The 57,671-nt window shown below is 47.6% G+C and carries 45 protein-coding genes, 1 tRNA gene and 1 pseudogene (2 of these 47 only partly in view); 32 read left to right on the top strand and 15 right to left on the bottom strand.

The annotated features are described in order from the left end of the window. A protein-coding gene (locus FIU82_RS07935; protein ID WP_052698113.1) for an endonuclease/exonuclease/phosphatase family protein crosses the window boundary here: on the top strand, positions 1–897 show its 3' portion. Its footprint begins 297 nt before the window's first position; only the last 897 of its 1,194 coding nucleotides appear in the window; its start codon lies beyond the left edge, outside the window; its stop codon occupies positions 895–897. Positions 898–1,096: 199 nt separating this feature from the next. After that, positions 1,097–3,583: a prolyl oligopeptidase family serine peptidase gene (locus FIU82_RS07930; RefSeq protein ID WP_152440786.1), complete on the top strand. Its 2,487-nt coding sequence runs from the start codon at positions 1,097–1,099 to the stop codon at positions 3,581–3,583. Between the two features lie 20 nt (positions 3,584–3,603). Here FIU82_RS07930 and rrtA read toward each other — a convergent pair whose 3' ends face one another. Beyond that, positions 3,604–4,194 carry a rhombosortase gene (rrtA, locus tag FIU82_RS07925; RefSeq protein ID WP_253946305.1) on the bottom strand — a complete coding sequence of 197 codons (591 nt, stop codon included), beginning with the start codon at positions 4,192–4,194 and terminating at the stop codon, positions 3,604–3,606. Positions 4,195–4,283: 89 nt separating this feature from the next. Between rrtA and ggt the strand changes: the two genes are divergently transcribed. From ggt to FIU82_RS07905, 4 genes are all read left to right on the top strand, one after another. Next, a complete protein-coding gene (ggt, locus tag FIU82_RS07920) occupies positions 4,284–6,041 on the top strand; it encodes a gamma-glutamyltransferase (RefSeq protein WP_152440785.1) in 1,758 nt (585 codons plus the stop codon). A 184-nt stretch (positions 6,042–6,225) separates the two neighbouring features. Next, a complete protein-coding gene (locus tag FIU82_RS07915; protein ID WP_022946595.1) occupies positions 6,226–7,944 on the top strand; it encodes an NAD-dependent malic enzyme in 1,719 nt (572 codons plus the stop codon). Positions 7,945–8,113: 169 nt separating this feature from the next. Further along, a complete protein-coding gene (locus tag FIU82_RS07910) occupies positions 8,114–9,187 on the top strand; it encodes a sensor histidine kinase (protein ID WP_045978310.1) in 1,074 nt (357 codons plus the stop codon). After that, complete coding sequence (locus FIU82_RS07905) at positions 9,184–10,011, top strand: LytTR family DNA-binding domain-containing protein (protein ID WP_022946597.1); 828 nt, start codon at positions 9,184–9,186, stop codon at positions 10,009–10,011. The genes FIU82_RS07910 and FIU82_RS07905 overlap by 4 nt, the downstream gene beginning before the upstream one ends. On the opposite strand, the gene FIU82_RS07900 is transcribed toward FIU82_RS07905, so the two are convergent. Together FIU82_RS07900 and pyk are read right to left on the bottom strand one after the other, a co-directional pair. Next, a complete protein-coding gene (locus FIU82_RS07900) occupies positions 10,008–10,997 on the bottom strand; it encodes an ATP-dependent 6-phosphofructokinase (protein ID WP_152440784.1) in 990 nt (329 codons plus the stop codon). The genes FIU82_RS07905 and FIU82_RS07900 overlap by 4 nt on opposite strands. A gap of 37 nt (positions 10,998–11,034) precedes the next feature. Continuing rightward, on the bottom strand, positions 11,035–12,471 hold the full coding sequence (gene pyk, locus FIU82_RS07895) for a pyruvate kinase (RefSeq protein ID WP_152440783.1): 1,437 nt from the start codon (positions 12,469–12,471) through the stop codon (positions 11,035–11,037). Between the two features lie 276 nt (positions 12,472–12,747). On the opposite strand from pyk, the gene gndA reads away from it, so the two are divergent. Together gndA and FIU82_RS07885 are read left to right on the top strand one after the other, a co-directional pair. Then, positions 12,748–14,121: an NADP-dependent phosphogluconate dehydrogenase gene (gene gndA / locus FIU82_RS07890; RefSeq protein ID WP_138547543.1), complete on the top strand. Its 1,374-nt coding sequence runs from the start codon at positions 12,748–12,750 to the stop codon at positions 14,119–14,121. A gap of 99 nt (positions 14,122–14,220) precedes the next feature. Next, a complete protein-coding gene (locus FIU82_RS07885) occupies positions 14,221–15,954 on the top strand; it encodes an amidohydrolase (protein ID WP_152440782.1) in 1,734 nt (577 codons plus the stop codon). Between the two features lie 122 nt (positions 15,955–16,076). On the opposite strand, the gene ansA is transcribed toward FIU82_RS07885, so the two are convergent. Together ansA and sppA are read right to left on the bottom strand one after the other, a co-directional pair. After that, positions 16,077–17,087 carry an asparaginase gene (ansA, locus tag FIU82_RS07880; protein WP_022946602.1) on the bottom strand — a complete coding sequence of 337 codons (1,011 nt, stop codon included), beginning with the start codon at positions 17,085–17,087 and terminating at the stop codon, positions 16,077–16,079. A 54-nt stretch (positions 17,088–17,141) separates the two neighbouring features. Further along, the gene (sppA, locus tag FIU82_RS07875; RefSeq protein WP_022946603.1) at positions 17,142–19,007 is read right to left on the bottom strand and encodes a signal peptide peptidase SppA; all 1,866 of its coding nucleotides are present in this window, start codon (positions 19,005–19,007) and stop codon (positions 17,142–17,144) included. Positions 19,008–19,205: 198 nt separating this feature from the next. On the opposite strand from sppA, the gene FIU82_RS07870 reads away from it, so the two are divergent. The 7 genes from FIU82_RS07870 (at position 19,206) to FIU82_RS07840 (ending at position 24,556) form a co-directional block, all read left to right on the top strand. Continuing rightward, a complete protein-coding gene (locus FIU82_RS07870) occupies positions 19,206–21,173 on the top strand; it encodes an FAD-dependent oxidoreductase (RefSeq protein WP_152440781.1) in 1,968 nt (655 codons plus the stop codon). Between the two features lie 111 nt (positions 21,174–21,284). Beyond that, positions 21,285–21,968 carry a DoxX family protein gene (locus FIU82_RS07865; protein WP_152440780.1) on the top strand — a complete coding sequence of 228 codons (684 nt, stop codon included), beginning with the start codon at positions 21,285–21,287 and terminating at the stop codon, positions 21,966–21,968. Positions 21,969–22,086: 118 nt separating this feature from the next. Continuing rightward, positions 22,087–22,638: an NAD(P)H nitroreductase gene (locus FIU82_RS07860; protein WP_022946606.1), complete on the top strand. Its 552-nt coding sequence runs from the start codon at positions 22,087–22,089 to the stop codon at positions 22,636–22,638. 229 nt (positions 22,639–22,867) lie between these two features. After that, on the top strand, positions 22,868–23,245 hold the full coding sequence (locus tag FIU82_RS07855) for a hypothetical protein (RefSeq protein ID WP_022946607.1): 378 nt from the start codon (positions 22,868–22,870) through the stop codon (positions 23,243–23,245). Positions 23,246–23,301: 56 nt separating this feature from the next. Next, positions 23,302–23,392 (top strand) — tRNA-Ser (locus FIU82_RS07850). Positions 23,393–23,482: 90 nt separating this feature from the next. Beyond that, the gene (locus FIU82_RS07845) at positions 23,483–23,857 is read left to right on the top strand and encodes a hypothetical protein (RefSeq protein ID WP_022946608.1); all 375 of its coding nucleotides are present in this window, start codon (positions 23,483–23,485) and stop codon (positions 23,855–23,857) included. A gap of 81 nt (positions 23,858–23,938) precedes the next feature. After that, a complete protein-coding gene (locus FIU82_RS07840; protein WP_026111357.1) occupies positions 23,939–24,556 on the top strand; it encodes an FKBP-type peptidyl-prolyl cis-trans isomerase in 618 nt (205 codons plus the stop codon). Between the two features lie 52 nt (positions 24,557–24,608). Here FIU82_RS07840 and FIU82_RS07835 read toward each other — a convergent pair whose 3' ends face one another. Further along, the gene (locus tag FIU82_RS07835) at positions 24,609–25,127 is read right to left on the bottom strand and encodes a DUF2062 domain-containing protein (protein ID WP_152440779.1); all 519 of its coding nucleotides are present in this window, start codon (positions 25,125–25,127) and stop codon (positions 24,609–24,611) included. 108 nt (positions 25,128–25,235) lie between these two features. Here FIU82_RS07835 and FIU82_RS07830 point away from each other — a divergent pair, with 108 nt between their 5' ends. The 7 genes from FIU82_RS07830 to tcdA are packed head-to-tail and all read left to right on the top strand — an operon-like array spanning position 25,236 to position 32,577. Then, positions 25,236–27,365, top strand: coding sequence for a DNA internalization-related competence protein ComEC/Rec2 (locus tag FIU82_RS07830; RefSeq protein WP_152440778.1), 2,130 nt, complete (start codon positions 25,236–25,238; stop codon positions 27,363–27,365). Positions 27,366–27,424: 59 nt separating this feature from the next. Next, positions 27,425–29,170 carry a lipid A export permease/ATP-binding protein MsbA gene (msbA, locus tag FIU82_RS07825; RefSeq protein ID WP_152440777.1) on the top strand — a complete coding sequence of 582 codons (1,746 nt, stop codon included), beginning with the start codon at positions 27,425–27,427 and terminating at the stop codon, positions 29,168–29,170. After that, entirely contained in the window at positions 29,167–30,165 is a 999-nt protein-coding gene (gene lpxK, locus FIU82_RS07820) for a tetraacyldisaccharide 4'-kinase (protein ID WP_172972720.1), read from the top strand. The genes msbA and lpxK overlap by 4 nt, the downstream gene beginning before the upstream one ends. After that, positions 30,166–30,363 carry a Trm112 family protein gene (locus FIU82_RS07815; RefSeq protein ID WP_045978843.1) on the top strand — a complete coding sequence of 66 codons (198 nt, stop codon included), beginning with the start codon at positions 30,166–30,168 and terminating at the stop codon, positions 30,361–30,363. After that, positions 30,351–31,100, top strand: a complete 750-nt coding sequence (gene kdsB, locus FIU82_RS07810; RefSeq protein ID WP_022944512.1) for a 3-deoxy-manno-octulosonate cytidylyltransferase — start codon at positions 30,351–30,353, stop codon at positions 31,098–31,100. The genes FIU82_RS07815 and kdsB overlap by 13 nt, the downstream gene beginning before the upstream one ends. Further along, the gene (locus FIU82_RS07805) at positions 31,097–31,762 is read left to right on the top strand and encodes a TIGR01621 family pseudouridine synthase (protein ID WP_152440776.1); all 666 of its coding nucleotides are present in this window, start codon (positions 31,097–31,099) and stop codon (positions 31,760–31,762) included. Before kdsB ends, FIU82_RS07805 begins: the two co-directional genes overlap by 4 nt. 5 nt (positions 31,763–31,767) lie before the next feature. Then, complete coding sequence (gene tcdA, locus FIU82_RS07800) at positions 31,768–32,577, top strand: tRNA cyclic N6-threonylcarbamoyladenosine(37) synthase TcdA (protein ID WP_152440775.1); 810 nt, start codon at positions 31,768–31,770, stop codon at positions 32,575–32,577. Here tcdA and FIU82_RS07795 read toward each other — a convergent pair. The 3 genes from FIU82_RS07795 to FIU82_RS07785 form a co-directional block, all read right to left on the bottom strand. Beyond that, positions 32,574–32,990, bottom strand: a complete 417-nt coding sequence (locus FIU82_RS07795) for a SufE family protein (RefSeq protein WP_138588116.1) — start codon at positions 32,988–32,990, stop codon at positions 32,574–32,576. The two genes, tcdA and FIU82_RS07795, sit on opposite strands and share 4 nt — an antisense overlap. Next, entirely contained in the window at positions 32,987–34,234 is a 1,248-nt protein-coding gene (locus tag FIU82_RS07790; RefSeq protein ID WP_253946304.1) for an aminotransferase class V-fold PLP-dependent enzyme, read from the bottom strand. Before FIU82_RS07790 ends, FIU82_RS07795 begins: the two co-directional genes overlap by 4 nt. A 74-nt stretch (positions 34,235–34,308) precedes the next feature. Further along, positions 34,309–35,595, bottom strand: coding sequence for a citrate synthase (locus FIU82_RS07785; protein WP_045978838.1), 1,287 nt, complete (start codon positions 35,593–35,595; stop codon positions 34,309–34,311). A gap of 428 nt (positions 35,596–36,023) precedes the next feature. Between FIU82_RS07785 and sdhC the strand changes: the two genes are divergently transcribed. The 9 genes from sdhC to FIU82_RS07740 all read left to right on the top strand — a co-directional run bounded on the left by sdhC (position 36,024) and on the right by FIU82_RS07740 (position 47,710). Then, complete coding sequence (gene sdhC, locus FIU82_RS07780) at positions 36,024–36,401, top strand: succinate dehydrogenase, cytochrome b556 subunit (RefSeq protein ID WP_051034453.1); 378 nt, start codon at positions 36,024–36,026, stop codon at positions 36,399–36,401. Next, a complete protein-coding gene (gene sdhD / locus FIU82_RS07775; protein ID WP_022944506.1) occupies positions 36,392–36,739 on the top strand; it encodes a succinate dehydrogenase, hydrophobic membrane anchor protein in 348 nt (115 codons plus the stop codon). The genes sdhC and sdhD overlap by 10 nt, the downstream gene beginning before the upstream one ends. After that, positions 36,740–38,512, top strand: coding sequence for a succinate dehydrogenase flavoprotein subunit (gene sdhA, locus FIU82_RS07770; RefSeq protein WP_152440774.1), 1,773 nt, complete (start codon positions 36,740–36,742; stop codon positions 38,510–38,512). An 11-nt stretch (positions 38,513–38,523) separates the two neighbouring features. After that, on the top strand, positions 38,524–39,240 hold the full coding sequence (locus FIU82_RS07765) for a succinate dehydrogenase iron-sulfur subunit (protein ID WP_022946093.1): 717 nt from the start codon (positions 38,524–38,526) through the stop codon (positions 39,238–39,240). Positions 39,241–39,355: 115 nt separating this feature from the next. After that, on the top strand, positions 39,356–42,169 hold the full coding sequence (locus FIU82_RS07760) for a 2-oxoglutarate dehydrogenase E1 component (protein ID WP_053910500.1): 2,814 nt from the start codon (positions 39,356–39,358) through the stop codon (positions 42,167–42,169). A 10-nt stretch (positions 42,170–42,179) separates the two neighbouring features. Then, positions 42,180–43,706, top strand: a complete 1,527-nt coding sequence (gene odhB, locus FIU82_RS07755) for a 2-oxoglutarate dehydrogenase complex dihydrolipoyllysine-residue succinyltransferase (RefSeq protein ID WP_045978834.1) — start codon at positions 42,180–42,182, stop codon at positions 43,704–43,706. A 180-nt stretch (positions 43,707–43,886) separates the two neighbouring features. Further along, positions 43,887–45,053, top strand: coding sequence for an ADP-forming succinate--CoA ligase subunit beta (gene sucC / locus FIU82_RS07750; RefSeq protein ID WP_022946096.1), 1,167 nt, complete (start codon positions 43,887–43,889; stop codon positions 45,051–45,053). Further along, positions 45,053–45,925, top strand: coding sequence for a succinate--CoA ligase subunit alpha (gene sucD / locus FIU82_RS07745; RefSeq protein WP_045978833.1), 873 nt, complete (start codon positions 45,053–45,055; stop codon positions 45,923–45,925). The genes sucC and sucD overlap by 1 nt, the downstream gene beginning before the upstream one ends. A gap of 360 nt (positions 45,926–46,285) precedes the next feature. Further along, complete coding sequence (locus FIU82_RS07740; RefSeq protein WP_152441477.1) at positions 46,286–47,710, top strand: DEAD/DEAH box helicase; 1,425 nt, start codon at positions 46,286–46,288, stop codon at positions 47,708–47,710. A gap of 153 nt (positions 47,711–47,863) precedes the next feature. On the opposite strand, the gene FIU82_RS07735 is transcribed toward FIU82_RS07740, so the two are convergent. From FIU82_RS07735 to FIU82_RS07715, 5 genes are all read right to left on the bottom strand, one after another. Continuing rightward, positions 47,864–49,618, bottom strand: a complete 1,755-nt coding sequence (locus FIU82_RS07735; RefSeq protein WP_152440773.1) for a DUF4209 domain-containing protein — start codon at positions 49,616–49,618, stop codon at positions 47,864–47,866. Positions 49,619–49,739: 121 nt separating this feature from the next. Continuing rightward, entirely contained in the window at positions 49,740–50,150 is a 411-nt protein-coding gene (locus FIU82_RS07730; RefSeq protein WP_152440772.1) for a hypothetical protein, read from the bottom strand. Positions 50,151–50,473: 323 nt separating this feature from the next. After that, the gene (locus FIU82_RS07725; RefSeq protein ID WP_152440771.1) at positions 50,474–52,042 is read right to left on the bottom strand and encodes an ATP-binding cassette domain-containing protein; all 1,569 of its coding nucleotides are present in this window, start codon (positions 52,040–52,042) and stop codon (positions 50,474–50,476) included. A 622-nt stretch (positions 52,043–52,664) separates the two neighbouring features. Then, complete coding sequence (locus FIU82_RS07720) at positions 52,665–54,236, bottom strand: PepSY domain-containing protein (RefSeq protein WP_152440770.1); 1,572 nt, start codon at positions 54,234–54,236, stop codon at positions 52,665–52,667. After that, positions 54,233–54,523, bottom strand: coding sequence for a hypothetical protein (locus FIU82_RS07715; protein WP_152440769.1), 291 nt, complete (start codon positions 54,521–54,523; stop codon positions 54,233–54,235). The genes FIU82_RS07720 and FIU82_RS07715 overlap by 4 nt, the downstream gene beginning before the upstream one ends. A 403-nt stretch (positions 54,524–54,926) precedes the next feature. Between FIU82_RS07715 and FIU82_RS07710 the strand changes: the two genes are divergently transcribed. Further along, positions 54,927–56,981, top strand: a complete 2,055-nt coding sequence (locus tag FIU82_RS07710; RefSeq protein ID WP_152440768.1) for a TonB-dependent receptor — start codon at positions 54,927–54,929, stop codon at positions 56,979–56,981. Positions 56,982–57,341: 360 nt separating this feature from the next. On the opposite strand, the pseudogene FIU82_RS07705 reads toward FIU82_RS07710, so the two are convergent. Further along, a pseudogene (locus tag FIU82_RS07705) lies at positions 57,342–57,671 on the bottom strand (IS110 family transposase) (it continues 622 nt past the right edge of the window).

The raw sequence follows: 57,671 nt of genomic DNA, 5'->3' as shown, positions 1-57,671 counted from the left end.
GATGCTTTTCAACGCCACTATTTAGGCAAGGATCATGGCAGTGTAAAAGCCATTCACTACCCCTACAGCTATAGTGCGCCCGTTAATACCGGTGTTGCCAGCGACTACGACTTTGACGGCAATGGTGAGCTCTCTGGCAATGGCGGGGATGCTTATGGCTTTGGTTTCTACCCTGGCCAATACGGGATGGTGATCTTAAGCCGCTATCCCATTGACCATGAGCGCGTGCGCACGTTTGCACAATTGAAATGGGCGCAACAACCGCAGGCGCAGATGCCCATGCTTGATGGCAATGCTTTTTATGATAACCGTACATGGCAAGCTGCGCGCTTAAGCTCTAAGTCATTCTGGGATGTGCCTATCAGCGTTGATGGTAAACGTGTGCATCTGTTGGCATCTCATCCTACACCACCGGTGTTCGATGGTCCGGAAGATAGAAACGGTCTGCGTAATAAAGCTGAGATTAAATTAATCGCCGATTATTTAGATAATCAAAGCGATTATTTGGTGGATGACCAAGGCCGCCAAGGAGGCCTCGATGACAACAGCCGATTTGTTATCTTGGGAGATTTGAACGCTGCACCGCAAGGCGATAAAGCGCGTCCTGAGGCCATTAATCAAGTGTTAGCTCATGATAAAGTGGATGCCAGTATGGTGCCCGAGAGCACCGGAGGAGCAGGGGTGGAAGAGCAAGCTTATGCGCGTTATTACACCGCAAGCTGGCGTGCTAGAGCTGATTATGTGTTGCCATCAAAGTTCGGTTTTGAGCCTATCTCGGCAGGTGTATATTGGCCGACGGAGCAAAACCCGGCACAATATAAATTAATTAGTGATAGAAAAGCCTCGTCAGATCATCGTCTTGTGTGGATGGACCTAAAATTAATAAAAAAACAGTGAACCATTTAGCCGCTTAGTACTCTATATATATGTGAAGCAGGTCCCGTACTTGTTTCGTTATTGCTAGCGCAGAGTTTTGGTCAGCATCCCTTGCTGACCTTTTTTTTGTCTAAGTAAACTGCCGTTGGTCTTAAAACACTGTCTTTGCTTGTAAGTTTTTGCTTAAATCAGGGCACCGTGTATTTAGTTGAAGACAATCATGTTCCATAAATCAGTACTGGCGGCGACCATTGCTTCCAGTTTTATCCTCAGCGGCTGTCAAAGCACCGCACAACAAAGCAACACGCAAGTAGAAACGAATCAAACTTCCGCCCCAAGTCAAGTGGAGACACCGGCAAAACCAGGTTCAGTGGCTATTACCTTAGAACAAGCCATGGCTGATCCGGACTGGATAGGTAACCAGCCAGAAGGCGCGTTTTGGCACAGCGATTCAAATACCGTTGTTTATCAGCAAAAACAACAAGGTAATCAACTACGCGACACCTACACACAGGCCGTTGGCGCAGACAGTGCAACCAAAGTAACGCTGGCGCAGCTACACACTTTGGGCGATGACAAGGCCGTATACAGTCAAGATAACCGCTTACAAGCCTATGTATTTAAAGGGGATGTATTTGTTCGTGATACTGCTGCTAACACCTTAGTGCAAATCACCAAAACGTCGGCATTTGAATCTGCGCCGCAGTTTTTAAATGATAACAGCCTAGTATATCGCCGTGGCAACGTGTTTATGCATGTAGACTTAGGCTCCGGGCTGCACAGTGAGTTAGCCAACCTTAAGCTTGAAGATAAGCCAATCAAGGTTAATGAGCCGAAAAGCTACATTGCTAAGGAACAACATAAGCTTATTGACTATGTTGCACTGCAGCTAAAAAACCAAAAAGATGCTCTCGAGCGCGACCAGCAGTTAGCGAATGAAAATAGCGCGGTAGTCGATGCCACCATTTACCTAGGCGATAAAAAGCGTTTAGTGGATGCCCAGCTCTCTCCCGATGGCAGTAAGCTTATCGTTGCGCTAACCGATGACAGAAGCTGGCGCGCAGACACCGACATCATGCCTAATTACATTACCCAAGATGCAGGGGTAGAATCGGTACCAGCCCGTCGCCGGGTTGCGGATGCCAAGCCACAGGGCACAGAATTGGTGTATATCGACTTGCCAAGCAAAGCAAAAACGACGCTGACCTATAATACCTTGCCCGGTTGGAATGAAGATGTGCTTGCCGAGGTGAAGCGTGAAAACTATGCCCGCCAAGGCAAAGAGTATGAAAGCGAAACTAAGCGCCGTGAAATCAATTTAATGATGGATTGGGGCTGGGGTCAAAGTGCCATTCAATGGAACCGCAGTGGCTCACAAGTTGCTGTTATGCTTGAGGCTTGGGATAATAAAGACCGCTGGATAGCGACCGTTGACTTTAAAGGTAAAAAGTTAGTGAACCAACACCGTTTACATGACGATGCTTGGATTAACTACACCTTTAATGATTTCGGTTGGTTAAACACCAGCGACACTTTGTATTTCTTGTCAGAGCAATCCGGTTATAGCCACATCTACACAAAGCCGTTAACAGGTAAAGCAACCCAGCGTACCAAGGGTCAATTTGAGGTTTCCGATCTGACCTTGAGCGAAAATGACCAATATCTGTACTACAAAGCGAATAAAAAGCACCCAGGTATTTACGAGGTGTATCGCTTAAACCTGGATAGCGGCAACAGCGAGGCGCTAACCAGCCTTGATGGCATGACTGACTATAGTTTGAGTCCTGATGAGCAAAAACTGCTGTTACAGCACTCAAAAATCATGCACCCGCCGGAGCTTTATGTCATGGATGCGGCACCGGGGGCTAAGGTTACGCAGCTAACTCACACCGTATCAGAGCAATTCAAAGCGACTAAGCTGGTGGCTCCGAAAGTGGTTGCCGTACCGTCGAGCCATGGTGAGCAACCGGTGTATGCGAAAGTGTATTATCCCAGCGATTACCAAAGCGATGAAAGCGGTAATACCCGCAAGGCGGTTATTTTCAACCACGGCGCCGGTTATTTGCAAAACTCACACTTTGGCTGGTCCGGTTACTTCCGCGAGTTTATGTTCCACTCGTTGCTTGCCAGCGAAGGCTATGTGGTTATGGATATGGACTACCGCGCCTCGAAAGGGTATGGCCGCGATTGGCGTACTGCCATTTATCGACAAATGGGAACGCCAGAGACGCAAGACTTGGTTGATGGGGTAAAATGGATGCAGGCTAACGCCAATGTTGATGTTGAGCGGGTCGGTACTTACGGCGGCTCATACGGTGGCTTTATGACCTTTATGGCGCTGTTCACCGAGCCTGAACTATTCCAAGCCGGAGCGGCACTGCGCCCTGTGAGCGATTGGGCACATTATAACGCCCCGTATACCTCTAATATTCTCAATCACCCAGATGTTGACCCTATTGCCTACGAGCGTAGCTCGCCTATCTACTTCGCTGAAGGGTTAGAGAAGCCGCTATTGATCAATGCGCCGATGGTTGATGACAATGTGTTCTTCCAAGATGTTGTGCGCTTAGTGCAGCGCTTGATTGAACTGGAGAAAGAGGACTTTGAAACGGCTATCTTCCCAGTTGAACCGCACGGATTTGTGCAGCCTTCAAGTTGGCTAGATGAATACCGCCGCATTTATAAGCTGTTTGAAGAGAACCTTTAATCGCTAACGAAAAACCCGAGCTAAGCCTCGGGTTTTTTTATGCCTCGCCACTCTAGTAGCGCTAAGCCCAAGCCACACAACAGCCCGAATAGATGAGCCTCAATAGCCACGCGGGAGTCAATTAATGCCTCAACGTCACTACTGGCGCCAACAATTTGCTCGTAAGCCACCTTGGCTATTACGCCTACGATAATTAAATACCCGGTTTTTTCACCGCTGCGAATATCTTTCACCGCACCATAGGCAATCAAGCCGTGCAATGAACCACTTAAGCCGACATATAAAGAGATGTTCGGGCTAAAGCCGTATAAACAGAGGCCAACCCCAAAAGACAAGAGCAGCAAATAAAGCCAATACTTACGCACACTAAAAAAATGGCCATGGAGCGACCATAGCACTAGAGCACCTGCCATGTTCATGCCTAAATGCGGCCAATTGCTGTGTAAAAAGTGCCCTGTTAGCAAGCGATACCACTGGCCCTCAGCGATGGCGGGGCGCTGAAAAGACAATGGCCCAGCGGCATCAATTACCATAAGCAGTGTACACAGTGCGATCAGTGGCCAGACAGACAGCATTGCGCGGTGCGAAAAGAGGGTTTTAAACACAGTCATAACTTAACAGTGGTCGTTATTTTTTGCCTATTGTGCCCCTTTGCCTTTAAGATGCCAATTAATTAACCACGACAATAACACTCAGCGCTATGTTACGAACTTATACCCAGATAGCAGCGGCTCTCTCGTTGCTTATTAGCTCTGGCTGCACAGCCACCACGACCACCAATAAACAGGTGCTCGCCGATAGAGAGCCTGAGGCCACCACGGCGGTGGTGACAAAACAACAAGTGAGCGGTGAGCATTACATGGTTGCCGCTGCCAATCCCTATGCGGTGCGCGCCGGTGAAGCGATTTTAGCTGAAGGGGGCAGTGCCATAGACGCAGCCATTGCCGTGCAATTGGTACTGACGTTGGTCGAGCCGCAATCGTCCGGTATTGGCGGTGGGGCCTTTATTTTGCACTATGATGCAAAGCAGCGCCGACTCACCACCTATGATGGCCGCGAGCAAGCTCCTAGCAAAGCGACACCGGAGTTATTTGTGGATGGCAATGGCAAGGCTGTTCGCTGGATTGATGCAGTGGTTGGCGGGCGCTCAGTGGGGGCTCCTGGGGTCTTGAAGGCGCTGGCCAAAGCCCATGAACGTGATGGCAAATTACCTTGGTCCCGTTTATTTGAGGAGGCCATTACTTTAGCCGAGCAAGGGTTTAAGGTTTCACCGCGATTACATAAGCTTTTAGCGCGGCGCATTAACCCCGGAGTGGAGAAAATGCCTGCGGCGCGGGCGTATTTCTTTCCCGGTGGTGCGCCTTTGGCCATTGGCACCGTTAAGCAAAACCCCGCCTTGGCATCGCTTTATAAACGCTTGGCCAGCGAGGGAGTGGATGCCTTTTATCATGGTGACAATGCCAAAGCCATTGCTAAAGCAGTACAAACAAGTCCCATCGCCCCAGGTTTACTCACTGAGCAAGACATTAATAACTATGTCGCCAAAGAGCGTGCCCCGGTGTGTGTGGGCTATCATCAATACCGAGTGTGCTCGATGGCACCGCCCAGCAGCGGTGGCATGGCAGTTTTGCAAATCTTGAAACTGCTGGAGGATAAAAACCTCAGCCAATATGCGGTTAATAGCCCCAAAGCGCTGCATTACTTCACCCAAGCGTCGCGCTTAGCCTTCGCTGATCGCGAGGTCTATATGGCCGACCCCGACTACCAACCCGTGCCGACGCAAGCGCTACTCGATAATAGCTACCTTGATAAACGTGCCTTATTGATGCTTGAGCATGATGCTAAAAAGCAAGCTGGACACCCGGGTGTGGGTATTGCCTATGGTAAGGACGATGCCTTTGAGTTGCCCAATACCAGCCACATTTCCATTGTTGATAATCAAGGCAACGCAGTGTCGATGACCACCTCCATTGAAATGGCATTTGGCTCTACCGTAATGGTCAATGGCTATCTGCTCAATAACCAGCTCACCGATTTTGCGCTATCGCCAAAGCGTGATGGCAAATATGTATTAAATCGCGTTGAAGGCGGTAAGCGCCCGCGCAGCTCTATGGCCCCCGTGATGGTATTTAATGAAGATGGTTCTTTGCGTTTAGTGATTGGCTCGCCCGGCGGCAGCCGTATCATTAATTATGTGGCCCATGCATTGGTCGGGGTGTTGGATTGGCAGCTGAGCGCCCAGCAAGCGATCAATCTGCCCCGTATTACTAATCGTAACCATATCACCACCTTAGAGCAGGGCACTGAGCTGGTGGAGCTACGAACGCAGCTCGAGCAATGGGGCCACAAAGTGCGTATTGGTGACCTGAACTCTGGCATTCATGCAGTCGAGGTGAAAGGCGGTAAGCTCTATGGCAGTGCCGATCCACGCCGAGAGGGAATCGCTCTCGGAAAATAAAGGTAAACAAACAGCAGGTATTTGAATGCCTGCTGTTTGTTAACAAAGATTCATTGGTGTGTATCAAAAATGATAATGCGCCAATCAGCGATAAATCAATGGTCTGATAAGCCCAAATGGGTTTGCAATTTGCGCGCTAAGGGCAATAATATCAGGCAATCTCCTTCTGTGCTAAGTAGGCAATATGACAGACAAATCCAACGATAAAACCAATACACACACCGATCCCAATTACTTGTACATTCCTTACGCTGGTCCGACCTTGTTAGAAACGCCACTACTAAATAAAGGCAGTGCTTTTTCTCAGCGTGAGCGTGAAAGCTTCAACTTGGCAGGCTTACTGCCGCCACGTTTTGAGACCATTGAAGAGCAAGTAGAACGCTGTTACCAACAGTACTCTAGCTTCCAAGATAACCTTAATAAGCATATCTACTTGCGCGCCATCCAAGACAATAACGAAACGCTTTACTATCGTTTGGTGCGAGACCACATTGAAGAGATGATGCCGATTATTTACACGCCAACAGTGGGTGATGCGTGTGAGCAGTTCTCAGATATTTATCGTAGCTCGCGCGGTTTGTTTATCTCCTATGAAGACCGCCACAATATTGATGATATTTTACGTAATGCTACCAAAGGCAAGGTGAAGGTTATCGTTGTTACCGATGGTGAACGTATCCTTGGCCTAGGCGATCAGGGCATTGGTGGCATGGGTATCCCCATTGGTAAGTTATCGCTATACACCGCGTGCGGTGGTATCAGCCCGGCCTACACGCTGCCGGTGATGCTGGATGTTGGCACTAATAACGAGAAACTACTGAACGACCCAATGTACATGGGCGCACGTCACCCACGTATTGGCCAGCAAGAGTATGACGAGTTTTTAGAGTTGTTCATCAAAGCGGTGAAGCGCCGTTGGCCCAATGTTATGCTGCAATTTGAAGACTTTGCTCAGCCTAACGCGATGCCTCTGCTGAAGCGCTACCGCGACGAAATTTGTAGCTTTAATGATGATATTCAAGGCACTGCCGCTGTCACTGTGGGCACCTTGCTGGCCGCGTGTCGAGTGAAGGGCACCCGTTTGAGTGACCAAAAGGTAGTGTTTGTTGGGGCTGGCTCCGCAGGATGTGGCATCGCCGAGCAGGTGATCAGCCAAATGGTCTCTGAAGGGATCAGTGAAGAGCAGGCGCGCAGTCAAATCTTTATGGTTGATCGTTTTGGCCTATTGAGCGAGGGCATGCAAGGCCTGCGTGATTTCCAACAGGCGTTGGTACAATCCAATGAAGCGCTCTCGCAGTGGCAGTACAGCGGTGATTATGCCTCTTTGCTTGATGTTATGCATTGTGCTGAGCCAGGCATTATTATCGGCGTATCTGGGCAGCCAGGGCTATTCACCGAGCAGGTGATCCGCGCAATGGCATCAAGCCACGAAAACCCGATTATCTTCCCGCTTTCAAACCCGTCCAAACAGGTTGAAGCGCATCCGAGTGATGTGTTGGCGTGGACACAAGGGCGTGCCATCATCGCCACAGGTAGTCCATTTGGCAGCGTGGAATATGATGGCCAGCAGTATGTTATTCCGCAGTGTAATAACAGTTATATCTTCCCGGGCATTGGCCTTGGTGCAATTGCCATTAAGGCTAAGCGCATTACCGATGAAATGTTGATGGCGGCCAGTGAAACCTTAGCGTCGAGCTCACCCCTTGCCAATGATGGCAAAGGGAGCCTACTGCCGCCACTGACTGAGATTGAATCGCTATCTAAACGTATCGCCTTTGCTGTGGCTAAAGTCGCCATCGCCCAAGGTGAAGCGTTGGAATTTAGCGATGAGGATATTATCAAGGCCATCGATAATAATTATTGGCACCCTGAGTATCGAAACTACAAGCGAGTCAGCATCTAGCCTTCGCGAATATGAGCAAACGCCGTGCAACTGCACGGCGTTTTGCGTTGAAGGAAAGGTTAAGTAAGACCAATCACAGTGCCTTTTTAGTTGTCTTTATTAATAATGGCGTTAGATAAGTATGCAACCGCTGTGGATAAGGCTGCGTTGCAAAGGAGTAAAACGAATTTTGAATTGGCAGCAGCTAGTTGATAATCGCCAACGATTCTTTTGGGTGTTACAGATAGCCGGTTGGATAGGTTATGCCCTGGTGAATTACATTGGTTCCAAAGTATTTGAGATGCGCGACATCTATGTCTTTGTGATCTTGCTTAATGCCTATGCGGGCTGCTTAATGACGGTTCCGCTGCGTTACCTGTATCGCCGGGTGTGGAATGCCAAGCCGTGGCTGCTCGTGTTGGTGGTGTTCACCGCTTCCTACGCCACAGGGACCTTGTGGTCGGTGGTACAAAAATTTAATTTGTGGGAAATTTATCGCCATGGTTACCGCCCTGATGAGTGGTTTTATTACTTTCAACAGGGCCTTGATGCGGTCTATATCATCCTTTGTTGGAGTGGTTTGTACTTTGGCATTAAATATTACCAATTGCTCCAAGGGGAGCGACAAAAAGCGCTGAAAGCCAATACCATGGCTCATGAGGCGCAATTAAAAATGTTGCGCTATCAGCTTAATCCGCATTTTTTGTTTAATACCCTTAATGCGATATCGACGCTGATTTTAGTGGAAGAGAATAAAGACGCCAACAAGATGGTGTCACGGTTAAGCGATTTTTTACGCTATACGCTCAATACCGATCCGATAAAGAAAGTGCCACTCGAGCAAGAGATCCATGCGTTGAGTCTGTATTTGGAAATCGAGCGAGTACGTTTTGATGACCGCCTAGCGGTGGACATGCAAGTCAGTGATGAAGCAAGCCATGCCTTGGTCCCGAGCTTGATTTTGCAACCGTTAATTGAAAACTCATTGAAGTATGCCATTGCGCAGATGACACAAGGCGGGGTGATCAGTATTAAAGCCCAAGTGTTTGCCAACGAGCTGTTACTGGAAGTGAGCGATAATGGCCCTGGCGCTGAGCTTAAAGATGGCCAATTGGTCAATGCCACCGGTGTCGGTGTGGCCAATACTAAAGATCGACTAAAGACACTTTACGAGAACAATTATTCATTTGTATTATCAGGGAATACGCCCACCGGTCTGACGGTAAACATACGTATCCCCTATGAAAAGGCTGTAGCAGAATGAATACCATAAAAACCCTCATCGTGGATGATGAATCGCTGGCCCGTAAAGGGTTGGCTATACGATTAGCTGATATTGAATGCATTGAGCTGGTACAGCAATGCGCTCAAGGGCAAGAGGCCGTCGACATTTGTCGCAGCGAGCCTATCGACTTGGTTTTTTTGGATATTCAGATGCCAGGTATGAATGGCTTTGAGGTCGCGGATGCGTTAGCGCAACTGCCAGACTCACAACAACCTTTGGTGGTGTTTGTCACTGCCTTCGACCGTTACGCCGTTCAAGCTTTTGAAGTCCATGCTTTGGACTATGTACTCAAACCCGTAGATGACAACAGACTAAAACAGGCGGTGGAGAAAGTGCAATCACATCTAAAAACACAACAAGACAACACCCATAAGAAAAAGCTAGCGAGTTTTGTGGCCGGGATCACAGGCAATAATTGCGAGGAAATTCTCAAGAAACTAGCCTCGGGTGACTCATTAGAAACTAAGCGCTACCCAGAGTCGCTGGCGGTGAAAGAGCAGGGCGAGATCATCCGTGTGCCTACCAATACCATCCAATGGGTTGATGCGGCAGGAGACTACATGTGCCTGCACTGTGGTGATGGGCAAACCCATATTCTACGTAAAACCATGAAAGAGCTTGAGCAAGAACTCGACCCTGGGTTGTTTGTTCGTGTACACCGCAGCGCCATTGTTAATTCAAAGCAAATCAACAAGCTGGTGACGCAAGTCAGTGGTGAATACCTGCTGGTGCTCACCAACGGACAGGAGCTTAAAGTCAGTCGCAGCTATCGAGATAAAGTCAAAGCGGCGCTGGCCAATTAACGGCGAAAGCGTTTTAAGCGGGCGACAAAATCACGATTACGCTGTTGTGTGTCGCTGGTGTGCTCAAAAGCCAAAGTTTTCAGCTGATTATTAACGACACCGACCATGACACCATCAGCGCCAGCATTAAGGTGATCGATGGCGCTGCAGCCTAACTGCGTTGCTAATATGCGATCGCCTGCCACAGGGGCGCCGCCACGCTGTACATAGCCCAGAATGGCACTGCGGCTTTCAACGCCGCTGTGCTCGGTCAGCTGGGCCGCTAATTGTTCGGCGCTAATAGATAGCGAGTGCTCCGCCATGACCAGCACGTAGCTATGACCGGCATCATTATTAATATTCGCTTTCACTTGCTCATACAGTTTTTGTAAAAACTGTGGCTCGTCATCAATCAGTTCCTTACAAATTATTTGCTCCGCGCCACTGGCAAGGCCTGCTTCCATGGCAATGATACCGCAATCTCGACCCATTACCTCGACAACAAAAGTACGTTCAAACGCTTGCGCGGTATCGCGAATTTTATCGATACACCCCAATGCGGTATCTATTGCGGTGTGAAAGCCGATGGTTTCATCACTGCCATTAATATCGTTATCAATGGTACCGGGGATCCCAATAATTTGCCCTGACCAGTGCTCTGCAAGTGCCTGAGCACCTTTAAAGCTGCCATCTCCGCCAATGACGACTAAGGCATCGATGTGGCACTTACGCAGGCTATTGGCAGCTTGTAACAAACCATCTGGGTGGTGCATTTGCGGGCAGCGGGCCGATTTTAAAATAGTGCCACCTCGGTGGATGATATCGGTCACGCTGGCTGCGTTGAGTTCAGTGAAGTGTTCATTGATAAGGCCGTTGTAGCCACTAAAAAAGCCGAAGACCTGATGTTGATGAGATAGTGCGCTGAGCGTAACAGCGCGAATTGCAGCATTCATACCGGGGGCATCACCGCCGGAAGTGAGTACTGCAATTCGTTTTGAATGAGACATAAGTTGCTGCTTCAGATAGAAAACTTATGTCTACTATTTACCCTACAGTGACAATTTTCAAGGTATTTGTGGCACCGATGGTTTCCATTAAGTCACCGTGGGTGAGGATCACGGTATCGCCTTTTTGCAATTCGCCAAGCTCTACTAAGGTATTCATTGCTTCACTAACAATACATTCTTTGGTGAAGTTAGTAGAGTCAAAACGCACTGGATATACGCCGCGATACAGCGCGGTCTGACCCAGTGTTTTGCCATGGCGTGAAAGTGAATAAATAGGCAGACCCGAAGAGATGCGTGACATCAGCTTAGAGGTGTTGCCTGATTCAGTGAGCGCGACAATGGCCTTCACTGTACCCAGGTGGTTAGCCGCATACATAGCAGATAGTGCGATGGTTTCTGCATTATCGGCAAACATGCTATCAAGGCGGTGCTTAGAAATGTGCGTTTCTTTTTGTGACTCAGCACCTAGGCAAACACGGGCCATGGTGGCAACTGTTTGCTCAGGGTAATCCCCTGCGGCTGTTTCAGCAGAGAGCATGACCGCATCGGTGCCATCAAGCACGGCGTTAGCAACGTCCATGACTTCAGCGCGCGTGGGCATGGGGTTATCAATCATTGATTCCATCATCTGTGTTGCGGTGACCACCACACGGTTCAATGAACGAGCTCGGCTGATAATGGTTTTTTGTTTACCCACTAACTCCGCATCACCGATTTCAACGCCTAAATCTCCGCGCGCAACCATCACTGCGTCGGATGCGAGGATAATGTCGTCTATGGCTTCAACCGTCTCTACCGCTTCTGCACGTTCGATTTTCGCTAGCAATTGAGCATCTGAACCGGCCTTTTCTGCCAATGAACGCACATAGCGCATATCATCGCCAGAGCGGGGGAAAGACACGGCGATATAATCGACGCCAATTTTAGTCGCGGTGATAAGATCTTCTTTATCTTTATCAGTAAATGCAGGGGCAGTCAGGCCACCACCGAGGCGATTAATGCCTTTGTTGTTAGACAATACGCCGCCGACTTTTACGCTGCAGTGTACTTTTTGTCCTTCAACACGCTCTACGGTCAGCTGGATTAAACCGTCGTTAAGTAACAATAGGTCGCCAGCTTTAACGTCTTGAGGTAATTCTTTATAGTCGATCCCCACGCCATTAACATCACCCTCACCTGGGGCAAGGGCTGCATCAAGGATAAAGGGGGCGCCAGGGGCGAGGTTCACTTTCCCTTCTTTAAAGGTGCTTACGCGGATTTTCGGGCCTTGTAAGTCAGCGAGGATGGCAACATGAGTGCCTAGGCGCTGAGCGATCTCACGCACGGCTTCAGCGCGCGCTTGGTGGTCACTGGCCACCCCATGAGAGAAGTTTAAGCGCACGACATTGGCGCCAGCGCGGATGATTTTTTCTAAGTTATTATCTCTGTCCGTGGCAGGGCCAAGGGTGGCCACAATTTTCGTACGTCTTGGCATGCATTTCTCCTGTAGGCATTATTGCTTATAGCATGTTAGAGCAGGGAAGGACGCTCCGCCAGCTCTAATTCCTATTATTCGTTAACAAGATTTCAGCATTATGACACCGGTGTCAGATTCAGTCAATTAAGCTTACCCGCAAACTTTATCCATGTACCTTGCGTTAATTTGATATAATTCAACGCCGGGGATTGAATGGGGCATCGTATGCCCTATAATGCCCGCCGTATTTACGTTGAATTACCCAGTCGTACGTTTTACCGAGGAGGAAACTGGATGCAAGTTGCATTAGTAGGTCTTGGGGTGATGGGCAAAAATCTCGCCCTGAACTTAATCGAAAAAGGGCTCACCCTAGTAGCCTATGATACCAACCCCGATGCCGGGGAAGAATTGTTAAGCTGCGCCAAATCACAAGGAATGGCCGAGCGCTTGCACATTGTTTCAGACCTTCACGACATGGTGCGTCGTTTAGAAACGCCGCGCTCTATCCTTTTGTTGGTACCGGCAGGCGAGTTGGTTGACAAAGTCTGCCACGACCTGGTCGATGCCGGTGTCAGTAAAGACGATATCATCATCGATTGCGGTAACAGTAATTATAAAGACGGCATTGCCCGCAAATTGAAATTCCAAAACAAATTTGAGTTTGCCACGATGGGGATTTCCGGTGGTGCAGAAGGCGCACGCCATGGTCCGGCCATGATGGCGAGCGGCTCCGAAGGGGGCTGGGAGCGCATTGAACCTTGGTTTGAGAAAGTAGCTGCCAGTTACAACGGCGACTCGTGTTTTGCCCGCGTTGGCCAATCCGCCAGTGGCCATTTTGTGAAAATGGTGCACAATGGCATCGAGTATGCCCTTATGCAGCTTATTGCCGAGACTTACCAGCTATTACGCTTGGGCGCTGGCAAAACACCACAGCAAATTGCCGAGATTTTTGATACCTGGGCCGAGGGCGAGCTTAATAGCTATTTACTCTCTATCTCTAGCCATATCCTCAAGTTAGCAACCAAGGACGATACACCGCTGGTCGATTTAATCGATAACAAGGTGGGCGCCAAGGGCACCGGCTTATGGACGGCACAAAATGCCTTGGAGCTTGGTATTGCCGTGCCATCACTTGTTGCTGCGGTGCAGGCACGTCACTTAACTAATACCGGTGATACCCACGCGGCTAAAGAAATGACCTATGCAGCAAAGCAAACGGACAGTATCGATATTGATATTGACCAGTTGCAGCAAGCGTTTCATTTAGCGAGCCTGCTTTGCTACCGCCAAGGCTTGGCACTGATCAAGGGCGCGTCACGAAACCATCAATGGAAAGTTGATTTAAACAAAACACTGCAAACTTGGCGTGCAGGGTGCATTATTCGTGCAGATTACCTAGACCAAATTGCTCAGGGTGTTGAGTTTATTGATACCTTAGATGAGCAGGCGAAGGCGCTTCGTAGTGTCACTGGTGCGGCCGTGACCACTGGTTTGGCATTCCCGGTACTGTGTGCAACACAAAATTACCTAGCAACGCTAAGCACTCCAAGTAATGGTCATCTAGTGCAAGCGCAGCGTGACTACTTTGGTGAGCATGGTATTAAAACCCACACTGGTGAGTTATGCCATCTGACTGATCTGGTCGATATTGACGCTAAAGTACGCTAATTAATTAGCTGCTTTTTCAATCAAAAGAGCCCTGTCCATACAGGGCTTTATTGTATATGCTAAAAACACATTCCAAGTTTCTTTTTTGAGGACTTTAAAGTGTTACGCATTCTCTGTTTGGCACTGTTGAGTGTAGGTATTATTGGCTGCACTCAGCCTCAACAACCCGCAAATAAACTCGCAAATGCCGATACCCTATACTTTGGCGGCCCGATTCTAACGATGGTCGGTGACGACCCCCAGTATGTTGAGGCGCTTGCAACCAAAGATGGTCGGATCCTATTTACCGGTCAACTTAATAAAGCAAATGATCATGTTGGCGAGCAGACTAAACAAGTGAACTTACAAGGGCAGGCGCTATTGCCTGGGTTCATAGATGCCCACAGTCACCTTTTCAATGCTGGTTTAGCACAGTTGAGTGCTGATTTACTCCCAGGGCCTGACGGCCAAGTAAATTCTATTGAGTCGTTGCTGAGCACCTTAACGCAATGGCACCAGCGTCAACCTATGTTAGCGAAAAAGCTCGGCTGGATCGTTGGCATGGGGTATGACGACTCACAACTGGCGCAGCGCCGGCACCCAACTGCCACAGAGCTCGACACAGTCTCCAGCGAACTACCTATTTTGATTATGCACCAGTCCGGGCATTTGGGGGTTATGAATACCAAAGCCTTGGAAATGGTGGGTTACCTACCACAGGCCCCACACATTGATGGCGGTTTAATACGTATTGATGAACTTTCTAATCAAGCGAATGGGGTGCTTGAGGAAATGGCTCTTTTTCAGCCCTTGTTTAGTGTTTTTGCGGCCATTGATAAGCAATTACAAGATGAAATAGCGAGCGCAGGTCTTGCCCTTTACATGGCCAATGGTTACACCACTGCTCAAGAAGGTCGTGCAGATAAAAGCACCAGTATGTATTGGTTAGCACGGGCGCAAAAGCAGTCTTTGCCGATTGATGTGGCTATCTACCCTGATCTTGAGCAGGAATATGATTTTATGCTTGAACAAGGCGCTAGCAAAAATTACCAAGGCGGGGCACGAATAGCCGGCGTCAAATTGAGTTTTGATGGCTCGCCTCAAGGGAAAACAGCCTGGCTCAGTAAACCTTATCTTCATCCGCCAGCAGGGCATAACTCTGAGTATCGTGGCTACCCAGCCATTGCCGATGATAAGGCTCGCTCTAAGCTCGTTGCACAGGCCTATGCCAACAACTGGCAACTGATTGTTCATACCAATGGTGACGCCGCAGCAGACGCCTTATTGCGAGATATAGAAAGCGCAGCGATAAGATTTGAGCAGGCAGGTCGCAGGACGGTGATGATCCACGCGCAAACTGTTCGTGAAGATCAGCTTAAACGTATGAAACAGCTAGCAGTGATCCCGTCTTTTTTCTCTATGCATACCTTCTATTGGGGAGATTGGCACCGAGATGAAGTATTAGGACTGGAGCGTGCTGAGAATATTTCTCCCACAGGGTGGGCGCAAAAACACGCCATGCGCTTTACCCAACATCATGATGCACCTGTGGTAAAGCCCAACCCATTACGCGTGTTATCAACAACTGTTAATCGTAAGACACGCTCTGGCAAAGTGTTGGGGGCGCACCATCAAGTGAGCCCTTATATTGCTTTGAAATCTATGACAGAGTGGGCGGCTTGGCAGTACTTTGAAGAGTCAAATAAAGGGACGTTAGAGGTAGGGAAGTTAGCTGATTTCGTTATTCTTGATAAAGACCCGCTGCGCGTTGAGCCGGAGCAACTTGAGCAATTACAGGTTCAGCAAACCATAAAAGCAGACCAAGTGGTTTATGATGTGAATCACGCCCTGTGAGGGGGCTTTTGCAAAGCGAGTTGGTACAGGCTGCGGCTTATCTTATTGCGCTAGTGAACTATGCGTGCAGATAGATACCACTAGCAATAAAAGGCACAGTCGCTGCTGTGCCTAAATATCACTTAGCGACTCAACTCTCCGCGCAAATTATCTTGCATTAAATGGCGAATACTTTGCGGGCTTGCGTTTTTGCTTAGCAAGTAGTGTAACTTACTGAGGCAAGCTTCTAGGGTCATATCATAGCCACTGATCACACCGACGTTTAGCAGTGCATTGCCCGTAGCGTAGCCGCCCATATTAACTTGCCCTTGTAAGCACTGGGTAAGGTTTACGACGATAATGCCACGTTCGTTCGCATTTGCTAAAAGCTCTAGAAACTCGTGGTTTTGAGGCGCATTACCGACACCAAAACTCAGTAAGATGAGCGCTTTAATATCGTCATTAATAATAGAGCTGACCACATCGGCGCTGATCCCTGGGTATAAGTGCAGCACGGCAATAGCTTGAGGGGTGATGCGCGAGACTTGTAAATCGTTGTCGATATAGGGGCTTAGCTGGCCTTCTAGCAGCCGAATGTTAATCCCTGCTTTTGCCAGCGGCGGCAAATTTGGAGAGTCAAACGCATTGAACCCATCGGCGTGGATTTTGGTGGCGCGATTGCCTCTAAATAGCTGATTATTAAAAAATAAACTGACTTCTGCAATGGGGTAGTTAGCTGCTAAATACATCGCATTTAGGAGGTTCACTTGGCCATCAGAGCGCAGCTGTGACAACGGAATTTGCGAGCCGGTGATAATGACTGGTTTGGTCAGGTTTTCAAACATAAACGATAAGGCAGACGCGGTGTAGGCCATGGTATCGGTGCCATGAAGTACCACAAAACCATCATAGTCGTGGTACTTGGCTTTAATATCGTCGGCTATCATCTGCCAATGCGCCGGTGACATATCAGAAGAATCGATCAGCGGGCAGTATTCTTCAATGTCAAACAGCGGCATCTCGTCGCGATTAAATTCAGCACTGTTTTTCACCGTCTCGGTTAAAAATCCCGCCGCTGGCACATAGCCTTGGCTGGATTTTTTCATACCTATGGTACCGCCTGTATAAGCGATATAAATGCGTTTACGTTTCATAAAAAAAGCCCGATGAAATTCATCGGGCTAGTATATCATTCCAGGCTTTAAGCGCTAGTTAGAAACACGACATACCAAGCACTTAGCGTAGATGCCATCAGGGTCATTGTAGTTTTGTAAACTCTGAACCTGCTGCTCAACCTGTTTTAGTAAGCTGTTGACCTGCATGGTCGCACCAAGGTTTGCGCTTGCCGGGGTCTGCTTATCGATTAGTGTGCTAACCATGGACGAGCTCAATAAGCTATTTAACAGTTGCTCACGCGGCGTCAGCTGTTGCTCAATGAGTTTTACGTCATACTGCTTGAGGCTGGCCATTTCAGCGGCAGCGCTGATGGCTGCGTCTTTATCACCAAGTTTGTCCACTAGCCCGAGCTCTTTTGCTTGAGTTGCAATCCACACTCGGCCTTGGGCGATATCATCCACCTCAGCAGGGCTCATATTGCGAGACTGTGCAACCACATTCAAAAAGCGCTCGTAGGCATTCTCAACACTCATTTGAATCGCTTGTGCCATCTTATCTTTTAGACCCAACAGAATGGATGAGCCTTTCAGTTCGGTTGTCCCCACACCATCAGAATATACTCCCAACTCGGCAGCACTGTCTTCAAATGTCATGATTGTGCCAAATACGCCGATTGAACCAGTGATGGTGCTTGGAGCAGCCCATATTTCATTGGCTGCAGAAGCAATCCAATAACCGCCCGAAGCTGCTACTGAGCCCATAGAGGCAACCACAGGTTTGCCTGCTTCTTTAAGTGCGATCACTTCGCGACGAATAACTTCTGAGGCAAACATGCTGCCGCCACCGGAATCAATGCGTAATACCACGGCTTTAACCAAGTCATCTTCACGGGCTTCACGAAGTAGGGCTGCTGTGCTGTCTCCCCCGATTTCGCCAGCGCGTCGCTCACCATCAACAATGGTTCCTTTAGCAACGATAACCGCTACCTTTTCCGTGATTGGGTTTTCGAATGGCATGGGCGATTTAAACGATGCGAGGTAGTCGTTAAAGCCAATTTGTAAAAAGTTTTTACCTTCGTCGTCGTAACCGACTAGGTCGACCATCTGTTGACGAATTTGTTGATTATTTTTAAGTGCATCCACCCAACCAAAACGCTGTGCATACTCACCACTGTTCCCGTCTACTTGCGAAAGCTTGCGTAAATAGTCGTCAAGGGTTTCATCAAAGTTGCTGGCATCGAAGCCACGTAGTGCGGTGATTTCATCTTTATACTGCTGCCACAATTCACCAAGCCACTCTTTATTCGCTTCCTTTGCAGCGGGGGACATGTCGTTACGAATCAAAGGTTCAACCGCAGACTTAAAGGTACCGACGCGGAAAACGTGTTGCGTCACTTTAAGCTTATCGAGTGCCTCTTTGAAATACACTGGATAGACACCAAAACCATCGATTGAAACGCCGCCATAAGGATGTAAATTTACTTCGTCAGCATGCGCTGCCAAGTAATATTGACTTTGGGTGTAATAATAGCCAGTAGCAATAACCGGTTTGCCCTGCGCTTTGAAAGCGTCAATGGCATCGGCAACGGCATTGAGTTTATTAATGTGCGCGCCACCCATCTGCTGTAAATCGAGCAGCATAGCGGTGATACGATCATCTTTAGCAGCGTTATTGATCACATCAACAACGTCATCAACCAAAATTTCTGCCGGCTCATCTTGACCCCCAAACGGTCCAGCAAATACTGCATCGAGAGGGTCAACATAGCGTTTCTGCTCAACTAAATAACCATTTAAGTTAAGTGTCAGCACGGCACCGTCAGGGACGATAATCTCGCCTTCATCGCTTGCAATAGACGCTATAATAGCGATAACAAGCACTATAAAAAGAATGTTGACCAAAAGTTGGCGCGAGAAGTTAATTCCATGCCAAGTGGCCTTTACTGCTTTTTTAATCAAAATCAGATCCTTACTTTATCCATTTTGGGGGCGTACGGGATAGAATCCCATATTAGCCTAAAGGGTTGAAAAGTTTAAACAGAAAAAAGTAACGAAGTGTTTATATTGGCGAATACTGTATCGCTAGTGCTTGCTCAATGTGGCAAAGATCGCTACCCTGAAACAGGTATGACCAGATAATAGTAAAGGGGTAACACCATGCTAGAACAACCACTAAAATTGATGCATGGAGAATTAAGAAACCGGCTCGTGATGGGCTCTATGCACACCGGTTTAGAAGAGGGGTGGCATAATCGCAAACGCCTCGCTGCATTCTACGAAGAACGCGCGAAGGGAGGCGTGGGCCTCATTGTTACAGGCGGTTATAGTCCAAATATTCGCGGTAAGCTTACGCCTATTTCGTCCTCCTTTAACAGTGTATTTGATGTAGTAAAGCATAAAAAATACACCCAAGCCGTGCACAAGCACGGTGGCAAGATTTGTTTGCAACTGCTTCACGCCGGACGGTATGCCTACCACCCATTTAGCTGCGCGCCAAGCGCTATTCAGGCGCCTATTTCGCCTTACACGCCGAAGGCTATGTCGGTGGGGATGATAAAAAGCACCGTTAAAGACTTTGCCAAAAGCGCCAAGCTAGCGCAAAAAGCCGGTTATGATGGTGTCGAAATCATGGGTTCAGAAGGCTATTTAATAAACGAATTTATGGCACCGCATACCAATAAGCGCACCGACGAATACGGCGGTAGCAATGAAAACCGTATGCGTTTAGCTAAGGAAATCGTCTCAGCCGTGCGCGCTGCTGTCAGTGATGACTTTATGATTGTATTTCGCCTGTCGGTGATGGATTTAATTCCTGATGGTTCGACAGCCGAAGAGGTTACTGCTCAGGCCAAAGCGCTGGATGCGGCGGGCGTTGATATTTTCAACACCGGCATTGGCTGGCACGAGGCGCGCGTGCCAACAATTGCTTCTATGGTGCCGCCAGGGGCCTTTAGAGAAGCTTCAGAGCGCCTTAAACAAGCAACAGATAAGCCCGTTATTGCCGTCAACCGTATCAACACGCCGGAAATAGCCAATAGCATTTTAAACCAAGGTCAAGCCGACATGATATCCATGGCTCGGCCACTGCTTGCTGACCCAGAGCTCTTTAATAAATATGCGCAACAACGCAGCGAACAAATCAATATTTGCATAGGGTGTAACCAAGGCTGTCTGGATCACGTGTTCAAAGGGCAACGAGCCACTTGCTTGGTGAACCCACTGGCCGCATTCGAGCTTGACTACGCCATCACAAAAGCCGCAAAAGCGAAAAAGGTATTGGTTGTTGGCGCTGGGCCTGCGGGACTTGCAGCAAGTATTTATTTACGCCAACGTGGCCATAACGTCACCTTAATCGAAAAATCCAATGATTTAGGCGGTCAGTTCAATCTCGCTATGCGTATCCCGGGTAAAGAAGACTTTCAATTAGCACTCAAATACTTCAGTGAAGAGGTGGTGCGTCAAGGCGTTGATTTGCAAACCAATACGGCATATGAGCCGGCCATGCTTAGCAAATACGATGATGTGGTATTCGCCTGTGGGGTGTCGCCTCGTGAAGCGGATATTGAATGCGCCGATGGTAAACGCATCTATCGTTATGACGAGGTTATTCGCGGTGACGTGACGCTCACCGACCGCATCGCTATTTTAGGTGCAGGTGGGATAGGCTTTGATATGGTTGCGTTTTTAACCGAGCAACATCACCAAAGCGTTGAGCATTTCAAAGCCCAGTGGGGCATTGAGCAACCCATTGAACTGCATAAAAGCGATAGAAAGATTTATATGCTTAAGCGCAGTGCAGGGCGTTTCGGTAAAGGGTTAGGGAAAACCACCGGTTGGATCCACCGTAAAGTGGCAAAGATGCACGACGTGGAGCAAATTGGTGAATGTCAGTACGAGCGTTTTGATAACGAGGGGTTACACATTCGTGTAAATGGCGAAGCAAAAGTGCTGAATGTTGATACTGTGATAGGTTGCATTGGGCAAACTGCCAATGATGCCCAATTTAAGCAAGTTGATCAGCAACATAGTGCTCAAGTCCATGTGATAGGTGGTGCTAAGCTGGCCGCAGAAATTGACGCTAAGCGGGCAATTAAAGAAGCCTTACTAGTAGCGAGAGAAATTTAATAGTGCCTAGCAAAGCAAAAGCTAACTGCTGTCAATAATATGAAATAACTTCCGGCACCCGGCGGTCTGTGTGCTATATCAATATTAGTTAACTCAGACCCAAGGTGCCCTATGCTCACCACCGTTACCGGTGTTTACCGTTCACTGCTATCACAACTCAGCTTTCTCGATGGGCTACCATCGTTGTGTATGCGCTTAATTCTTGCCCCTGTGATGATCATTGCGGGCTTTAATAAACTCAACCTTGCTAATAGCGACCTTGCGTGGTCGCAACGATTACTCGCCGATGCCAATGTCATTGCTTGGTTCGGCAATAGCGACTGGGGCTTGGGCCTACCATTTGCTGAGGTACTTGCTTTTTTAGCCGGGTGGACCGAATTTTTAGGTGGATGGCTCATCCTTGTTGGCTTGTTTACACGCTTAGTGAGTATCCCTTTAATGTTTACCATGGTTGTGGCCGCTACAACCGTGCATTGGCATAATGGCTGGTTTGCAATTACGCCAACTAACCCAGATACCAGTGCCGCGAAAGTGCTTGATTGGGTAGGGGTTCCAGGAGCGCAGCAGAGTCTAGAGAACTCCATACAAGCCAAGCAGCGGCTCGATATTATGAAGCAGCTGATTGCCGAAAATGGCCGCCCTGAGTATTTATATGAAACCGGCAACATCGTCATTCTTAATAACGGTATTGAGTTTGCGAGTATCTATTTTGCCATGTTGTTAGCGCTATTTTTTTATGGTGGTGGTCGTTTTGTCAGCCTCGATTATTACCTGCGTCCAGCACCTCGTGAATAACGCCAGGTGCTAGCCACTCATTCTCAGTAGCTACAACTCTATGGCCCGTTTGGGCCATTTTTATCATCGCTTGAATATGGTACTCTTTTGTTAATTATTCACATTCTCATATATAGCCATGAATGCAAAAGAGCTTTTATTAAATCGTCAATCTGATAGCCAGCTTTCTTTTCCCGGGCCTAATGCTCAACAACTTGAACTTATTCAGCAAGCGGCACTGAGAGTACCAGATCATGGCCACCTTGCGCCGTGGAAATTCGTCGTTTTACAAGAACGCCAGCGCGAAAAGCTAGGTGATATTTTCTTACAGGCGGCGCAAAAAGAAGACATGGGCGAGCGAGTGATTGAGCGTGCAGCGTCATTGCCTGAGCGAGCTCCAATGGTGATCGTCTGTATCATGAAGTACATTGAACACGATAAAGTGCCGTGGGTCGAGCAAGTGGCCAGTGCTAGCTGCGCGACATTTGCGATGCAACAAGCGGCATTTGCCCAAGGTTTATCGGGTATTTGGCGAACGGGTGCATTTGCGAAATCAGCCACAGTTAAACAGGCTTTAAAGCTCACTGATGACGACGAAATTGTCGGCTTCCTTTATCTGGGAACGCCCACCGTGGATTGTCCTAAGAAGCGTCGCCACCAAGTTGCTGATTTTTTTACCGACTCGCTGTGAACTATTTTAATAAGTTAGTGTCAAATGCCCTGTGCGGGCAACGAGCATTATATTGTGCCCGCAGCTACGAATGAGTCATCTTTCATTAACCTTTTATTTGTTATTGTGTGTCGAATTTCGCCAAATTAACGGGAAAATAATCTAAATGCTCGGTTTTTTATCATGATTATTTTTGTTAGGCTAAGTTTTGAGCAGACCCTAATAAATAATAAGAAGAAGATGTATTGCTATGGGTAACCTATTTTTAAGAGAGAAAGAACGCTGGGGCTTATGGACCTTCTGGGGTGTCGTTGGGGCGTTATTAACGACCTATGTGGCGATGCTAACCAAAGCGCCTCTTTACATCACCTTGAGCGCCATGGCCGTGGTCGTGTTTATTGCCATTTGGATGCTTTACACTAAACGTTTTGGCTTTTTACGAGCACTTAAGGTCTCCGCTTATATTTTGTGTTTCAGTGCACTACCGGCTTTATGTTTGCTCATTGTTCCTGCCAGTAAGAATCAACGGCCAGAACTTATTACCCAAAGTGTGATTTTTGCACTGTTGGCGCTTATAGGCTGTGTTATTTGTGCGCTGATCGCCAAGCGCCCTCGGCAATATTACTAAATTGATTTAAAACGCTTTACAGCGCCAGCAAAAGCCATTAATATGCGCGCCAATTCGGAGAGATGGCAGAGCGGTTGAATGCACCGGTCTTGAAAACCGGCATGGGTTAATAGCCCATCTAGGGTTCGAATCCCTATCTCTCCGCCACCTCATTCCCAAAACCGCCTTATTGGCGGTTTTTTTCGTTTTTCTTCCCGTTATAATGGCGGCTATTAACCTATTAGGATTTACTCGCTCATGCATAATGTAATGCGTATTGTTGCTTGGGGCATTGTGGCATTTTTATATGCACAGGGCTTGGATGTGGTGTTAACTCTCGTTCGCGATGCCGAGCTAAACTGGATTATGACGTTAACTGCCATTGCCGGTTTTAACCTGCTTACCGCCCATTTAATCACAAAATACGATAACACCTTGGCTATTTTAAGCGCACTGATCATAAGCTGTTTGGGCATCATCGTATTTGGGGTCATGATCCAGCCATTATTTGTAGGGCTCCCTTATTGGCTATGGGTATTTAGCATTGTCTCTTTGCTGCTTTTCGTTTGGTTAATGCCTTGGATCAGCGCAAAAGTGGCCAATAGTTCGGCAAATGAGCGCTCATCGTCTTAGATTTTCTAGCCAGCACTGACGTGCGTTTTTCAGTGTGTTACCCTGTGCAGGCATTTATAGAAACAAAAGATGAACAACTTTATGTCTGATAAATTTAATACCGACGCGGAAAAGGCAAGCTACGGCATTGGCCTACAAATGGGTGAGCAACTAAAAGCAACCCCTTTCGAAGGAATGAACGTAAATTCCGTGTTTGAAGGAATGAAGGATGCCTTTACCGGTGAAAGCTTCCAAGTAGAAATCCCTGAAATCCAGGCAGCGTTTGAGAAAATTAACGCAGAGATTCAGCAACGCCGCGAAGAAGAAGCAAAAGTATTGGCCGCAGAAGGCGAAGCTTTTCTAGCTGACAACGCTAAGCGTGCAGAAGTAACAGTGACTGAATCGGGTCTACAGTACGAAGTAATCGAACAGGGCGAAGGTGACAAGCCTAGCGCTGATGCGACCGTTCGCACCCATTACCATGGTGCACTTATCAACGGTACTGTATTTGATAGCTCTTACGAGCGCGGCGAGCCTGCAGAGTTCCCAGTAGGTGGTGTTATTAAAGGTTGGACCGAGGCGTTACAAATGATGCCTACAGGTTCAAAGTGGCGCTTGTATGTGCCGCATGACCTTGCTTACGGTGAGCGCGGTGCAGGTGCAGCTATTGCTCCTTATTCAACACTTATTTTCGATATCGAGCTTATCGACATCCTGTAAGTGTTATACGCATAAAAAAACCGCCAATTGGCGGTTTTTTTATGGCTTAAATTTAGCTGTTATGGTCAGAGTTTCGAGCTTGCCATGCTTTTTTAACACCGCGACACCACAAAAAATCAACTACTATAAAGCTAATAAGCGCGGCGACTGTGCCACACACCAGCGAACCTACTAAAAACGCAGGCCCAATGGTTGTGAGGCTGTCACTCAGCCACTGCCAACTCGCCTCAAAGTAAAAGGCTTGCTCTTGATGTCCTAAAATCCACGTACCAACCAAATAAGAAAAATAGAAAATCGGCGGCATAGTCAAAGGGTTGGTGATCCACACTAGGGCGATGGACAAAGGCAGGTTGACCCGCAGAGGTATTGCCACAGCAGCCGCTAAAATCATCTGGAAGGGAACCGGAATGAATGCGAAAAATAGGCCTACGGAAAAGGCACCTCGCGCCGATCGTCTGTTTAAATGCCACAGATTAGCATCATGTAAAAATCGCCCAAATATGCGTAGCGACTTTTGCTGTTTAATCTTATTGTGATCGGGTAAAAACCGTTGAATGGTTTTCTTCGCCATGGGATAGGGCCCTGTACATCTATTGCGGTGTGCAGTGGATTCGCGTTCGGGTGTATTTTGTCACTTTTCACCCCGTCACTGCCAGTACTTTTTATCATAATACCTATAATGGCAATAATCAGGGTGTATTGTGGTGTATTTTTAGGCTTTATTCGCGGTGTGGTCTTCGCCATTGGCTATACCCTGGTTTACCACCAACTTATATTTACCTGGCATGGACCATCGTTGAGTGGTGCATACGTTGAGGTGCATGGCACAGTTCAACAAACACGGGTATTGGGGGCAACTCAATTTGTCACCTTGCGCCTCAATGATGTGGCTGATTACGCTGTTCCTTTTTATCAAAACCATTTACTCAGTGTAGCGGTGCATGCCAATCAGCCTGTCGCAATGGGTGCTAACCTGAGCGCTGATATGCGCGTCAAATCGAAACGCTGGCGTGTTAACTACGATGTGCTCGATAGGCGAATTTATGGGTTTCTACATGGGTTCAGTTTCACAGCAAGCTCACCTAAAAACATAACGATTACTAACGCATCGCCGTCGATAAGGCAGCGTTACCTGACTTGGTTGAAAGCGCAGCTGCAACCGCTTGAGTTAAAAGGCGTATACTTAGCACTACTAAGCGCAGAACGCAGTGATATAGAGCCCAAGCACAATCAGTTCTTCAAACACAGCGGTATTATCCATTTATTAGCTATTTCCGGGTTGCATATCTCTTTGCTGTACGGGTTGTGCTTTATAGGTATTAAGTGCGGGCTTTGGTGTGTAGCGCATGGGGTGCGCTCAGGACAATGGCAACAGGCCCTTACAAACCGATTAGTGGCAGGTGTGGCGCTTTTGATATCTGGTATATTTGTGCTGTTATGCGCGCTGCCTATCAGTGCTCAACGAGCTTGGCTGATGTTAGCCGTTTTTGTTTGGCTGTATTTTTCACGACAACACTATTCGTTGTCGCGATGCTTGCTTATCGCCTTGGCCTGCGTGTTGTTAGCGAATCCCTTCGCGTTACTTAATATCGGGCTTTGGTTTTCTTTTCTGGCTGTGGCGGCCATCGTTATTGCTTTGGTGCAGTCGCAACGATGGCACTGGCTTAGTCGTTATATGTTCATTCAGCTATGGTTGTTTATTGCCTTAGCGCCATTGAGTGCAGCGACGTTCGGTGGATTTTCATGGGCCAGTGCCCCGGTGAATCTGGTTGCCGTTCCTTTTGTCAGCTTTATTTTATTGCCTTTACTGATTGTCGTGGTATTAACGGGATTCAGCGAACCAATGCTGTGGCTATTGCGTCAGTTGGACTTGGCGCTATCCTCGACGTTAGAAGGGGTGACAGATCTTGGCCCAGCACTTTGGTTTTCCACCGGTGAGCTTGATATCACAGTGGTTATTATTTATTACCTTGCAGTTTTGGCCATGCTGATAAAACCCAGTTTATGGCCTGTGTGTTATGCAGGGGGTTTGTTTGTTGGCTATTGTGCACAGCAATGGGTTTATCAACCCAGATGGCAACTTGATGTGCTTGATGTCGGCCATGGGCTGAGCATAGTGATCAGCCGCCAGGGCAAAGCCGTGGTTTATGATCTCGGACCTAGTTATTTCTCGCGCTACTCGATAGTTAAAAATACCTTGCTACCTATCATTAACGCACGAGGCTTGCAGGTCGAGCATACCATTATTTCACACAGCGATAATGACCATGCTGGCGGGCTAGAGCACTGGTTACAAGCAGGGTATGGGCACACCTTAAAATCCTTTCATAATGGTAGTCCAGGTATCTGTAGAATGAGCGAATTGAGCTGGCATGGCTTGACTGTTCGCTCTATTTGGCCGCATAGCAAACAGCAAACTGACAATGCTAACTCTTGTGTGGTGCACATCAGTGATGGCAAATACAATGTGCTACTAAGCGGTGATATCACCGAGCGAGAAGAGCAGCAGCTATTAACGCAAGATAAAATAAGGCCAGTGGATGTCTTGGTCAGTGCCCATCATGGCAGTGACAGCTCTTCCAGTGCCGCGTTTATTAAACAAACCAAGCCTAAGGTGGTGATTCATTCAAGTGGCGCCCGTCGTAATTGGCAGATGCCACACCCCGAGGTGTTCGCACGTTTTGCAGCGCATAATGCTGAGCAATACCAAACTAAATTGCAAGGTGGTATTCGGGTGCAATTTTATGACACCGAAATGCAGATAAAAACAGCAAAAGCAGACAAAAGCTATTGGTTTATCAGTGATTGAGTTTTGTTTTTGCTTTGCTAAAGCTACAATATCCGCTATTGCGTTGATTCGAGAGTATTATGCAGCAAAGCGCCTCCCAAAGTTATAAGCGACTACTTGGTTATGTAAAAACTTATAAAGCCGCCGCCATTGTCGCCATTATTGGCATGCTAGGGTATTCAGCAATGGATGCCACCTTTGTGTGGCTAATGCAGCCATTTATCGATGAAGGTTTAACTGAGCGTAACAGCGCTGTTTTGACTTGGGCTCCTTTTGTTGTGATTGCGTTGGTATTAGGGCGCGGCGCATTTAACTTTGTGTCCAGTTACTGTTTGGCCTATGTGGGTTCGCAAGTGGTGCGCTCATTACGCCAAGACTTGTTCCAACACATGCTTAATCTCCCGGTGAGTTTTCATGATAAGCACTCCAATGGTGAGCTTATCTCAAAGATCACCTTTGATACCGAGCAGGTGCAGCAGGCTATTACCAAAGCCTTGTTGGTGCTGGTGCGCGAAGGGGCGTATGTGGCATTTTTATTGGTGGTGATGTTTGCCGCCAGTTGGAAGCTGTCGCTGGTGTTTTTAGTGATCACGCCGATTGTTGCCATCATCGTGACTGTGGTGTCTAAGCGTTTTCGCCGTATTTCCAAAAATATTCAAAATGCCATGGGTGATGTTACCCGTTGCTCAGAGCAAATGCTCTCAGGACACAAAGTGATCCATGGTTTTAATGGCCAGCAACAGGAAACAGAGCGATTTGCCCATGTTAACAATATCAACCGCCTGCAACGGGTGAAAATGGATGCCACCAAAGCGCTGAGCGTATCGGTCATTCAAATTCTTGCGGCCTCATCTATGGCGGTGATCTTAGTGCTTATCTCCATGCCCAGCATGCTTAACTCAATTACTTCTGGAACCTTTGTCAGCCTGATCTCGTCGATGATGCTGATGCTACGCCCGCTGAAACAGCTATCGAACGTAAACAGCGAGCTGCAACGTGGTATCGCCGCTGCGCAAAGTATCTTCACCGTGCTTGATACCGAACAGGAAAAAGACACCGGCACGCGAGTACTAGAAAAAGCCAAAGGGCATATTCAAATTACCGACTTGACCTTCCATTACCCCGATGTCGCAGAGCCGGTATTAAAATCATTGTCACTGGATATTACTCCGGGGCAAAATATCGCCCTGGTCGGGCGTTCGGGTTCGGGTAAGTCGACGCTGTCGAATTTATTACCCCGTTACTATGACGTCGACCCGGCATCGGCGATTAAACTCGATGGTATTGCCACCAATGAGTTGACTCTAGCGAGCCTGCGTCAACAGTTTGCTATTGTCTCGCAACAGGTGGTGCTCTTTAACGATACTATTGCTAACAATATTATGTATGGCTTGGCAAAACCGCTGAGCGAACAAGCCCTAATCGAAGTGGCTAAAAAAGCACATGTGTGGGAGTTTGTTAAAGACTTGCCGCAAGGCTTAAATACCATGATTGGTGAAGACGGTGTCATGCTCTCTGGGGGTCAGCGCCAGCGTATTGCCATTGCCAGGGCTCTGGTTAAAGATGCACCGATACTGATCCTCGATGAGGCCACCTCAGCACTCGATACCGAGTCGGAAAAGTTAATCCAGCAAGCGCTTGAGTCGCTGATGAAAGATAAAACCGCGATTATTATCGCCCACCGTTTGTCGACCATAGAGCAAGTAGATTGCATTTATGTGCTCGACCATGGACAAATTATTGAACAGGGCACCCACGGCGAGCTGTTAAATGCTAACGGTACCTATGCGGCGCTGGCAAAAATGCAGCAAGGCGAGGGGCAATGAGTCGCGCCGATAACGGCATCGGCGCTGCGATAGAGCGCTCTTGGTTTCGCCGATTAAGCCTGATTACGGTGCTGTTATTGCCGTTAACGGCCTTATACTGGCTGATTAGTCATGTCCGTCGCCTAGGCTATCGTCTGGGCCTATTCGCGACTTATCGCGCGCCAGTACCGGTGATTGTCGTGGGTAATATCAGTGTGGGTGGTAACGGTAAAACGCCCATGACACTCTATCTGGCCGAGCTGCTGCAGCAACGCGGTAAGCGCGTCGGTATTATTTCCCGTGGCTATGGCAGCCACCCCCCAGAGATGCCCTTTGTGGTCACAGCGGACACCGAGCCCCATCAAGGCGGCGATGAGCCGGTGCTACTGGCCAAACGCAGCGGATGTGCGGTGGTGATTGGCGGCGATCGCAAGGCCAGCATAGAAAAGCTGCTGGCGCTACACAGTGTCGATGTCATTCTCAGCGATGATGGCCTGCAGCATTATGCGCTAGAGCGCGATATCGAATTATGTATAGTCGATGCCGCGCGGCGCTTTGGCAATGGCTTACTGCTCCCCGCAGGGCCGTTGCGCGAGGGGCAAGGGCGGCTAAAATCTGTCGATTTGGTGATCTACAATGGTGAGCAAGCAGGACAAGCCAGTTATCAGTTAGCCTCATCCGGGCTTTATGGGGTTGCCGATGAGCAGCCGCTATCGCCCCCGTTTGCAAAGGGCGTCGCCATCAGTGCGATTGGCAATCCGGAGCGCTTTGAGCAGAGCCTGCAAGCAATTGGCGTGGCTATTAGTGAAGCCGTGCATTATCGTGACCATCACCATTATCAAGCATCGGATTTAACCCAGTTTGGCGAACAGGCTGTCTATATGACAGAGAAAGATGCGGTAAAATGTCGTACTTTCGCTCACCGGCAGTGTTATTATTTACGCGTAGATGCCAAGGCCAATCAGGTTTTGGAAACTCAATTAACAACTATTTTAAAACGTAAAGGGGTGCTGTAAATGGCGTTCGATACTAAGCTCTTAGAAATTATTGCCTGCCCAGTTTGTAAGGGAAAGTTGCGCTACGATAAAGACAATCAAGAACTCATTAGTACCGCTGCGAAACTGGCTTACCCAATTCGTGATGACATTCCGGTACTGTTGGAAAACGAAGCGCGAGAGTTGAGCAGTGACGAGGTTGAGCAGTGGAATTCGTAGTTATTATTCCCGCACGCTATGCCTCTACACGCTTACCAGGCAAACCGCTGGCTGATATAGCCGGCAAGCCAATGATTCAGCACGTCTATGAGCGTGCGGTGTTATCTGGCGCGACGGCGGTTTATGTGGCCACCGATCACGTTGATGTGGCGACCGTGTGCGAGGGCTTCGGTGCCCCCGTGGTGATGACCCGGGAAGATCACCAATCCGGCACAGAGCGTTTAGCCGAGGTCGTAGCTAAGCTAGCGTTAGATGACGACACGCTGGTGGTTAATGTGCAAGGCGATGAGCCGTTACTAGCGCCAGAAAATGTCGCCCAAGTGGCGCAATTGCTCAGTGGTAACGACGCGCCGATGGCGACCCTGTCGACGGCGATTATAGACCGCGAAGAGGCACTCAATCCCAATGCAGTGAAGGTGGTGAGTAACACCGCACAGCAAGCACTTTATTTCTCCCGCGCGCCGATCCCTTATCATCGCGATGCATTACTAACAAAAAGCTGCGAGTTAGACATTCGCCACATGCAACGCCATATCGGTATCTATGCCTATCGCGCAGGTTTTATTAATGAGTATATCGGCTTGGCGCCATCGCCTTTAGAACAACTGGAGTCGCTTGAGCAATTACGTGTGCTTTATCATGGCTTCACCATTAACGTGGCTGAAGCCAAGCAGGTGCCCGCTGCGGGAGTGGATACCGAAGAAGACCTAGCGCGAGTGATAAGCGCACTTCAATGAGTACCCTCACAGTCATCAATGATGACAGCGATTTCACCGTTGTATATAAACCGGCGGGGATGGATTTTCACTCGCAGGATAACGAGCCAGGGCTGGTGGCCATAGCCCAGCAGCAATTGGACACTAAGTTCTACCCTGTACATCGCCTTGATAAGGTGACCTCAGGTTTAGTGCTGCTACCAAAAAGCAGCGCGGCGGCGGCGACATTCACGGCGATGTTCAGTGCCCATGAAGTAGATAAATTCTATATGGCGCTTTGTACGGCAAAACCGAAAAAGAAGCAGGGGTGGATCAAAGGTGACATGGGCAAAGCCCGGCGCGGCGCTTTCAAGCTACTTAAAACCCAGGAAAACCCCGCTATTACCCGATTTTATAGCTACTCGCTGGCACCGGGACTAAGGGGCATGGTGTTAAAGCCTTACAGTGGCAAAACACATCAGCTCCGTGTCGCTATGAAGTCATTATCGGCACCGATTCTGGGCGATACCCTGTATGGCGCCGAGGCCAGCGATCGCACCTATTTACATGCGTACGCGCTGCGTTTTCAATATCGCGACCAGCATTATTGCTTTTGTGCGCCGATGCAAGAAGGACAGCATGCAGCACAGTTAAATACACTTTTAAGCTTTTGTGACAACCAACCTTGGCAGTTAAATTGGTAGAGACAATGACACAAGATGATTATCAACTTCGCTTCGGTGGTATCAGCCGCCTTTACGGACAACAGCAAACCCAATGGCTGCAGCAGGCGCATTTCTGTGTCATCGGCATTGGCGGGGTCGGCAGTTGGGTAGCCGAGGCGCTGGCGCGTACCGGAGTAGGGCAGCTCACCCTTATCGACCTCGATGATATATGCGTTACCAACAGTAACCGGCAAATTCATGCGCATTCGCAATCGGTGGGCGAAGCCAAAGTAGAGGCCATGAAAGCGCGTTGTCAGCTTATCAACCCACAGATCACCGTGCATGTGATTGATGATTTCATCACCTTGGATAATATTCGCGAACACATTCAAGGCTTTGACTACGTCATCGATGCCATTGATGCGGTGAAGGAAAAGGCGGCTTTGATTGCCCATTGCAAACGCAATAAGCTACCTATTATCACCACCGGTGGCGCGGGAGGGCAAACCGACCCCAGTGAGATAAAATTTGGCGATGTTGCCAAAACCACCCACGACCCGCTATTAGCAAAGGTTCGCTACCTATTGCGCAAACAGTATAACTTTAGCAACAATCCGAAGCGTAAGTTTGATGTCGATTGTGTGTATTCCACCGAGCAGTTGGTCTATCCCGATGGCCATGGGCAGGTATGTCGAGCTAAGCAAGGGGCCGATTCAACGATGAATATGGACTGTGCTAATGGCTTTGGCTCGGCAACCATGGTGACCGGCAGCTTTGGCTTTTTCGCAGCAGCTAAAGCAGTGCGCAAATACTTAAATAAGCGCCAACGTTTGAGTGAGCAAAGCCAGAGTTAACAGTGGCTTTTGGCAAATTGGTTAATCGCGCTGACAATGGCGCGAATGCCATTACCGCGCGAGGGGCTAAGGTGGCGCATCAACCCTAACTCCTCGAACTCTTGCTCGGCGTCAAGGGCCGCTGCTTGTTGCGGGGTTTTACCGTTGTACATCATGAGAATCAACGCCAGTAACCCTTTAACAATGCGAGTGTCGGAATCGGCCACCACAACCAGCTTATCTTCTTGGGGAGTGAAGTCGATATACAACCAGACATTACTTTCACAGCCGGAAACCTTAGCTTCATCGACTTTGAGCTCATTGGCAAGGACTGGCAAGCTTTTTCCCAACAGCATCAACTCACGATAACGTTGTTGCCAGCCGTGAAGGGCTTGAAAAGCCTGTTTTAGCTCTGGGTAATTGCTATAACTCATGGTGCCATCATCTCCAAGGTATTACGTAGTGCACTGATAAAGTGGTCGATTTCTGCAAAGGTATTATAAAACGCCAAGCTGACTCTCACCGTACCATTGACCCCTAACGCATGCATTAACGGCTGCGCGCAGTGGTGGCCATGGCGCAGGGCAATGCCTTCCATATCGAGCAAGGTGGCAATGTCATAGGGGTGCTCAGATTGTACATAAAAGCTGACGGTGCCGACATTATGCTGCATGTCGCCAAGCAAGGACACCGACTCAATGTCGCTTAAGTGCGCCACTAAATACTGCATTAAGCTACGCTCGTGCGCTGCTAGGGCGGCGCTATCGAGGTTATTTAAATACTCAATGGCGGCAGCAAAGCCAAGCACCGCACTGATATTTGGTGTGCCGGTTTCAAACTTACTCGGGGGCGGGTTAAATTCGGTATGCTCGATACGTACTTTAGCGACCATTTCGCCGCCGGTTTGAAAAACATCGAGCTGCTGAAGACAACTAAAGCGCCCGAACAGTCCGCCAAGGCCGGTAGGGCCAAGACATTTATGCGCCGAAAACACGAAAAAGTCGCAGCCCAAGTCGGCCACTTGTGGGCGCAAATGCAGCAGCGACTGGGCACCATCAACCAAGGTCCAAGCACCTTGTTGCTTGGCCTGACTGAGTAGCGCTTTAACGGGGTTAATGTTGCCAAGAGCATTAGAAACATGGGCCAGGGCAAATACCTTGGGGCGATACTGGGCAATCATTTGCTCCGCTTGAGCGATATCGAGTAGGCCTGCGGGGGTGACCGGTACGGCCATCAATGTTGCACCGGTGCGGCTCGCTAGCTGCTGCCAAGGCACGATGTTGGCGTGGTGCTCAAGTTCGGTTATTAAAATCACGTCTTTGGGTTGTAGCTGCGCCGTCAGCCCATAGGCAACCAAGTTAATAGCCTCGGTGGCCCCTTTGGTCCATACCAGTTCGTTATGTTGACAGCCGATAAATTCGGCCACTTGCTGGCGTGCGTGCTCATAACGGCTGGTTGCTTGCTGACTTAATTGGTGTGCGCCGCGATGCACGTTGGCGTTTTCTTGGCTGTAAAAGCGCGTCAAGGTGTCAATCACACAGCGTGGTTTGTGCGCCGTTGCGGCCGAATCAAAATAAACACGTTCGGTGTCACCATGTTGAGTCAGGGCAGGGAAATCTTGGCGTATTGCGTCTATATCAAACATGGTTAGTAAAGCTGGCTGTACAAATGCCGCCATTGTAGAGAACTAGGCTAAAATGGCAATCAAAAAGGCCGCTGGGAGCGACCTTTTTCAACTCTAAAACGCGTTGCTTAGCGCTTGTCTTGAGCGACGTAATCGCGCTTCGTTGCGCCTTTGTATAGCTGACGTGGACGGCTGATCTTGTGACCAGGCTGAGACAGCATTTCATCCCAGTGCGAGATCCAACCGACAGTACGCGACATAGCGAAAATAACGGTGAACATGCTGGTTGGGATACCGATCGCCTTAAGAATGATACCTGAGTAGAAGTCTACGTTCGGGTATAGTTTCTTCTCAACGAAGTAAGGGTCTTCAAGAGCAATTTGCTCTAAGCGCATAGCAACATCTAGAAGAGGATCTTCGATGTTTAGCTCTTTCAATACTTCGTGGCAGGTGTCACGCATTACCGTGGCACGTGGGTCGAAGTTTTTGTAAACACGGTGACCGAAGCCCATTAGGCGGAACGGGTCGTTCTTGTCTTTCGCTTTAGCGATGTATTCGTCGATGCGATCAACTGAGCCAATCTCTTGCAGCATGTTCAAACATGCTTCGTTAGCACCACCGTGCGCAGGGCCCCAAAGTGATGCGATACCCGCTGCGATACATGCATAAGGGTTGGCACCAGATGAACCAGCAATACGGACTGTTGAGGTTGATGCGTTTTGCTCGTGGTCAGCGTGCAACATGAAGATACGGTCCATGGCTTTAGCAAGCACAGGATTTACTTGGTAATCTTCAGAAGGCACTGAGAACATCATGTGTAAGAAGTTCTCTGCGTAGCTCAGGTCGTTACGTGGGTAAACGAATGGTTGACCAATGGTGTACTTGTACGCCATCGCTGCGATAGTCGGCAGTTTCGCAACTAGGCGAGTGGCACTGCGCTTACGCTGCGCTGGGTCTGAGATGTCTAAGTCTTGGTGATAGAAAGAAGACATGGCACCAACCACACCACATAGCATCGCCATTGGGTGAGCATCAACGCGGAAACCTTGGAAGAAGGCCGCCACTTTCTCGTGCACCATAGTGCTTAAGGTGATTGACTTAGAGAATTCTTCAAGCTCTGCTTCTGACGGTAATTCACCGTTAAGCAGTAAGTAGCAAAGTTCGACGTAGTTAGATTGTTCAGCAAGCTGATCAATGGGGTAACCACGGTGTAGCAATACGCCTTTACCACCATCGATGTAGGTGATAGATGAGTCACAAGAGCCAGTCGACATGAACCCTGGGTCGTAGGTGAAGTAGCCGTGTGCGCCTAAGGTACGGACGTCGATAACGTCTTGACCCGCAGTACCTTCGTAAATGGGAAGTTCAATCGGGTCTTGTCCATCAATATGGACAGTGGCTTTCTTATCTGCCATCTAATTATCTCCTATAAGAATAACAAGCTAAAGCTGTTATGCGTGATACTAATGTTAAGCAAATTCCGATCATTCTAACGTACAAGAGGGGTAGAAAGTCAATTTTAATGCATTTGTGTATAATAAATATTCTGCAAAGATTAAATATTATACCAATGGCTAATTCGCAAACCTCCGTGACTAAACAAGAATTGTAATATCCGCTGCAGACTTATATACTGTCAGGGGTTCAATACCGTAACGTCTTTGAGTAAACCGTTTATGACAAACACGTGAAATTTCGCTTTAAAATTGAACAAATAAAGTGATCTTTTTTCGCGTCTGTGGGTTTATTTATGTGAGCGCATTTATGCAGTGATTGCATAAATGGTTATAACAACAATGTAGATGGCTCTATTTATCAATGTGAGCAAGATGGGCAAGTAACTGTGAAAAAGCAAAGACCTGTAAATCTCGATCTAACGACCATCTCTATGCCAGCAACGGCCAAAGCATCAATTCTGCACCGCGTCACCGGTGTCGCAATGTTCTTTGCCTTGACCTTTGTTATCTGGGCATGGGCTGTGTCACTGTCTTCTCCGGAAGGATTTGAATTTGTCAAAAGCCTGTTAACCGGGTTTGTTGCCAAATTTATCGCCTGGGGTACCCTCACCGTTCTCTCGTATCACTTCATCGCAGGTGTACGCCACTTAATCCAAGACTTGGGTCCGTGGAAAGAATTAGATTCAGGCAATGCAACCGCTAAAATCGGCTTTGTATTGTGGGTGATTGTTGCCGTATTGGCGGGAGTTTGGCTATGGTCTTAAATCAAGCATCTTTAAAGCGTGATGGTGTTCAGGATTTCGTATCACTACGAGCGACGGCACTTATCATCAGCTCTTATGCACTATTTATTATTGGTTATCTGCTATGCACTCCAGCATTAACCTATGAAGCATGGTCGGGGTTATTCGGTAACTTCGCGATGAAGGTATACACCCTAATCGCCCTTGCGTGCATTATGGTGCACGCACGCATCGGCCTATGGCAGGTGCTGACCGACTATGTAAAGAACGCCAAACTACGCGCGTTTCTTGGCTTCGTATTAAACCTTATGGCCCTATCTTACGTAGTAGTTGGCCTGTTTGTTCTATGGGGTGTTTAAGTGAAATATTCAGTTCGCGAATTTGACGCAGTAGTGGTTGGCGCTGGCGGTGCAGGTATGCGCGCAGCGTTAGCAATCACTGAATCAGGCAAGTCTTGTGCGCTTATTTCCAAGGTTTTCCCAACCCGTTCACACACCGTGTCGGCTCAGGGTGGTATTACCGTAGCACTAGGTAACTCGCACGAGGATAACTGGGAATGGCACATGTACGATACCGTTAAGGGCTCCGACTACATCGGTGACCAAGACGCCATTGAGTACATGTGTAAAACTGGCCCAGAGGCAATCACCGAGCTTGAAAACATGGGCTTGCCTTTCTCACGCTTTGAGAACGGCCGCGTATATCAGCGCCCATTCGGTGGTCAGTCGAAAAACTTCGGCGGCGAGCAAGCAGCGCGTACAGCGGCTGCAGCGGACCGTACCGGTCACGCCTTGCTGCACTGCTTATATCAGCAAAACGTAAAGAACAAAACCAATGTATATTCTGAGTGGTATGCACTGGACCTTGTTAAAAACGACGACGGCGCGGTAGTGGGTTGTACAGCTATCGACATCGAGTCTGGTGAAGTGGTTTACTTCAAATCGAAAGTGGTTGTGCTTGCCACCGGTGGTGCAGGGCGTATTTATGCCTCGACCACTAACGCGCACATCAACACGGGTGACGGCGTGGGTATGGCCACACGTGCTGGCGTAGCCATGCAAGACATGGAAATGTGGCAGTTCCACCCAACCGGGATCGCCGGTGCCGGAACCCTGGTAACTGAAGGTTGCCGTGGTGAAGGGGGTTATCTTCTGAACAAAGATGGCGAGCGCTTCATGGAGCGTTATGCGCCTAATGCCAAAGACTTGGCGTCACGTGACGTAGTTGCCCGTTCAATGATGACCGAAATCCGTGAAGGTCGTGGTTGTGAAGGTCCATGGGGCCCGCATATTAAACTGAAACTGGATCACCTTGGTGAGGAAACGCTAAATCTACGTCTACCTGGCGTATGTGACCTAGCTAAAACCTTTGCTCACGTTGACCCAGCGAAAGAGCCAATTCCAGTTATTCCAACTTGTCACTACATGATGGGTGGTGTACCAACTAATGTAAACGGCCAAGTACTAAGCGTTGATGCCCAAGGCAACGACACGCTTGTAGAAGGTCTATTCGCAGTCGGTGAAATCGCTTGTGTATCTGTACACGGTGCTAACCGCCTAGGTGGTAACTCTCTACTTGATTTGGTTGTATTTGGTCGTGCAGCAGGTAACTACCTAGGTGTTTACTTGAACGATTACCAAGCGCAACGTGATGCTTCAAGCGACAACATTGAAGGTGCATTGGCACGTTTCAACCGTTGGGAAACATCAAAAGAAGGCCAGGGCGAAGACCCAGTGCAAATCAAAAAAGACCTACAGCAATGTATGCAGCTTAACTTCTCGGTATTCCGTGAAGGGGATTCAATGGCAACGGGTCTTAAAGAGCTTAAAGAAATTCGCGAGCGTCTACAGCATGCCCGCTTAGACGACAAATCAACCGAGTTCAACACTCAACGCATCGAGTGTTTAGAGCTTGATAACTTGATGGAAACAGCTTACTCAACAGCGGTTGCTGCGAATTTCCGTACTGAGAGCCGTGGTGCGCACTCGCGCTTCGACTACCCGGACCGTGATGACGAAAATTGGCTGTGCCACAGTGTTTACAACCCTGAGACAGAAGAAATGTCTAAGCGTGATGTAAACTATGCACCTAAGCTTCGTGAAGCGTTCCCACCTAAAGCTCGTACTTACTAGGAGAGATGACGATGGCAACTTTAGAATTATCTGTTTATCGTTACAATCCAGACGTGGATGATGCGCCATTCATGAAAGACTACACCCTTGAGGTGGAAGAAGGTCGTGACATGATGGTGCTTGACGCACTGCTGATGTTAAAAGAGCAAGATCCAAGCCTGGCATTTCGTCGTTCCTGCCGTGAAGGGGTATGTGGCTCCGATGGTGTGAACATGAATGGTAAAAATGGCCTTGCCTGTATTACGCCAATTTCTGCATTGCAGACAAACGGCAAGGGCAAGGTAGTGATTCGTCCACTACCGGGTTTACCGGTTATTCGTGACCTTGTAATCGACATGTCGCAATTCTACACTCAGTACGAGAAAGTGAAGCCGTATCTCATTAATGATACGCCTCCAGCGGGTGAGCGTTTGCAGTCGATTGAAGATCGTGAAAAGCTAGATGGGCTATACGAATGTATTCTTTGTGCATGTTGTTCAACATCATGCCCAAGCTTCTGGTGGAATCCAGACAAATTTATCGGCCCGGCCGGCCTATTACACGCTTACCGCTTCTTAGCGGATAGCCGAGATACCGCCACCGATGAGCGCTTGGCAGATTTAGACGATGCATTCAGCGTATTCCGTTGTCACAATATCATGAACTGTGTCAATGTATGTCCGAAAGGTTTGAATCCGACTAAAGCGATTGGGCAAATCAAATCAATGCTTCTTAATCGTTCCGTTTAAGGGCATAATAGAACTAAGAATGGCTGGACGTCTGTCTGGCCATTCTTCGATCACTTACTTGAGTTTTAAGTAAGTCAGACAATGTAAATTCTGCGCTAGATAAAAGGGCTTATAAATGCACGATGGTGTGATGAAGGCATGGCTAGAGTCTTCTCATCTGTACGGCGGTAACGTTGCCTATGTTGAGGAGCTTTATGAAGCATATCTTGATGATGTGACTTCAGTGCCAGAAGAATGGCGTGAAGTGTTCGAGCAACTTCCCAAAGTGGAAGGGGTGGATGTAGAAACTAAGCATTCACAAGTAAGAGCTGAATTCGCCAAGCTGGCAAAAAATAAACATCGCGAAGTAGTTGTTGCAGAAGGTGGTCAGGGTGACCCCAAACAGATCAAAGTATTGCAACTGATAAATGCTTTTCGATTCCGTGGTCACCAAAACGCGAATCTTGACCCACTCGGGATTTGGAAACGTGAACGCGTTCGCGATTTGGAGTTAGACTTCCACGGTCTTTCTGAAGACGATTTTGACACTGAGTTTTATGTAGGTTCGTTTGCTGCCGGCGGCGAAATGATGAAACTGGGTGACTTATACAAAGCATTGAAGGCAACCTATTGTGGTTCCATTGGTGCCGAGTACATGCACATCACATCTACCGAAGAAAAACGTTGGCTACAGCAACGCTTAGAATCGGTTCAAGCACGCCCTCAATTCGATAGCAAAACCAAGCAGCGCATTCTTAAAGGCTTGATTGCGGCCGATGGTCTTGAAAAATACCTAGGCTCGAAATTCCCAGGTGCCAAACGCTTCTCATTGGAAGGTGGCGACGCCTTAGTGCCAATGCTTAAAGAGCTTATTCACCGCGCTGGTGAAAGTGGCCAACAAGAAGCGGTTATTGGTATGGCCCACCGTGGTCGTCTCAATGTGTTAGTGAATGTACTAGGTAAAAACCCATCGGCGCTGTTCGATGAGTTTGCTGGTAAGCACGATGACACGCTGGGCTCTGGTGACGTGAAATACCATATGGGTTACTCATCAGACTTCGCCACCGAAGGCGGCAGCGTACACATGGCCTTGGCATTTAACCCCTCACACCTAGAGATTGTTAATCCAGTGGTGATGGGCTCGGTACGCGCTCGTCTTGACCGTTTAGAATGTGAAAGTGGTTCAAAAGCACTGCCTATCACCATCCACGGTGACTCGGCCATCGCCGGTCAGGGTTGTGTGCAAGAAACCTTCAATATGTCGCAAACTAATGCCTTTAAAGTAGGCGGCAGTGTGCGCATCGTGGTTAACAACCAAGTCGGTTTTACTACCTCTAAACAAGACGATACACGCTCTACTGACTACTGTACCGACATCGCGAAAATGGTGCAGTCACCGATTTTCCACGTTAACTCCGACGACCCTGAAGCGGTTGCCTTAGTGACGCAAATTGCACTTGATTTCCGTAATCAGTTCAAACGCGATGTGGTTATTGATTTAGTGTGTTACCGCCGTCATGGACACAACGAAGCGGATGAGCCAAGCGCCACGCAGCCGTTGATGTATAAAAAGATTAAAAAGCACCCAGTGCCGCGCCAAATCTATGCTGATCAGCTGGTTAGCGAAGGTGTCTTGAGTGAAAAAGAGATTAAGAAACTTGCTGATGATTACCGCAACGGCCTAGACGAAGGCAACTGCGTGGTTGAAGAAATCGAGCCAGAAACTAAGCACTCTTCTGATTGGTCGAAATTCGTCGGTCACGATTGGGATACCGAGTATGAAACTCATATTCCTGTTGAAAAGCTTAAAGAGCTTGGCGAGAAGGTGGCTTCTTATCCAGAAGAGCACAAAGCGCAATCTCGGGTTAAGAAGATTTACGATGACCGCAAAGCGATGGCCGCCGGCGAGAAAAAACTCGACTGGGGTATGGCTGAGACCCTTGCATATGCCACTATGGTTGAGCAGGGCACAGACATTCGTCTAACCGGCCAAGATTCAGGCCGTGGTACCTTCTTCCACCGTCATGCTGTGGTGCATAATCAAGAAGATGCATCCACCTATTTACCGCTGCAACACATCAAAGAAGACCAGGGTAAATTTGAGGTGTACGACTCGGTGCTTTCAGAAGAAGCCGTGCTTGCATTTGAATATGGTTACGCCACCGCCGAGCCAACATCACTGGTGATGTGGGAAGCGCAGTTTGGTGATTTCGCCAATGGTGCGCAGGTAGTATTTGACCAATTCCTAAGCTCAGGCGAACAAAAATGGGGTCGTTTATGCGGCCTAACCTGTTTGCTACCTCATGGCTACGAAGGTCAAGGCCCAGAGCACAGCTCAGCCCGCCTAGAGCGTTTCTTGCAGCTATGTGCAGACCACAACATGCAAGTGTGTGTGCCGTCAACGCCAGCGCAGGTTTACGCTATGTTGCGTCGTCAATCAGTGCGCCCACTGCGTCGTCCACTGATTGTTATGACCCCGAAATCATTGTTGCGTCACCCGTTAGCCGTTTCTACGCTAGAAGAGTTATCTGAAGGCGTATTCCACAATATGATCGACGAAATCGATGATATTGATGCTAAAAACGTTGAACGCGTGGTGTTCTGTAGCGGTAAAGTTTACTACGAGCTGCTGCAAGAGCGTCGTAAGCAAGAGCTGGATAACATTGCCATCGTGCGTGTTGAGCAGCTTTACCCATTCCCGCATCAGGAAATGGCAGACATTATCGAACGCTACAGCCATGTGAAAGATTTCGTATGGTGTCAGGAAGAGCCACAAAACCAGGGTGCATGGTACTGCTCGCAGCACCACTTCTGGCAGGCAATTCCGCAAGGTGCAAACCTAACTTATGCAGGACGTAACGCGTCCGCGTCACCGGCATGTGGTTACATGTCAGTACATACTAAAGAACAACAAGCGTTAGTCGCTGACGCGCTTACCATTAAAAAATAAGGGATAAGAGATGACCACAGAAATCAAGGTTCCTGTTCTTCCTGAGTCAGTTGCAGACGCCACCGTTGCAACTTGGCATGTCAGTGTTGGCGACAAAGTAAGTCGTGACCAGAACCTCGTAGACATCGAAACCGATAAAGTCGTACTTGAAGTAGCGGCGCCGGCAGACGGTGTGATCAGCGAGATTAAAGAGCAAGAAGGCGCAACGGTACTTGCTGAGCAAGTACTAGCCATTGTTGGCGATGCCGACGATGCGCCTGCTGCTGATGAGAACAGCAGCGACGATAACGCTAAAAGTGAAGAAAAAGCTGATTCAGCACCAGCAAAAGACAGCGGTGCTTCAGAAGGTAAAGAAGTGGATATTAAAGTACCTGTACTTCCTGAATCTGTTGCCGATGCCACCATCGCAACATGGCATGTACAACCAGGTGAAGCGGTAAGCCGCGACCAGAACTTGGTTGATATCGAAACTGACAAAGTTGTACTTGAAGTGGTAGCCCCGGATGACGGTGTCATGGGCGAGCACGTTCACGGTGAAGGCGATACGGTCACAGCCGAGCAAGTTATCGGTAAAGTGAAAGTAGGCGCTAAAGCCGCTGGCGGTAGCAAAGAAGAGTCTGCTCCGGCTGCCGAGCAAAGTGGTGATGACAGCGCCAGTGATGCATTGACTCCTTCAGTACGCCGCCTCATTGCTGAAAAAGGCCTAGATGCGTCAAAAATCAAAGGTTCAGGCAAAAACGGTCGTGTTACTAAAGAAGACGTAGACAAGTTCCTTAAGCAAGCGCCGGCTAAGCAAGAAAGCAAAGCCGATGATGCTCAGTCAGCGCCTGTGGGTAACCGCACGCAAAAACGCGTACCGATGACACGTTTGCGTAAGACCATCGCTAACCGCCTACTTGAAGCGAAAAACTCAACGGCGATGTTGACCACCTTTAACGAAGTGAACATGAAGCCAATCATGGACCTTCGTAAGCAATACAAAGACGCCTTTGAAGAGCGCCACGGTATCCGTTTAGGCTTCATGTCGTTCTATGTTAAAGCGGTAGTAGAAGCGCTTAAACGCTTCCCAGATGTGAACGCATCAATCGATGGCGACGACATCGTTTATCACAACTACTTCGATATCAGCATTGCGGTATCAACACCGCGTGGCTTGGTAACGCCAGTACTACGCGATTGTGACAAGCTGTCGGTTGCAGAAATCGAAGCCGGTATTCGCGAACTAGCACTTAAAGGCCGTGATGGTAAGCTAACGGTTGAAGACATGACCGGTGGTAACTTTACTATCACCAACGGTGGTGTATTTGGCTCACTATTATCAACGCCAATCATCAACTTGCCACAGTCTTCAATCTTGGGTATGCACAAAATCCAAGAGCGTCCTATGGCGGTGAATGGCAAAGTTGAGATTCTACCTATGATGTATTTGGCCCTGTCTTATGACCACCGCCAAATCGATGGTAAAGAGTCTGTTGGCTTCTTAGTGACCATTAAAGAGATGTTAGAAGATCCAACACGTCTTCTACTTGATGTATAAACATCGAGAATGAATAAAAATTAAGCTGTGGCCCGCGCCGCAGCTTTTTTTTGCCGCCTTTAGTCCCACTAGGGTTTTCAAGCATAGCCATGGGATCTATACTAGGTGCGCAATTTGGGATGGTTGGGTAAATTGCATATTTATTCAGCTCTTTTAGTACAAAAAATTGGATAAAGCATCATGAATTTGCATGAGTATCAGGCAAAACAACTTTTTGCCGAATATGGTTTACCAGTTTCTGAAGGTTACGCATGTGACACACCTCAAGAAGCTGCTGAAGCTGCTGATAAAATCGGCGGTGATAAATGGGTTGTTAAATGTCAGGTTCACGCCGGTGGCCGTGGTAAAGCGGGCGGTGTAAAACTTGCTGACAGCAAACAAGAAATCAAAGAGTTTGCACAGAACTGGCTAGGTAAAAACCTAGTAACTTTCCAAACTGACGAAAATGGTCAGCCTGTTGCAAAGATCCTTGTTGAAAGCTGCACTGACATTGCAAACGAACTCTACCTTGGTGCTGTTGTCGACCGCGCTTCACGTAAAGTTGTTTTCATGGCGTCTACCGAAGGCGGTGTTGAAATCGAAACTGTTGCTGAAGAAACGCCAGAGCTTATCCACAAAGCTGAGATCGACCCACTTGTAGGTCCTCAGGCTTACCAAGGCCGTGAGCTTGCTTTCAAACTTGGCTTGAACCCAACTCAACTTAAGCAGTTCGTTAAGATCTTCATGGGTCTTGGCAACATGTTTATCGATCACGATTTCGCGCTACTTGAAATCAACCCACTGGTTATCACTGACGAAGGCAACCTACACTGCCTAGACGGTAAAATCGGTGTTGATGGCAACGCACTATATCGTCAGCCTAAAATCCGCGCGATGCACGATCCTTCGCAAGAAGACGAGCGTGAAGCACACGCAGCACAGTGGGAACTAAACTACGTAGCGCTAGACGGTACTGTAGGCTGCATGGTAAATGGTGCGGGTCTTGCGATGGGTACTATGGACATCGTTAACCTACACGGCGGCAAGCCAGCTAACTTCCTAGATGTGGGCGGCGGTGCAACTAAAGAGCGCGTTGCTGAAGCATTTAAGATCATCCTTTCTGATGACAATGTTAAAGCAGTACTTGTTAACATCTTCGGCGGTATCGTACGTTGTGACATGATCGCAGAAGGTATTATCGGTGCGGTTAAAGAAGTTGGCGTAAACGTACCTGTAGTTGTACGTCTTGAAGGTACTAACGCTGAACTAGGCCGTGACGTTCTTGCTAACTCAGGTCTAGACATCATTGCTGCAGAATCTCTAACAGACGCAGCTGAAAAAGTTGTTGCTGCTGCGGAGGGCAAATAATGTCTGTACTAATTAATAAAGACACTAAGGTAATCTGCCAAGGTTTCACTGGTGGTCAGGGTACGTTCCACTCTGAGCAAGCAATCGAATACGGTACGCAGATGGTTGGTGGTGTATCACCAGGTAAAGGCGGTCAAACGCACCTAGGTCTGCCGGTATTTAACACTGTACGTGACGCTGTTGAAGAAACAGGCGCAACGGCTTCTGTTATCTACGTACCAGCGCCTTTCTGTAAAGATGCAATCCTTGAAGCGATCGATGCGGGCATTGAGCTAATCGTTTGTATCACCGAAGGTATCCCAACGCTAGACATGGTTGACGTTAAAGTTAAGCTTGATGAAACTGGCGTGCGTATGATTGGTCCTAACTGCCCAGGTGTAATCACTCCGGGTGAGTCTAAGATTGGTATCATGCCTGGTCACATCCACAAGCCTGGTAAAGTAGGCATCGTATCACGTTCTGGTACTTTGACTTACGAAGCCGTTAAGCAAACAACTGACGCTGGCTTTGGTCAATCTTCATGTGTTGGTATCGGTGGTGACCCAATTCCTGGTACTAACTTCATCGACGTACTAGAGATGTTCGAAAAAGATCCGCAAACTGAAGCTATCGTAATGATCGGTGAGATCGGCGGTACAGCTGAAGAAGAAGCGGCTGCGTACATCAAAGACAACGTCACTAAGCCTGTTGTTTCATACATTGCCGGTGTAACTGCACCTCCAGGCAAACGTATGGGTCACGCTGGTGCGATTATCGCAGGCGGTAAAGGTACTGCTGACGAGAAATTTGCAGCCTTAGAAGCAGCGGGCGTACAAACTGTACGTTCACTTGCTGAAATTGGCAACGCACTAAAAGAGAAAACCGGTTGGTAAGCTCTGCTAGTGAGTGACATAAAAACCCGCCTTGAGCGGGTTTTTTTATGGCTGCACAGATGCTCAGTTAAAAGTGAGTAGGGGAAATGCCAACGGGAGCGAGCACCGGTTCTGCGCTTTCTTTTTTTGCCATGCACTGTATTAACCTAGAGTGTGTTATGATGGCAGCGTGATCAGTAAAGAGAACACCTTGAGGCGCCATTGCGCCGACGCTCTTTACGCCTGTGTAGCAAGCAGCTACGCCTTTTTAATTTTTTGGTGATGCAATCGGGTTTAAGCTTGTTTCGCCATGTATACCGAGTTGATATGACCGAACAGCAAGTACCATCAGCAAACAACACCATCAAAACCGAAGACACCATCCAATTCAGTGACTTAAAACTACAACCTAAACTACTTCAAGCGATTGAACGCCAAGGCTACCAGCATCCTTCACCAATACAGGCGCAAGGCATTCCTGCGGTGTTATCCGGCCACGATGTGATGGCCGCAGCGCAAACTGGCACCGGCAAAACAGCGGGTTTTACCTTACCGATGCTAGAAATATTAAGTAAAGGGCAGCGTGCTCGCGGTAATAACGTGCGAGCTTTAGTGCTTGCTCCTACCCGTGAGCTGGCCGCTCAGGTGGGTGCCAGTGTCGCCACGTATGGTAAAGAGTTAGCGCTGAGTTATTGCGTGGCCTTTGGTGGCGTTAAAATTAACCCGCAAATGATGCAACTGCGTCGCGGGGCCGATATTCTCGTGGCCACGCCCGGACGGTTAATGGATTTGTATCAGCAAAATGCCATTAAATTTGAGCAACTAGAAATGCTGGTGCTTGATGAAGCCGACCGCATGTTAGATATGGGCTTTATTCACGATATTCGCCGCATTATTAAGTTATTGCCGCCGAAACGACAAAACCTCCTGTACTCGGCGACCTTCTCTGATGAGATCCGTGATTTGGCGAAAACCATAGTCCACCAGCCGCTAGAGATTTCTGTGGTGCCTGCCAATACCACGGCAAAAACCATAGAGCAGTGGGTTTACCCAGTGGATAAATCGCGCAAAACAGCGCTGCTAAGTCATTTAATTAAAGAAAATGATTGGCAGCAGGTGTTGGTGTTTAGCCGCACCAAGCATGGCGCGAATCGTATTGCCACTAATTTGGAAAAGCGTGGTATTCACTCTGCCGCGATTCATGGCAACAAGAGCCAAGGCGCCAGAACCAAAGCGTTGGCCGGATTTAAAGACGGCAGTATTAAAGTTCTGGTGGCCACCGATATCGCCGCGCGCGGCATTGATATTGACCAGCTTCCTTGTGTGATCAACTTTGACTTGCCCAATGTTGCCGAAGACTATGTTCACCGTATCGGACGAACCGGCCGGGCAGGGGCCTCAGGATTGGCTATCTCATTTGTCACAGCCGATGAAGCAAAAGACTTAAACGGCATTGAAAACCTTATTCAAGAGTTATTGCCACGGCAAACCATAGCGGGCTTTGAGCCCACGAATGAGGTGGCACCAAGCACATTGCGGGCGCCGAAAAAGCCTAAAAAACCCAAAAAGCCGAAAGCAGCCAAAGCTGAGCAGCCAGGCAACACCGCTAAGCAAGCAGTGAAAAAGAAGCCTTCGCACGCGAAAAAAGCGGCGAGTGCGCCGCAGCAAGGTAAGCCGCAGCAGGGTAAAGAGCAGGGCAGTGCTAATAAACCCAAAGGGCGCGATGGCGACTCAGCCCAAGCGAAAAGCCCGGCAAGAAGAAATAACCGCTGGAGAACTCGACGCGCCAAAACCGGCATCAGCTAGGCTCTAACACTTATCAAAAAAAAGCGAGCCCCAGAGTGGCTCGCTTTTTTGAGTGTATTTCCAAGGCTAGTGTGAACTTTCGGCACGCAGTGGCTAGCTGATGCGGTCGCTACCGCCGCGCTCTGCGGTAAATTTGACGGCTGCAAGGCATTGTTAGATTTCCGGACTTTCAGGTTCAGAACGCTGTTTCGCGTAAGGAGTTAATACTAATCGGAAACACAGCCACCATAAATAGATTGATGGCGCTGAATAATAAGTGCCAGTTGAACCAAGCCCATGTGACACCACATTTCGTAGATTCGCATATGTTCGCTCTTGCAATAAGCCTTTGAGATCCATAATTAGGTCATATCCAAAAAGCTCCAATGCGACCTCATGGTCAAGAATTGCGGATATTCGCAATTCTTCTTGGACACCATGTGTATTGAGCGTTGACACCCTTACACCTGATTGTTTGAGAATATTTCTAAGAGAGTTTTCTAGCAGCGGGATTATGATCGGAAGTGCAACTTCATACTTTCCGTCCAAACCAGCTAGCAGCCCTTGCGCCCACATACGTTCTTGGCCCGGCGCTACAAATGGGTTGTTCGTGGTAAGGGCTTCGAACTCAGTTAACGTAAATGGATGCTCAACTCGAATGATGTCAGATGCTGGCAAGATACAGCCAGCAACAGAAATTTGATGATTCAACGCTGCCGAGCGGTAAAGGTTGTGACTTGAAACTTCGCCTGTGTCGAAGCTGCCTGGAGACTTTGCAATTACCTTGCCCTCGTGGTCCAGATGCGTAGCGCCGAACAAATGCGAAAGTGGGTGCTTCTTTGCAAGCTCCTCAGCCTGTTGCTTTAGTTTCTCGTAGTTAGGCACTGAAGTGATACTAAATGCAAAAACGAAAAGAGCCTCCCGAAAAGGCTTGCCCTCTATGGTTTCCACAGTCTGAGATACGCAATCCGATATATCGAGTGGCTTCTCAAACTTACCCATTTCGTCTAGACTCTGCTTTTGGAACTCCAGTAACTCTGTATAGAGCTCGTCGCGTCGCCCCTTAGAATTTGGAACTGCTTTATATGCTTCAATGGCCTGTTGCATCCAATGGGCAGCGGACATTCCACCACCCAAGCCTTTTGCGTTACTCACATAGGTTTCAGCAAGGGCCGTTTGTGCTGCGTTTGCTGCCTCTTCATTTTTAGCCTTCCGGGCAGCACTTACAGCGAGTTTCCAGTAATTTTCAGCTCTATGGTGATCCCCAACTGATTCTGCGATGTTTGCCGCTGTTTGCGAGGCTTCTAGTAGTTCCTCAGCCTCAGCGGCACCAAAGTCTAGAAGTAGTTGAATAGACCGAGCAGTTATGAACTTTTTGTCCGCTGTGATGTGATTTTGAACCCAAGACAGAAACAATTCTGCTACTGAATCAAACAGCTCAGAATTCTTCTTTCTAAACAATGCCGATAGTCTCAGCGCACGTTCGGCGTACTCGGCACTATGTGTCCAATGTTCTAGATCGAAATATTTGCGGGCACAGTTTATATACTCATTAATTGCTTGTTCCGCATTATCTGGTGAGCGTAGACGCAACCATAAAACATCTAGAACTCTTGCCTTGAGCGCGCTTGATTCAAGGTAGGGATGAGTCTCTTGAAGTAGCGAGAGCTGGTCTTCAGTTAAATCCTCAGGAATAGGTGAGCGGCCCTCAGGAGTTTGCATGAGGGGGCCGAATGGGGAGGCGCTATCTTCACGTTTAGAGTGATATGAAGCGACGGAGGCCAGAACTTTGAGGCAACCTCGAGTCTCCAAGCCAATGGTGGCGTCTTCCGCTTTCTGCCGTAACGTACTCTGATAGTAGACACAGTCGAAATCATCGCATGTTGCGATGATTTCGTTGGCAATGGTGGCTGCTTCTATGTGACTCATAAAACTCTCCAAGGAAATCTAACGCCCGCATAAGGGGCTGATAATTGTTTGCTAAAATGTGAAACGAAGCGGAACCGAGCAAACTATTAGCAATCCCGTGCTTAATGCGCTTGTTATAAGCCTATTCGACAAACTTATAGTTTGCTCTTTTTTCACAAAGTGCGTCCCAAACCTCTTGAGATATTAATTTACTAGCCCAACCATAATATCCCCATGTTTTGGCTAAATCTTCTTGCCAGCAAGCGTCGCATGTTAAAGAGTGATGATGAACACTATTACTTACAATATCTTTGTAAACTTCATGCAATGTACTCGGGTTATTGCAGTAACATTTATATTTTTCGTCTCTTGTCCTTATTTCCAAAGGACCTACAATTCGTTGATAAATTTTAGGGTGTAACTTCTTTAGCCTTTGATTTACCGCATCTAAAACATCAGTGCGCTTTTTATCTATTGCATTGGTTCTTAAATTCAATAGCTCTTTCTCTGTATCATATCGTCCCTGATGGATTCGAGAGATTATTCCGCTCACCTAAACCTCCGAGGCTTATAACAACTTAATATCGAGCGATTGGGTCGTTTTTCTAACGCAATCATTCTCGTTTTTGTCCTAAGACCATTGATAGCAAATTAAACAAGTACTTACCAGCATTGAAGTTAGGCGGTATTGCTCTAAACGTGGATACGACAAAAACGACCCAATGGGTCGTTTTCCTGACTATGGGGGAAACTCAAAGAGTGTGGATGTATAAACAGTTATTTTCGCGTGGGTGAAAGAGGGCATGCCGCCCATGGCCGATAGCTCGTTTTGTACCATGGACGATATAGTTCGCTGCCAGATGGCAGTTATGTTAGTTAAATATCGATTCGCATCTGAACCCCTGATTCACGAACAAAGTCTTCATCATGGCTAACGAGAATAAAGCCTCCAGGGTATTGATTGAGCGCTTGGGCTAGCATAAGTTTTGACTCAAGGTCGAGATGGTTATCAGGTTCATCGAGCAGTAAAAAAGGTTTAGCTTGCTGGTGACTAACAATAAGCATGGCTAACTTCATCTTCTCACCGCCACTAAGCATGTGACCAAGACGAAATACATTGTCACGACTAAAGCCAACGCCTGCTAGCAATGTTCTGGCATCACTCTCCTTAAGGCCACGGCAAAGCGTTACAAGGTTATCGAGTAGCGATAAATCCCCTCGAATAACCCCAAAATGTTGATCAAGGTAATATAACGGGGTATTGAGTTGCAGCTCGCCTTGCTGGAGAGAAACGTCACCTAATAGCGTTTTCAGGAGCGTTGATTTACCACTGCCGTTTTTGCCTGTCAGATAAATCTTATCATGAGCGTATGCTTGAAATGAGATAGGCTCGGTGCGACCAAACGGCAATACGCCTTGACGCATCGAGATGACTTTACGTGAGCGAATAGGGGTATGCGCTAAATAGAGTTTTTGGCCTTTCAGTGACTCTTTGTGCGCCTTGAGTGAGTGCTCTGTATTGTGCAAATGCGCTCGACGAAGCTGCTCATTTTTAGTTCGATTAGATGCCTGTGCCGTTGCTTTGTCTTTCTTAGCATCAAGCAACACTTTGGACTGACTGCCATTCTTTCGTAACTGCGTACCTTGAGCCGCTCTTTGCTCTGCCTTTTCACGGTTTTTCTGCGTTTGTACTTGTAAGTGCTTTTTTTGTTTATCAATGCTTGCCAGTTTTCGTTCAAGCGCTTGTAACTCGGCCTTTTTTTGTTCGGCGTACAGAGTGTAGTTGCCGCCAAATACCTGTAACCCAAGCTCTGAAAGCTGCCAAATTTCGTCCATTTCATGCAGTAACTTTCGCTCATGACTGACAAGTAAAATAGCGCCTTTGAAGGCGCGCATAGACTGAATTAACCAGTGTTTAGCCTGCACATCAAGGTGATTGGATGGCTCATCAAGTATGAGTAATTCAACATTGCTTGCAAACAACTGCCAAAGCTTTAAACGGGCTAATTGCCCACCACTGAGTTGAGTGCATGGAAAATCTAGATCTGTTGGTAAGCCTTGCTCTTTTAATTGCTGAGTGAGTTTTAAGGGCAAGTCCCATTGTTCCTTTATTATATCAAACCAATGCTGTGAACAATCACCCGACTCAACCCGCTTTATCGCTTCAAGCACCTGATCTTTACCCAAGAACTGAGCAATCGTCAGCTCGCAAGATAATAACGGGGGTGGCTGCTGATGATACACAGCCACTGATTGAGGCAAAGCAACAGCCCCACTTGATGGTTGTTGTTCACCACTTAAAATTGACGCGAGTATTGATTTCCCAACGCCGTTACGCCCGACTAAGCCAACACGCTTGTTAGACAGTGAACATGACAGTTGCTGAAAGAGAAAATCGCCGTTATCCAATTGATAACTTATGTTGTAAGCCTGTAGTAATGGCATAAAGTGCCTCCTGTATGAGAGGGGCAACAGTCGCAGCTAGCTATCTTTTAGAGGTGATTAATACCACTATACGCTTCTGCCAATCGGCAAAATACATAATGCACTTGTACAGACATATCGGAATGTGAGCTACGCCTACTAACCCTGTAAATCCAAAAAGAAAATAAGAAATGGATGACAGGTTTAGTTGTTCATGTTGGCGCAATCTCCTTAGAAGTGATAAACCAAGGTTACAGTATCCTTTCCGGCTGGGTCAAGATGCCTCCTACTGGCAAAACTATTATGCGCACCAACTCTGGTTGGGGAAGTGCGCACTACCCGAATGCTCAAAAGACTCACCGTTTAAGCATTTCACGCGAGTGTACTACCGCGAATAGTTAATTATCTTCGCGTTTTTGGTAAATGCCACTTTAGTTGGTTTCAATTTACTCCACAGGTTTATTTTGAACTTCGTTGACGTGCTACAAGCGAACGTTGAGAACAAGCACATTGCACCATGCAAGACCTGACACAATCACTTGTTATTACTTCTGTTTTATAGGGCAAGAAATGCTTTCATTAAACGCGTGGAGAAGGCAAAAGTATGGGTATCAAATTGCTCTAATACCCATACAAGGAGTGCTTAAGTTTGGCTGACTTGTTCAAAGGCTGGCATGATGCTTTGTGTGGCCTGCTTTTGCTGCTGATGTTTCGACATTTTAAAGAAAATAACAGCAAACATAGCGGCAACGATATCAACCATATAGCTTGAGTAAAAGAGCGCATTCCCGTTATTTAGTGCAAGTTTCACTAGCGTTGATAACACCATTAATGCACACAAACTCGCGAGTAAATAAAGGCCAACCGTCGTTGCCTTTTGTACAGGTTTTAAGAAGCTATATATCACAAAAGCAAAAAACGCGGTGTAGTAACTGTATAGGGTGGCGTAGTTTGCGTTAGCAACAAATGTAGCTAGCCATTTAGCTGCAACTAACGTGAAGGCAACGGCTATCATCGACCCTAAACAAACACCAATAGTGAGTTTTGCCATAAACAACGTACTGCGTTTGTTGGGATCTTTTTTGAAGCGCTTATCTATCCATAATAAATTGCCTGAATAGAACAAAAATGCCCCAAGTAAGCCCATTATAAAGTAACCCCAGCGCCCCCATTCTCCACCATAGGTGCCAAAGTGGAGTGAAAATATACTGGCCACCATGTTACCCCACACTGCATCTTCGCCTTGTGGGTAGCTTGAGTTAACGACCTCTAAGGTATACGGGTTCATAAACAAATAGTCAGTATCTGGGCCGCGCACAACCGCATTGTTGTTACTCATCATAAACACCGCAGAGGGCGAAGCTGAATTTAAATTACTGTAGCGAATGTGGATAGGCTCATAGCCAGGCGCATAGCTTTTAGCTGCAAGCACTTGTTCGTCGATACTAGGTAAGTTGTCAATGTGAAAACTTTGCGCAGCGGGAGTAGGGCGCTGAAACAGCGGTTTATCATCATAAAATTGCGCTAAGCCACCATAAATAAAGTCATGAAATGCAAACACCACCACAGTGAAGGCTATGACTAAATGAAACGGTAAACTGGCAATCCCCACAAGGTTATGGCTGTCGAGCCAAAACCGGCTTGGCCCTTTTTCTTTACGCAGTGCAAAAAAGGTTTTAACGAGTGTCGGCAGTAAAATAATGACCCCAGAGACCAAAGCTAAAAAATACAACACACTGGCAATACCTAGAATATAAACCCCTGATTGGTCATGGCCAATTTCACCAATAAAGCCTGCTGTGCGATGTAAGTAATCAATTAAATCGCCAAGTTCGTTTTCAGTTTGCGCGCTAACGTTTAATGTGCCATCAGCATTGAGGTGGGCGTAGTTGAGCTGTTTATCAAGCTCCATGCCACGGGCACTGCCTTTGATATACCAAAAAAGAGGCGCGTCTTGGGTATGTAAGTCTAGGTTAAAGCCTTTAGCAAGTTGTTCACCACGCACACTTAATACCGTATCTACCAGTTTTTGGTAGTCATAATCAGAACTGGTTACTTTAGGCGCGGTAACCGGTGCAGCCCACCGTTGTATTTCGTGTTTAAACATGGTCAGGCTGCCAGCATAAAAACCAATAAACAGCACTAAGCCAGCAATAATGCCCGTCCATGTATGTACACCTTGATAGGTGCGTAAAATATCCGATCTTACTTTCATAGTGCGTTCCTTAGCATGAAAAATAGGCCATAAAGCAGCACAGTTAAGCTGCCAAGGACAAGCCAAGCTTGCTTTGCAGAGTTGAACAAATAGCTAAAACTAAAAATGGTTAGCCAAATAGGGGTGATCATCCACATGTTAAATTGCACTTTATCTCGAGCTTCAATGCCTCCAGGGCCATACCAAGCAAAAAAAGCAATGAATATAAATGACAGTGCCAACCCTAAAAAGGCACCGGCTAGCGTTTTACCTAACCACGTTGGTTGGCGCTTTGATGAGTTTGTCATGAATTACCCTTTGTTTGCAGCAGGCTAATAAAAGGGATCAGCATTAGCATAAGCATCACGCTAAAGATTATGTAGAACACAGCTGCTGTGGCTGATAGCTGCACAAAGGCAAGTGTTAGTGCACACGCTATTAATGCAAACGATAGTAATCGCCAATGTTTTTTTATCGGTTTTTTTAAAAATCGCTGTTGTTTTCTGGTGCAGTAAAAAGTGCTGACAGCGAAAACGATGAGTAAAGTAACGGTGAAAATGAGCATAAAATGAGAGTTGGAATTTATGTTATATCGCATTGTAAATGATAACTAAACTCAATTGCAATATCATTAAGCCTGTGTTAATTTCCTAGCGCTTTTTATCAAGCTCGATTTGTTTAATTCTAATAATCTCTTACGGGGAAAGGACATTGGCTACTGCATTAAAACTCAACACAATAACCAAGGTTATTTTTGCATCGTTACTTGTTGCTCAAGGCTCGGCTTGGGCTGACGACGAGCAAAGCAGTCGAGAATCAATGGACACTATTGTTGTTACCGGTGAAAAAACGGAAAAGTCTCTTAAAGAAACCATGTCGTCGGTGGCGGTTGTTGATAAGGCGCGACTAGAAAACGGCCAGCTTGCGTCTATATCCGAAGCGCTCTCAGAAATGGCAAACGTGGTGGTGTTAACGGGTTCGGTGCCTGATATGCGAGGGGTGTCTGGTAATGGTGGGGCAACCGGTTTTAACTCATTTAGCGGAGGTTCAAAAGCCCGTGTTTCAACGTTAATTGATGGTGTAAGCCAACCCTTTGTTGCTGACTTGACGGGTGATACCGGCCTTTGGGATGTAGAGCAAATTGAGGTTTACCGGGGGCCGCAATCAACTAGCAATGGTCGCAATAGCATCGCAGGTGCGGTGTACATGACAACGAAAGCGCCAACTCAGGATTTTGAAGGGGCAGTGCGCGTAGGTTATCGCAATCAAGATAGCTACCTTGATACTGCCGCAGTGGTATCGGGAGCATTAGTAGAGGATGTATTAGCATTTCGCTTATCAACTCAGTATGTCGATGGCGAAACTTTTTCGAACCCGTCGGTATACGAAACAAACCCAACTGATCGTGAATTAAACAAGTTAAATACCAGCAGTACGCGCGCTAAATTACTTTACACGCCAAGCAAAGACCTTGCCGTGCAGCTGACTTACTCAACTTACAGTGAAGAGGGGAACTCCGGTCGTAAATACTTTGTTGCGGACGAACCATTTGATTATAAGCCCCTATATCAACGTATTGTGGATACAGACTCTGATACTACGCAAGTAAATGTCGATTACAGTATTAATGATGATTTTTCGTTAGACGTATTAGTTGCTTACATGGATTATCAATGGAGTTTTGAGGCATACGAGCCAGTTGAAAGCGCCGAATCTGACGTATCAATGGACGAGAGCAATATCACCGTCGATACCAAGCTCAACTTTGGGCTAAACAACCACTTTTACTCGGGGTTTATCGGCCTTGCTTACTTTGATCGCGACCAAGAATTTGAAAGTGTGGGGGCAACAAACTACTACGGTGACGATAGCAGTAAATCGACCGCAGTTTATGGCGAAACAAGCTTTAACTTAAGCCAAGAATTAACACTAACAGCGGGCCTTCGTATTGAGCGTGAAGAACAATTACGTAATTTCAATATGGCGTTTCGTGGCGATCAGCTCGTTGAACAGCTTGATAATTCACACACAGTGCGTTTACCAAAGTTAGCGATTCAATATGATGTTAGCGACGAAACGACCTTATTTGCCAGTGCTCGCCGTGGCTATAACGCAGGGGGCGGTGCACTCGATTTTTCCGCTGAAGATTACTACTACTACGACGAAGAAACGGTTAATACCTATGAAATAGGTTCGCGCAGCGTAATAGATAATGGCGACATCAATATTAGCGCTAATGTGTTTTACAACAATTTTAACGGATATCAAGCATTAAGTTCAGCGCGCAGAATCACGAATGTAGAAGATGCTCATAGCTACGGTTTAGAGGTCGATGCTTACAGTATGCTTGGAGAGCAGTGGCAGTTACATGGTGGTTTTGGTTTATTAAAAACTAACATTGATGAATCATCAGCCTTTCCAGATGCCGTTGGCAGTGATTTAAACTCTGCACCCGAACTAACGGCGAGTTTAGGTCTTTCACACTGGTTTACCGATAGCCTAAAAGTAAATTTAAGCGCCAACTATGTGGGTGAGTATTATGGTGACTTAACAAACACCGAAGAGCGCATTGCAGGTGATTACACTATTACTCGTTTATCGATGACCTACGACACCGAGCAATGGTTGATCAGTGCCTTCATCAATAACGCCCTAGATGAAGAGGCATATACTTCAAAAGAGCCAGCAAGTGGCCGTTACCCACAAGGTTATGCGGCCGTTGTGAACCCGCAAACAGTGGGTGCATCAGTTACTTACCGATTCTAATCTAACAAGATAGCTAGTCGCTGATGAACCAGCGACTAGCTTAATTTAAACCGTTTCCGTACATTAATCCCGCAATTAAGTAATAGCGCTTTTTCATACACGACATTATTTCTTTGACTTCTGCTGGTGTCAGAAGAACGGAAAAATAGGCTAGTTGAATACCTAAGCTACCAAGATCAGTATTGGGGTATGTTGTTTGGTAACCCTAAAAATTTCCCCTGTACCATGAAGGCTTAGACAGTCATATTAAAAGGGTACGTATTTCATTGTTCGTAGCATTAGGATTGTTTTTCGGCTTATTCATATATCTTATTGCTGCAAACGGCTTATAACAAGAGACTATGGCGTCAATAGCTCTTTTTAAGCTTTTGGCGCTTCCCACATTGCCCCATCTCTGAGCATCGAATTTAAGATCACCACCATTTTTCTGACACACGCAATAATGGCCACTTTTTTCGGTTTCCCGGCTGCAATCAGGCGCTGATATGTGGTTTTAAACACCGGATTACACTGCATCGCAGACATCATTGCCATGTACAGCACAGTCCCTTACCTAGGGTCTGCCGCCCTGGATGGTTCTGAGGCCCTTATAGCGACCGCTTTCCCGATTCATGGGTGCAACACCGACCAGAGATGCGGCCTGTTTGTTGTTAATGTAACCGAGTTCAGGCAGGTTACTTATGATGGACG

This window comes from Pseudoalteromonas sp. THAF3 (assembly GCF_009363775.1).
Taxonomy (GTDB): domain Bacteria; phylum Pseudomonadota; class Gammaproteobacteria; order Enterobacterales; family Alteromonadaceae; genus Pseudoalteromonas; species Pseudoalteromonas ruthenica.
Note: the sequence above shows the minus strand (reverse complement) of the source record. Positions and strands in the feature narration are given on the sequence as shown.

Bases quoted from the DNA above. Each gene is read 5' to 3' on its own strand.
- FIU82_RS07930 (WP_152440786.1), top strand. From the start codon at position 1,097: ATGTTCCATAAATCAGTACTGGCGGCGACCATTGCTTCCAGTTTTATC.
- rrtA (WP_253946305.1), bottom strand. From the start codon at position 4,194: ATGACTGTGTTTAAAACCCTCTTTTCGCACCGCGCAATGCTGTCTGTC.
- ggt (WP_152440785.1), top strand. From the start codon at position 4,284: ATGTTACGAACTTATACCCAGATAGCAGCGGCTCTCTCGTTGCTTATT.
- FIU82_RS07915 (WP_022946595.1), top strand. From the start codon at position 6,226: ATGACAGACAAATCCAACGATAAAACCAATACACACACCGATCCCAAT.
- FIU82_RS07905 (WP_022946597.1), top strand. From the start codon at position 9,184: ATGAATACCATAAAAACCCTCATCGTGGATGATGAATCGCTGGCCCGT.
- FIU82_RS07900 (WP_152440784.1), bottom strand. From the start codon at position 10,997: ATGTCTCATTCAAAACGAATTGCAGTACTCACTTCCGGCGGTGATGCC.
- pyk (WP_152440783.1), bottom strand. From the start codon at position 12,471: ATGCCAAGACGTACGAAAATTGTGGCCACCCTTGGCCCTGCCACGGAC.
- gndA (WP_138547543.1), top strand. From the start codon at position 12,748: ATGCAAGTTGCATTAGTAGGTCTTGGGGTGATGGGCAAAAATCTCGCC.
- ansA (WP_022946602.1), bottom strand. From the start codon at position 17,087: ATGAAACGTAAACGCATTTATATCGCTTATACAGGCGGTACCATAGGT.
- FIU82_RS07870 (WP_152440781.1), top strand. From the start codon at position 19,206: ATGCTAGAACAACCACTAAAATTGATGCATGGAGAATTAAGAAACCGG.
- FIU82_RS07865 (WP_152440780.1), top strand. From the start codon at position 21,285: ATGCTCACCACCGTTACCGGTGTTTACCGTTCACTGCTATCACAACTC.
- FIU82_RS07860 (WP_022946606.1), top strand. From the start codon at position 22,087: ATGAATGCAAAAGAGCTTTTATTAAATCGTCAATCTGATAGCCAGCTT.
- FIU82_RS07855 (WP_022946607.1), top strand. From the start codon at position 22,868: ATGGGTAACCTATTTTTAAGAGAGAAAGAACGCTGGGGCTTATGGACC.
- FIU82_RS07845 (WP_022946608.1), top strand. From the start codon at position 23,483: ATGCATAATGTAATGCGTATTGTTGCTTGGGGCATTGTGGCATTTTTA.
- FIU82_RS07840 (WP_026111357.1), top strand. From the start codon at position 23,939: ATGTCTGATAAATTTAATACCGACGCGGAAAAGGCAAGCTACGGCATT.
- FIU82_RS07835 (WP_152440779.1), bottom strand. From the start codon at position 25,127: ATGGCGAAGAAAACCATTCAACGGTTTTTACCCGATCACAATAAGATT.
- FIU82_RS07830 (WP_152440778.1), top strand. From the start codon at position 25,236: ATGGCAATAATCAGGGTGTATTGTGGTGTATTTTTAGGCTTTATTCGC.
- msbA (WP_152440777.1), top strand. From the start codon at position 27,425: ATGCAGCAAAGCGCCTCCCAAAGTTATAAGCGACTACTTGGTTATGTA.
- lpxK (WP_172972720.1), top strand. From the start codon at position 29,167: ATGAGTCGCGCCGATAACGGCATCGGCGCTGCGATAGAGCGCTCTTGG.
- FIU82_RS07815 (WP_045978843.1), top strand. From the start codon at position 30,166: ATGGCGTTCGATACTAAGCTCTTAGAAATTATTGCCTGCCCAGTTTGT.
- FIU82_RS07805 (WP_152440776.1), top strand. From the start codon at position 31,097: ATGAGTACCCTCACAGTCATCAATGATGACAGCGATTTCACCGTTGTA.
- tcdA (WP_152440775.1), top strand. From the start codon at position 31,768: ATGACACAAGATGATTATCAACTTCGCTTCGGTGGTATCAGCCGCCTT.
- FIU82_RS07795 (WP_138588116.1), bottom strand. From the start codon at position 32,990: ATGAGTTATAGCAATTACCCAGAGCTAAAACAGGCTTTTCAAGCCCTT.
- FIU82_RS07790 (WP_253946304.1), bottom strand. From the start codon at position 34,234: ATGGCGGCATTTGTACAGCCAGCTTTACTAACCATGTTTGATATAGAC.
- FIU82_RS07785 (WP_045978838.1), bottom strand. From the start codon at position 35,595: ATGGCAGATAAGAAAGCCACTGTCCATATTGATGGACAAGACCCGATT.
- sdhD (WP_022944506.1), top strand. From the start codon at position 36,392: ATGGTCTTAAATCAAGCATCTTTAAAGCGTGATGGTGTTCAGGATTTC.
- FIU82_RS07765 (WP_022946093.1), top strand. From the start codon at position 38,524: ATGGCAACTTTAGAATTATCTGTTTATCGTTACAATCCAGACGTGGAT.
- FIU82_RS07760 (WP_053910500.1), top strand. From the start codon at position 39,356: ATGCACGATGGTGTGATGAAGGCATGGCTAGAGTCTTCTCATCTGTAC.
- odhB (WP_045978834.1), top strand. From the start codon at position 42,180: ATGACCACAGAAATCAAGGTTCCTGTTCTTCCTGAGTCAGTTGCAGAC.
- sucC (WP_022946096.1), top strand. From the start codon at position 43,887: ATGAATTTGCATGAGTATCAGGCAAAACAACTTTTTGCCGAATATGGT.
- sucD (WP_045978833.1), top strand. From the start codon at position 45,053: ATGTCTGTACTAATTAATAAAGACACTAAGGTAATCTGCCAAGGTTTC.
- FIU82_RS07735 (WP_152440773.1), bottom strand. From the start codon at position 49,618: ATGAGTCACATAGAAGCAGCCACCATTGCCAACGAAATCATCGCAACA.
- FIU82_RS07725 (WP_152440771.1), bottom strand. From the start codon at position 52,042: ATGCCATTACTACAGGCTTACAACATAAGTTATCAATTGGATAACGGC.
- FIU82_RS07720 (WP_152440770.1), bottom strand. From the start codon at position 54,236: ATGAAAGTAAGATCGGATATTTTACGCACCTATCAAGGTGTACATACA.
- FIU82_RS07715 (WP_152440769.1), bottom strand. From the start codon at position 54,523: ATGACAAACTCATCAAAGCGCCAACCAACGTGGTTAGGTAAAACGCTA.